This window comes from Pseudomonas sp. 2822-17, from assembly GCF_002742485.1.
In the GTDB taxonomy this organism is placed as follows: domain Bacteria; phylum Pseudomonadota; class Gammaproteobacteria; order Pseudomonadales; family Pseudomonadaceae; genus Aquipseudomonas; species Aquipseudomonas cyclaminis.
In genome coordinates, this window is sequence record NZ_LJRZ01000247.1 from 1 (window position 1) to 57,671 (window position 57,671).

At 55.4% G+C, this 57,671-nt stretch carries 46 protein-coding genes and 7 pseudogenes (1 of these 53 running past the window's edge); 34 read left to right on the top strand and 19 right to left on the bottom strand.

What is annotated here, in order from left to right; all coding sequences use genetic code 11:
• The 4 genes from AOA60_RS01770 to AOA60_RS01785 form a co-directional block, all read left to right on the top strand.
• The coding region (locus AOA60_RS01770) for an aminotransferase class III-fold pyridoxal phosphate-dependent enzyme (protein WP_143522358.1) at window positions 1–453 on the top strand (453 nt) is incomplete at its 5' end.
• Window positions 454–602: 149 nt separating this feature from the next.
• On the top strand, window positions 603–1,982 hold the full coding sequence (locus AOA60_RS01775; protein ID WP_099582824.1) for an APC family permease: 1,380 nt from the start codon (window positions 603–605) through the stop codon (window positions 1,980–1,982).
• A 29-nt stretch (window positions 1,983–2,011) separates the two neighbouring features.
• A complete protein-coding gene (locus AOA60_RS01780) occupies window positions 2,012–3,502 on the top strand; it encodes an aldehyde dehydrogenase (protein WP_099582826.1) in 1,491 nt (496 codons plus the stop codon).
• Window positions 3,503–3,575: 73 nt separating this feature from the next.
• Window positions 3,576–4,187 (top strand): hypothetical protein, encoded by a 612-nt coding sequence (locus tag AOA60_RS01785; RefSeq protein WP_099582827.1) that lies wholly within the window; start codon window positions 3,576–3,578, stop codon window positions 4,185–4,187.
• Window positions 4,188–6,349: 2,162 nt separating this feature from the next.
• Here AOA60_RS01785 and AOA60_RS01800 read toward each other — a convergent pair.
• From AOA60_RS01800 to AOA60_RS01810, 3 genes are all read right to left on the bottom strand, one after another.
• Window positions 6,350–7,591 carry an OprD family porin gene (locus AOA60_RS01800; RefSeq protein ID WP_099582829.1) on the bottom strand — a complete coding sequence of 414 codons (1,242 nt, stop codon included), beginning with the start codon at window positions 7,589–7,591 and terminating at the stop codon, window positions 6,350–6,352.
• A 213-nt stretch (window positions 7,592–7,804) separates the two neighbouring features.
• Window positions 7,805–8,734, bottom strand: coding sequence for a dihydrodipicolinate synthase family protein (locus AOA60_RS01805; protein WP_099582831.1), 930 nt, complete (start codon window positions 8,732–8,734; stop codon window positions 7,805–7,807).
• A 123-nt stretch (window positions 8,735–8,857) separates the two neighbouring features.
• Window positions 8,858–10,249, bottom strand: a complete 1,392-nt coding sequence (locus AOA60_RS01810; RefSeq protein WP_099582832.1) for an MFS transporter — start codon at window positions 10,247–10,249, stop codon at window positions 8,858–8,860.
• 677 nt (window positions 10,250–10,926) lie between these two features.
• Between AOA60_RS01810 and AOA60_RS01815 the strand changes: the two genes are divergently transcribed.
• Entirely contained in the window at window positions 10,927–11,766 is an 840-nt protein-coding gene (locus AOA60_RS01815) for an IclR family transcriptional regulator (RefSeq protein WP_099582834.1), read from the top strand.
• Between the two features lie 284 nt (window positions 11,767–12,050).
• On the opposite strand, the gene AOA60_RS01820 is transcribed toward AOA60_RS01815, so the two are convergent.
• Entirely contained in the window at window positions 12,051–12,941 is an 891-nt protein-coding gene (locus AOA60_RS01820) for a LysR substrate-binding domain-containing protein (protein ID WP_099582835.1), read from the bottom strand.
• A gap of 148 nt (window positions 12,942–13,089) precedes the next feature.
• On the opposite strand from AOA60_RS01820, the gene AOA60_RS01825 reads away from it, so the two are divergent.
• From AOA60_RS01825 to AOA60_RS33760, 3 genes are all read left to right on the top strand, one after another.
• A complete protein-coding gene (locus AOA60_RS01825) occupies window positions 13,090–14,178 on the top strand; it encodes an extracellular solute-binding protein (RefSeq protein WP_099582837.1) in 1,089 nt (362 codons plus the stop codon).
• Between the two features lie 2 nt (window positions 14,179–14,180).
• The gene (locus tag AOA60_RS01830) at window positions 14,181–14,948 is read left to right on the top strand and encodes an MBL fold metallo-hydrolase (protein ID WP_256592790.1); all 768 of its coding nucleotides are present in this window, start codon (window positions 14,181–14,183) and stop codon (window positions 14,946–14,948) included.
• A 68-nt stretch (window positions 14,949–15,016) separates the two neighbouring features.
• On the top strand, window positions 15,017–15,202 hold the full coding sequence (locus tag AOA60_RS33760) for a hypothetical protein (RefSeq protein ID WP_256592791.1): 186 nt from the start codon (window positions 15,017–15,019) through the stop codon (window positions 15,200–15,202).
• 476 nt (window positions 15,203–15,678) lie between these two features.
• Here AOA60_RS33760 and AOA60_RS01840 read toward each other — a convergent pair whose 3' ends face one another.
• Together AOA60_RS01840 and AOA60_RS01845 are read right to left on the bottom strand one after the other, a co-directional pair.
• Window positions 15,679–16,035 carry a type II toxin-antitoxin system RelE/ParE family toxin gene (locus tag AOA60_RS01840; RefSeq protein WP_099582839.1) on the bottom strand — a complete coding sequence of 119 codons (357 nt, stop codon included), beginning with the start codon at window positions 16,033–16,035 and terminating at the stop codon, window positions 15,679–15,681.
• Between the two features lie 2 nt (window positions 16,036–16,037).
• On the bottom strand, window positions 16,038–16,328 hold the full coding sequence (locus AOA60_RS01845; RefSeq protein WP_099582840.1) for a type II toxin-antitoxin system ParD family antitoxin: 291 nt from the start codon (window positions 16,326–16,328) through the stop codon (window positions 16,038–16,040).
• A 291-nt stretch (window positions 16,329–16,619) separates the two neighbouring features.
• Here AOA60_RS01845 and AOA60_RS01850 point away from each other — a divergent pair.
• From AOA60_RS01850 to AOA60_RS01865, 4 pseudogenes are all read left to right on the top strand, one after another.
• Window positions 16,620–16,948 (top strand): annotated as a pseudogene (locus AOA60_RS01850) (5'-nucleotidase); the annotation flags it as partial.
• Window positions 16,949–17,377: 429 nt separating this feature from the next.
• A pseudogene (locus AOA60_RS01855) lies at window positions 17,378–17,620 on the top strand (Na+/H+ antiporter NhaA); the annotation flags it as partial.
• 17 nt (window positions 17,621–17,637) lie between these two features.
• Window positions 17,638–17,877, top strand: a pseudogene (locus AOA60_RS01860) (winged helix-turn-helix transcriptional regulator); the annotation flags it as partial.
• A gap of 255 nt (window positions 17,878–18,132) precedes the next feature.
• Window positions 18,133–19,049, top strand: a pseudogene (locus AOA60_RS01865) (NADPH dehydrogenase).
• A gap of 327 nt (window positions 19,050–19,376) precedes the next feature.
• On the opposite strand, the gene AOA60_RS01870 reads toward AOA60_RS01865, so the two are convergent.
• The 3 genes from AOA60_RS01870 to AOA60_RS01880 all read right to left on the bottom strand — a co-directional run bounded on the left by AOA60_RS01870 (window position 19,377) and on the right by AOA60_RS01880 (window position 21,377).
• Complete coding sequence (locus AOA60_RS01870) at window positions 19,377–20,351, bottom strand: helix-turn-helix domain-containing protein (protein ID WP_099582843.1); 975 nt, start codon at window positions 20,349–20,351, stop codon at window positions 19,377–19,379.
• A 329-nt stretch (window positions 20,352–20,680) separates the two neighbouring features.
• Window positions 20,681–20,914: a DUF6555 family protein gene (locus AOA60_RS34440; RefSeq protein ID WP_368731549.1), complete on the bottom strand. Its 234-nt coding sequence runs from the start codon at window positions 20,912–20,914 to the stop codon at window positions 20,681–20,683.
• 22 nt (window positions 20,915–20,936) lie between these two features.
• Window positions 20,937–21,377, bottom strand: coding sequence for a hypothetical protein (locus AOA60_RS01880; protein WP_099582847.1), 441 nt, complete (start codon window positions 21,375–21,377; stop codon window positions 20,937–20,939).
• Between the two features lie 452 nt (window positions 21,378–21,829).
• Between AOA60_RS01880 and AOA60_RS01885 the strand changes: the two genes are divergently transcribed.
• The 6 genes and pseudogenes from AOA60_RS01885 to AOA60_RS01905 all read left to right on the top strand — a co-directional run bounded on the left by AOA60_RS01885 (window position 21,830) and on the right by AOA60_RS01905 (window position 28,090).
• Complete coding sequence (locus AOA60_RS01885; RefSeq protein ID WP_158235016.1) at window positions 21,830–22,444, top strand: OmpW family protein; 615 nt, start codon at window positions 21,830–21,832, stop codon at window positions 22,442–22,444.
• A gap of 62 nt (window positions 22,445–22,506) precedes the next feature.
• A complete protein-coding gene (locus AOA60_RS01890) occupies window positions 22,507–23,646 on the top strand; it encodes a GGDEF domain-containing protein (RefSeq protein WP_099582850.1) in 1,140 nt (379 codons plus the stop codon).
• Window positions 23,647–24,273: 627 nt separating this feature from the next.
• Complete coding sequence (locus AOA60_RS01895; protein ID WP_099582852.1) at window positions 24,274–25,578, top strand: IS4 family transposase; 1,305 nt, start codon at window positions 24,274–24,276, stop codon at window positions 25,576–25,578.
• Between the two features lie 198 nt (window positions 25,579–25,776).
• Window positions 25,777–26,023, top strand: a pseudogene (locus tag AOA60_RS33765) (methyl-accepting chemotaxis protein); the annotation flags it as partial.
• A 175-nt stretch (window positions 26,024–26,198) separates the two neighbouring features.
• Window positions 26,199–27,515: pseudogene (locus tag AOA60_RS01900) on the top strand (methyl-accepting chemotaxis protein).
• Between the two features lie 200 nt (window positions 27,516–27,715).
• On the top strand, window positions 27,716–28,090 hold the full coding sequence (locus AOA60_RS01905) for a histone-like nucleoid-structuring protein, MvaT/MvaU family (protein ID WP_099582854.1): 375 nt from the start codon (window positions 27,716–27,718) through the stop codon (window positions 28,088–28,090).
• 429 nt (window positions 28,091–28,519) lie between these two features.
• Here the strand turns inward: AOA60_RS01905 and AOA60_RS01915 are convergent, their stop codons facing one another.
• Together AOA60_RS01915 and AOA60_RS32590 are read right to left on the bottom strand one after the other, a co-directional pair.
• On the bottom strand, window positions 28,520–30,133 hold the full coding sequence (locus AOA60_RS01915) for a hypothetical protein (protein WP_099582857.1): 1,614 nt from the start codon (window positions 30,131–30,133) through the stop codon (window positions 28,520–28,522).
• Between the two features lie 151 nt (window positions 30,134–30,284).
• Window positions 30,285–30,461: a hypothetical protein gene (locus AOA60_RS32590; RefSeq protein ID WP_158235017.1), complete on the bottom strand. Its 177-nt coding sequence runs from the start codon at window positions 30,459–30,461 to the stop codon at window positions 30,285–30,287.
• A gap of 353 nt (window positions 30,462–30,814) precedes the next feature.
• On the opposite strand from AOA60_RS32590, the gene AOA60_RS01920 reads away from it, so the two are divergent.
• Entirely contained in the window at window positions 30,815–31,615 is an 801-nt protein-coding gene (locus AOA60_RS01920) for a GNAT family N-acetyltransferase (protein ID WP_099582859.1), read from the top strand.
• Between the two features lie 126 nt (window positions 31,616–31,741).
• Here the strand turns inward: AOA60_RS01920 and AOA60_RS01925 are convergent.
• The 5 genes and pseudogenes from AOA60_RS01925 to AOA60_RS01945 all read right to left on the bottom strand — a co-directional run bounded on the left by AOA60_RS01925 (window position 31,742) and on the right by AOA60_RS01945 (window position 36,605).
• Window positions 31,742–33,267 (bottom strand): annotated as a pseudogene (locus tag AOA60_RS01925) (IS66 family transposase).
• Between the two features lie 83 nt (window positions 33,268–33,350).
• Window positions 33,351–33,686, bottom strand: a complete 336-nt coding sequence (tnpB, locus tag AOA60_RS33770) for an IS66 family insertion sequence element accessory protein TnpB (protein ID WP_143522362.1) — start codon at window positions 33,684–33,686, stop codon at window positions 33,351–33,353.
• Window positions 33,683–34,015 carry a transposase gene (locus tag AOA60_RS32120; RefSeq protein WP_055004220.1) on the bottom strand — a complete coding sequence of 111 codons (333 nt, stop codon included), beginning with the start codon at window positions 34,013–34,015 and terminating at the stop codon, window positions 33,683–33,685. The genes tnpB and AOA60_RS32120 overlap by 4 nt, the downstream gene beginning before the upstream one ends.
• A gap of 254 nt (window positions 34,016–34,269) precedes the next feature.
• Window positions 34,270–35,538, bottom strand: a complete 1,269-nt coding sequence (locus AOA60_RS01940) for a site-specific integrase (protein ID WP_099582862.1) — start codon at window positions 35,536–35,538, stop codon at window positions 34,270–34,272.
• A gap of 152 nt (window positions 35,539–35,690) precedes the next feature.
• Window positions 35,691–36,605: a LysR substrate-binding domain-containing protein gene (locus AOA60_RS01945; RefSeq protein ID WP_099582864.1), complete on the bottom strand. Its 915-nt coding sequence runs from the start codon at window positions 36,603–36,605 to the stop codon at window positions 35,691–35,693.
• A 247-nt stretch (window positions 36,606–36,852) separates the two neighbouring features.
• Between AOA60_RS01945 and AOA60_RS01950 the strand changes: the two genes are divergently transcribed.
• The 4 genes from AOA60_RS01950 (at window position 36,853) to pgm (ending at window position 43,131) form a co-directional block, all read left to right on the top strand.
• The gene (locus AOA60_RS01950; RefSeq protein WP_099582865.1) at window positions 36,853–37,875 is read left to right on the top strand and encodes a zinc-dependent alcohol dehydrogenase family protein; all 1,023 of its coding nucleotides are present in this window, start codon (window positions 36,853–36,855) and stop codon (window positions 37,873–37,875) included.
• A 694-nt stretch (window positions 37,876–38,569) separates the two neighbouring features.
• A complete protein-coding gene (locus tag AOA60_RS01955; RefSeq protein ID WP_099582866.1) occupies window positions 38,570–39,988 on the top strand; it encodes a hypothetical protein in 1,419 nt (472 codons plus the stop codon).
• A complete protein-coding gene (locus tag AOA60_RS01960) occupies window positions 39,985–41,391 on the top strand; it encodes a PLP-dependent aminotransferase family protein (protein ID WP_099582868.1) in 1,407 nt (468 codons plus the stop codon). Before AOA60_RS01955 ends, AOA60_RS01960 begins: the two co-directional genes overlap by 4 nt.
• 96 nt (window positions 41,392–41,487) lie before the next feature.
• Entirely contained in the window at window positions 41,488–43,131 is a 1,644-nt protein-coding gene (pgm, locus tag AOA60_RS01965; RefSeq protein ID WP_099582870.1) for a phosphoglucomutase (alpha-D-glucose-1,6-bisphosphate-dependent), read from the top strand.
• Window positions 43,132–43,288: 157 nt separating this feature from the next.
• Here the strand turns inward: pgm and AOA60_RS01970 are convergent, their stop codons facing one another.
• Window positions 43,289–43,984, bottom strand: a complete 696-nt coding sequence (locus AOA60_RS01970) for a pirin family protein (protein ID WP_099582871.1) — start codon at window positions 43,982–43,984, stop codon at window positions 43,289–43,291.
• Window positions 43,985–44,203: 219 nt separating this feature from the next.
• Here AOA60_RS01970 and AOA60_RS01975 point away from each other — a divergent pair, with 219 nt between their 5' ends.
• Window positions 44,204–46,651 carry a UvrD-helicase domain-containing protein gene (locus AOA60_RS01975; RefSeq protein WP_099582873.1) on the top strand — a complete coding sequence of 816 codons (2,448 nt, stop codon included), beginning with the start codon at window positions 44,204–44,206 and terminating at the stop codon, window positions 46,649–46,651.
• Window positions 46,652–46,662: 11 nt separating this feature from the next.
• Here the strand turns inward: AOA60_RS01975 and AOA60_RS01980 are convergent, their stop codons facing one another.
• Window positions 46,663–46,935 carry a DUF1652 domain-containing protein gene (locus AOA60_RS01980; RefSeq protein ID WP_099582874.1) on the bottom strand — a complete coding sequence of 91 codons (273 nt, stop codon included), beginning with the start codon at window positions 46,933–46,935 and terminating at the stop codon, window positions 46,663–46,665.
• Window positions 46,936–47,191: 256 nt separating this feature from the next.
• Between AOA60_RS01980 and AOA60_RS01985 the strand changes: the two genes are divergently transcribed.
• From AOA60_RS01985 to AOA60_RS02005, 5 genes are all read left to right on the top strand, one after another.
• Window positions 47,192–48,001, top strand: coding sequence for an AraC family transcriptional regulator (locus AOA60_RS01985; RefSeq protein ID WP_099582876.1), 810 nt, complete (start codon window positions 47,192–47,194; stop codon window positions 47,999–48,001).
• 48 nt (window positions 48,002–48,049) lie between these two features.
• Complete coding sequence (locus AOA60_RS01990) at window positions 48,050–49,456, top strand: FAD-binding oxidoreductase (RefSeq protein WP_099582877.1); 1,407 nt, start codon at window positions 48,050–48,052, stop codon at window positions 49,454–49,456.
• A 27-nt stretch (window positions 49,457–49,483) separates the two neighbouring features.
• Window positions 49,484–49,825, top strand: a complete 342-nt coding sequence (locus AOA60_RS01995) for a cupin domain-containing protein (protein WP_099582878.1) — start codon at window positions 49,484–49,486, stop codon at window positions 49,823–49,825.
• Window positions 49,826–49,885: 60 nt separating this feature from the next.
• A complete protein-coding gene (locus AOA60_RS02000) occupies window positions 49,886–50,965 on the top strand; it encodes a polyamine ABC transporter substrate-binding protein (protein WP_099582879.1) in 1,080 nt (359 codons plus the stop codon).
• Between the two features lie 89 nt (window positions 50,966–51,054).
• Complete coding sequence (locus AOA60_RS02005) at window positions 51,055–51,513, top strand: transposase (RefSeq protein WP_099582881.1); 459 nt, start codon at window positions 51,055–51,057, stop codon at window positions 51,511–51,513.
• A gap of 236 nt (window positions 51,514–51,749) precedes the next feature.
• On the opposite strand, the gene AOA60_RS02015 is transcribed toward AOA60_RS02005, so the two are convergent.
• A complete protein-coding gene (locus AOA60_RS02015) occupies window positions 51,750–52,535 on the bottom strand; it encodes a helix-turn-helix transcriptional regulator (protein ID WP_099582885.1) in 786 nt (261 codons plus the stop codon).
• A 200-nt stretch (window positions 52,536–52,735) separates the two neighbouring features.
• Here AOA60_RS02015 and AOA60_RS02020 point away from each other — a divergent pair, with 200 nt between their 5' ends.
• The 5 genes from AOA60_RS02020 to AOA60_RS02040 form a co-directional block, all read left to right on the top strand.
• Entirely contained in the window at window positions 52,736–54,100 is a 1,365-nt protein-coding gene (locus tag AOA60_RS02020; RefSeq protein ID WP_099582886.1) for an APC family permease, read from the top strand.
• A 9-nt stretch (window positions 54,101–54,109) separates the two neighbouring features.
• Window positions 54,110–55,213: a P1 family peptidase gene (locus tag AOA60_RS02025; RefSeq protein WP_099582888.1), complete on the top strand. Its 1,104-nt coding sequence runs from the start codon at window positions 54,110–54,112 to the stop codon at window positions 55,211–55,213.
• Between the two features lie 367 nt (window positions 55,214–55,580).
• Complete coding sequence (locus AOA60_RS02030) at window positions 55,581–57,014, top strand: serralysin family metalloprotease (protein WP_099582889.1); 1,434 nt, start codon at window positions 55,581–55,583, stop codon at window positions 57,012–57,014.
• A gap of 49 nt (window positions 57,015–57,063) precedes the next feature.
• Window positions 57,064–57,432 (top strand): AprI/Inh family metalloprotease inhibitor, encoded by a 369-nt coding sequence (locus tag AOA60_RS02035; RefSeq protein WP_099582891.1) that lies wholly within the window; start codon window positions 57,064–57,066, stop codon window positions 57,430–57,432.
• 102 nt (window positions 57,433–57,534) lie between these two features.
• Window positions 57,535–57,671: the 5' portion of a type I secretion system permease/ATPase gene (locus AOA60_RS02040; RefSeq protein WP_099582892.1), read on the top strand. Its footprint extends 1,615 nt past the window's final position; only the first 137 of its 1,752 coding nucleotides appear in the window; its start codon is at window positions 57,535–57,537; its stop codon lies beyond the right edge, outside the window.

Sequence of the window (57,671 nt, forward strand, 5' to 3'; positions counted from 1 at the left end):
GAAGCGCTGGTTGAAAAAGGCGGCGTGTTCGCCCACGGCCTGACCTATTCCGGGCACCCGGTGGCGGCGGCGGTGGCACTGAGCAACCTCAAGGCACTGCGTGACGAGGGCGTGGTATGCCAGGTGAAGGACGATACAGGACCCTATCTGCAGCAAATTCTGCGCGAAGTATTTGGCAACCACCCGCTGATCGGCGAGATACAAGGCACAGGCCTTCTGGCTGCCTTGCAGTTTGCCGAGGACAAAAGCACCCGCAAACGCTTCGACAATGAAAACGATCTGGCCTGGCAGTGCCGCACCTTCGGATTTGAAGAGGGCGTAATCATACGCTCCACGCTAGGCCGTATGATCATGGCGCCGGCGCTGGTTGCCACACGTGTGGAACTCGACGAACTGGTCGAAAAGACCCGCGTTGCAGTAGACCGAACTGCGCGGATTGCTGGAAAGTTGTGATGTGATTTGTTCACCACCGTACGTTTGGGTGGTGAACGACATCCATACATTGCGTTGCGAGCACAGGACAGTTCACTTAAACAGATAGCGGTATCGATCTCATCGGACACCGTGGTTCCGCCCTGCATTCCAATTACCAGGAGTCAGCAATGAATACAATAACAAACGCAGACGACACGCCTACCCATCACAGCTCTGCAAAACTTCCCTCGTCACGCCGTTTTCGCCAACCCTTGGAACTTGTCGGGTTGGTTCTCTTCGGCCTGGCGTACATGGTTCCCCTGGCGGTATTTACCACCTACGGCCTAGTGACACAGATGACCAAGGGGCATTTGCCGACAGCCTACCTGTTGACTCTAGCAGCGATGCTGCTGACTGCCTACAGCTACGGGCGCATGGTCCAGGCGCATCCTTATTCAGGCTCTGTCTACACTTATACACGCAAGGCTTTTGGGGCGTATTTCGGATTTATCGCTGGATGGACTTTGTTGCTGGATTATATTTTTCTGCCGCTACTCAGTTATTTGCTGATCGGCATCTATATGTCTGAATATTTTCCCGCAGTGCCTACGTCCGTGTGGGTGCTCGGTTCGATTACTTTGGTAACCATGCTGAACCTTGTCGGCATTGAATCCATAACGCGTGTCAACTGGATACTCGTAGTTGCACAATTGGTATTTATCATTGTTTTCGTGGGGTTATCGCTCCACAGACTGAGTGGGCAAGGCGAACCGGTTTCAGTGTTCGACCCTTTCCATCATGAAGGCTTCAATATTCCGCTGATCATGACGGGGGCAGCGGTACTTTGCCTGTCGTTTTTGGGCTTTGACGCAGTGTCGACCATGGCCGAGGAGACACCCAATCCGCGCCGTACCATCCCGCAAGCAATCATGATCGTGTCGTTGGTCGGCGGTGTGCTGTTTCTGCTGGTCTCGTATTTTGCCCAGATGGTATTCCCGGAATGGAATAGCTTCACCGATCCCGATTCCGCGTCGGTGGATGTGATGCGCAGGGTCGGCGGTGAACTGCTAGTTACAGCATTTACCGCGACTTACGTTGCTGGTTGTTTCGCTTCGGCGATGGTCTCTCAGGCCAGCGTCTCTCGCGTGCTGTTTGCGATGGGGCGTGATGGCGCATTGCCGCGTGTGTTCGGCAAGCTGGTTACAAAAAAACGCGTTCCAGCCACTGCGATTATGGTGGTCAGCCTGTTCTCGTTGATTGCGCTTGTCATCACTCTGGATACCGTTGCCAACATGATCAGCTTTGGCGCGCTTTTCGCCTTCTCGGCGGTAAACTTAGCTGTGATCAAGCATTACCTTATTGACAAGAAATTGCGCGGCACCCGCAACGTCCTGCTTTTCGCAGCGTTACCAGCGTTAGGGTTTCTCAGCACTATTTGGCTTTGGACCAGCCTGTCCGGTATGTCGTTCACCATTGGCCTGTGCTGGATGGGCTTGGGGCTGGTGTGTTTGTTCGGTGTTACGCGTGGCTTTCGATTAAAGATGCCTGAGTTGCAAATGGCGGAATAAGAAAAATGTCATCTATCCAGGAGTATAAAATGTTCGACCTTGATCATTGGCAACAGCGGGCTGCCCGGCAGACCTTTATCGACACTGCCGTGATCGACGGCCGGCAAGTGGACGCGCTTTCCGAGGCGACCTTCGACGCCATCAACCCCGCAACGAATCAACTGCTGGCGCGTGTAGCCGCGTGCGGCGAAGCAGAGGTCAATCTTGCGGTACGTTCCGCACGCCGTGCTTTCAACACAGGCCCGTGGCGGCGTATGGCTGCAAGGGAGCGCAAAAAAGTCCTGATCAAACTCTCGGAGTTGCTGATGACCCATCGCGAAGAGCTGGCGCTGCTCGACTCGCTGAACATGGGCAAGCCGGTGATGGATGCCTATAACGTTGATGTGCCCGGCGCTGCTCAAGTTTTCGCTTGGTATGGCGAGGCACTCGACAAGATTTACGATCAAGTGGCGCCGACTAGCCACAACGCACTGGCCACCATCACCCGCGAAGCGTTGGGGGTTATTGCGGCGGTGGTGCCTTGGAACTTCCCGCTGGATATGGCTGCGTGGAAACTGGCACCTGCATTGGCGGCCGGTAATAGCGTGGTGCTTAAACCCGCTGAGCAATCACCATTCTCGGCTCTGCGCTTGGCACAGTTGGCCCTGGAGGCTGGCATTCCGGAAGGCGTACTGAATGTGGTACCGGGTTTGGGAGAGAGCGCGGGTAAGGCGCTGGGGCTGCATCCTGACGTCGACTGCCTGGTGTTTACCGGTTCCACTCAAGTTGGCAAGTACTTCATGCAGTACGCCGCGCAATCCAATCTCAAACAGATCTGGCTTGAGTGTGGTGGCAAGAGTCCGAACCTCGTGTTCCAGGATTGCCAGAACCTGGACCTGGCCGCGGAAAAGGCCGCCTTCGGGATTTTCTTTAACCAGGGCGAAGTGTGTTCTGCCAACTCGCGCCTTTACGTGCAACGAGCCATCCATGACGAATTTGTCGAGCGTCTTATCAGTAAGTCACGTGCGTGGATGCCAGGCGATCCTCTGGACCCAGGCAGTGCAGCAGGCGCTATTGTAGATAGTGAGCAAAAAGCCCATATCATGAATGCGATCGGCCAGGCACGTGCTGATGGGGCCTCTCTTTTGTGCGGAGGGGAGGATTTGGTCATCAATGGCTCCTCGAACTTCATTCAGCCGACCATATTTGGCGATGTAACTCATGACATGAGCATTTGTCGCGACGAAATCTTTGGCCCGGTTCTGGCGGTCAGTATCTTTGACACGGAGGAAGAAGCCGTACAGCAGGCTAATGACAGTATCTATGGATTAGCCGCGTCAGTATGGAGCGACGATTTAAATCGCGCTCATCGTGTAGCCCGAGCTTTGAATGCGGGCACCGTTTCGGTTAATACTATTGACGCGTTGGATGTCTCGATTCCATTCGGCGGCGGCAAGCAGTCTGGATTCGGTCGTGATTTGTCGCTGCATTCATTCGATAAGTACACTCAACTCAAAACCACATGGTTTCAATTTCGTTAGGACCTGTCGCCGGTTCACATAGCCAGCTCGTTACGACGTAGGCCTGTGCGCAGGGCCAACTGAATTATGGTCTATGAAGTGGACCGTCTGCCACGGCCAAAATGGACTTGGTTTGGGCCATGTTCAAAAACTTGGGCAAGGGCTTGTGACGACGCGGTATCACAGCGTTCACCAAGGCTTTGCCACCATTGAAATCAATATGTTCAAGGAAACTTGTTTCGCGCTTAAAAGTCCGTTCAGCATGACTGAATGGAAGGCGCTTCATCCAATCTTTCTTCAGGGCGAATTCATAGAACTTGCAAATGTACATGAGTCGCTGGCGGGTAGTGTTACGTGCCAGTTAGCACGTAACCAAGCAGTAGTCTCTGTAGGTAGCGACAAGCTCCTTGGCATCGCCGCGATCCACGTTTCGCCAGTCAAAATCATGAGCTTGCAGGAAGCTAAAAAAATCGTACAGGGCTCGCTCGGTACTCGGCCCGGATTGCTTCGCGCCAATAACCCGAAGAAGGAGGTAATGGCGGAAGAGCTGGTTGGCGAGGATGCAGCTCTTCGTCGAGTTCCACAGCAGAATCGAACCCTTGATAAAGTTGGACCGCGATCACGAATCCTTATGGCCCATACTAGTTCCATCTTCATCCTGTCTTCGGCAGATTACTATGTGACTCTGTCTGCTTGGACTGTGTGAAAGCTATGCTGCAACCCTTCACCCCCATGAGCACTCGATATGATTTTAAAAGCACATAGATCTAACGACTGCAACGCTCCAGATCACAAGAGTCTGGGAGTTATATATTCTCTAGAGCGACGTTTTGGCGAGCGAGAAGTTCTATCCATGTATCTCTTGAGTGATGGCGAGAGAGTAGGCGTGGACTTGTTGCCTTCTGATAAGCCGGCTTCCTTCGAGATAGAGCCGAACACAACCTGTCCCTGGAAGAGGGAAACGTACTTGCAGGCCCTATGAGCAATCTACCTCGTGGACACAAAATTTTGCGCAGTTGAGGGGGTTTTTGACTCTTTCAACGGGACGGGCCTTGGCTTGCCGGATTCAGAGTTATATTCTAGATCGGTGACTCATTGATCTTCCTTAACCAGGGCGACGCCGCCGTATTGATTAATGCGCTACCGCCAGGAAGTGTAGGCCTCGAAACCCGCTTCGTTACCTCAATTTAATGACAGCTATGGGTGGAATGTAGCCGTTCGCGAAAGACCGGAACCAGCCAGAAGTGGGCATTAATGTATGCAACGTTTAGCCCATAATTGAACGTAAACACATTGCTGATGAATTCGTATTCTCGATAGAAATTTTTTCATCATTCTCTGCTGCCCTTCTCGCGTGACTAGCGCTTAACATAACTGGCTAAGTCGTTACGCCTAGACAAACAGCCTCATACGGCGCGGTGCCTAAAAGAATCGATCCATTTTCGCATCACAACTATTAAATTAAGATTTTTAGAGAATAAAATACGAACGCTGGACTGAGCCAAATGAATACTTTAAATTCAGGCTCCAATCGATTGGCAGTACCTTAATTCTGGCCTTAGCGACTATGAAGGAAAGTCGCCTTACGGGATTCAAAACTATGAAGACACCATAGGCTGCTTTCAGCTAAGTTGCAATCCGTTGAGCGAGCTTGCTCCTAGCATGCCAAAGCCAATCCAAACGGAGTCAGAAAGTTAAGCTGGAAGGAGACCAGAAAAGATAACTCCGACATTTGCACACATCTCTTCGTTGGGGCTTATTATGATCAAGCATTGATAGATAAATGTATCTACGATGCGGGACTTGAAAACGACAAAAATATTGCCGAACAGTTTGCAATCGTAAATCATATTCTATACTCGCTCGTGATAGTCCCAGAGCGATCGCAAACTGGCTGCTAATCTACATAAGTTTGGTAGATTTACAGGCTCTCTTGCGGCGTCACATGATCTTCTATACGCAGCAATTGAACGCAGAGTCATGCATTGAGATCGTTGTGATTACAACGAATAAAATTGGTGCATGTTTAAGACTAAGCCTGGTCACTGCAAAGCAACTGGAGGAAAAAAAGAATGACATCGAAATTCGATACCTCTCCCAGGCAGAGAGAGAAAAGGTGATAACTTGAGAAGTTGCGTCATTCACCGATATATAATTTCAGATATAAAATCCTGTGACCCCGTCGAGATTGCTGGGAGATACATGGAAACCTTGGAAAAAAACGTCTAACCCTTCCTGGTTTTGAGCAGAAACAAGCGGTTTCACCTTATGGGGTGTACGGAACGAAGTTCAGTAAAAGCCCTGTTGCGGATGACACTATAAGACGGTTATATGCGAGCGCAAATAACAAGCATCTTTTTTTGAAAAATATAATAGAAGTGTTAGTGATAAAAAAGCTAAAAACACTGCAGGTCACGCTTACCCGCTGTGCACTTTTCACTAACGCAAAAGCGGCCACCGCCCCAAAGTATCTGATCAACTTTGGCAAACATCTAGCCTTCGAGAGTTGCTGCTTGCAGCCGAAACCTGAAACTTATCGCCTATGGCTATTGCTTGCTCTCTCTAGCAATAGTTAATTTCATTCAAACCATATCAACCTGGGAGTTTTACTCAAAGGGCTGGAATGGTGTCTACGTATGGACTCGCTCCTGTACGCGGTGGTGCATTTCTTGCGTATGGCGAAGGTGGAGTCTTTGATGAAAGGTTCCGCGATGCGAACGGCTGGATTTCACCAGCCTGCTCGTACCCCTCCATGCTACAGGCTAGTTGGTCTGCTAGGATATGACAACGCTTAGCATTAGCCGATATTTTGTTCTGCACGCCTATTACCAGATAACCTATTGCAACGCCATGCGGGGCACTTAACCCTCAGAACATGTCTAGCGGGTAACTAACGATCAGACGGTTCTCACCGTAATCACTGGCGTTGAAATTTCGCCTGACGCTGGAATTTCGCCAACGAACAGATAAAGACTTGAATGTTCCGCTCTGAACTACATAGCCCAACTCCGATTCCCGTATCCACTCTGAACCATCATTGACATTTTTCAGCTCCACGTTGTCACCATGAACGTAACGCGTCATGAAACTCAAGCCGGGAATGCCGTAGCCTACAAAATTGAGATCATAGCGAACCTGCCAAGAGCGTTCTCGGGGGTTGTCGAACGCATGGTTGAAGGTGTTGTTGGCCAGATAGATGCCGCCGGTCCCGCCGATGCGCATCCAGCCGGTATCCCCCGAGACATTTTGCAACCCGAGGCTGATCGCATGCTCAGCGATGTTGATGCTCAACAGCGCTGAAGCGGTGCGGTTATCCATTTGGCCCGCCTTAGCACTTCCTGAGTCTTTGCCCCAGAAATAACCAAGGTTTGCGTTAACCGATATCCTTTCAGCCAGTGGCCATTTCTGGTTCAGTCCGAGGTAATGCTGTTCGTAGATGTCTTTCAACTCGCCAGACCAAAGCCGGACGATTGTGTTTTTGGAAGTGGAGCGATAGTCCGCGCCGAGAAACTCGAAAGAATCTGATCGAGCCGATCCATACGAAAGATCTTCCATGGAAGAGTCGTTTCGCAAGCTAGTTTTGCTCAACTCGCCAGCATAGAAGGACCAGTTTACAATCTCTTGCGAAGCAATCTGGGCACCGCGAAATGTTTGCGGCAATGCGCGAAAGTCATCCGCCGTGACAATAGGAAAGTTGGGCATCCATTCGCCGACCTTAAATTCAGTATTCGAGAACTTCGCCTTGATCGCAACGCCAAGTCTACCGAAACTGCCCGCAGGATCACCGTCGGCATCCTTTGGCAACAGTAGCGCGCCATACCTTCCTGCGCCGCCATCGAGCTTCACTGCGTAGTTCCCAAGCACGTCAACGCCAAACCCTACACTACCCTCGGTAAAGCCGGATTTTAGGTCGAAGATGAAACCTTGCGTCCACTCACGAGCCTCGCTTTGTGCGACATCAGGTGCAGTGAAATTTCGGTCAAAGAGGAAATTCCTGAAGCTCAGAGTAGCGGTAGTGTCATCCACGAAACCCTCAGCCAATGCGTTGAAAGGTAAAACCAAAGCTGGAATGAAGAGCACCCAAGTTGCGCGATTAGTCTGAATGTTCAAGCCCTGTCCCCTGTTGTTTTTATTGAAGGGCAATGTCGGCCTGTTTTCACCAGTTGAGAGGGCGCAATGCCGCTGTTCCGGGAAAACAGATCGTCAATCGTAGGTGGAGAAATATCCGAATCGACTGTTGCCAAGGACCTGATGAACAGGCCCCTGGCATGTGCTTCACCTGAAAGCCGGCCCCTTAGAGCACGGCACCGACTTGGCTCAGAATTAGATCAGGCCAGCGCTGCGAAGCGCGTCAGCGATTTCCTTGTGGGCGCCTTCGGCCAGTGGCAGCAGCGGGGAACGCACGGTGGCATGGTCGAGGATGCCACGTGCAACCAGACCATGTTTTAGGGCTACTGTGCCTTCCATGTGGGAACCACGGTGGTAGACGTTACGAGTGACCGGCAGCAGCTTGTCGTGAATGGCACGCGCGGCCGGGTAGTCGCGACGCTTACCGGCAGCGATCAGCTCGATCAGCGGCTCTGGAGTCAGGCTGCCGTAGCCAACCAGCGCGCCGTCCACGTCAAACATGGTGTGCAGCAGGTATTCGTCATGGCAGGTCAGGATTTGCAGCTCGGGAACTTCACGGCGGATAACCGGGATCTCGGTGTCCCAACGACGCATGTTACGAACACCGTTCTTCATGGCAAACACGCCAGGCTGCTGGGCAATTTCCAGTTGAGTTTCCAGGTCGTAAGTCGCCTTGGTCACGTCTGGGTACTGAAACAGGATAAGAGGCATTCCGCTTTCTTCATAGATCGCTTTATAGCGGTCCTGAGCGGCACCTTTCTGATAACCGAAACGCAGCCAGCCATGGGAGGGATAAACCAGGCCGGCAGCAGCACCGTTGGCCACGGCGCGTTTGGCCTCTTCAGCGGCTACCTGAGTGCCTTCGCCAGTGATGCCAGCGATAATTGGCAAACGACCGCCTACCGACTCCTTGAAAGCCTGGATGACACGACCTTGTTCTTCCTGTGTCAGGAAGGTTCCCTCACCGGCGTGACCCAGAACAACCAGTCCTTTGACGCCTTCAAAGCTGCCAAGCCAAGCTCCCAGTTTCTGGATAGCTGCGTAATCAACCTCACCTTCACGAGTGAACGGCGTGACAGGAGCAGGAACGAGGCCTTTAAGGTCGATGGTGTTTTTAATGCTCATTTCATTACCTCTGGTTTAGTTAGAGTTTCGCAAATAACGCTTGCGCGGGCGCAAAACACACTGACGTGTTCTGGATTACTACTGAGTCAGGTACTGCAGTCTTAATTTTTTGAAAGTTGAAACTTATGGTGAAAGTTCCTCCAGAATCCGGCCTTTGGTTTCAATGGCGAAAAAAGCAGTGACGACGGCTGTCATCAATAAGACGACCGCAAAGATACCGAACACATATTGAACACCAACGCCAGTCACAGTGAACCCTACAATGATCGGACCCAATGCCGAACCCAATCTTAGCCAGGCACTGCCTACGCCCGTACCCAAGGCTCTTAGACGAGTGGGATAAAGTTCCGCCGAATATAGATAGAGCGAGAAAGTCACTGTCTGGACCAACGCATATCCCAATCCTGCCAGCACCAGAATTTTGATTGGCGCAGTGGCACCTGTCGTTGCCAATATTGCCAGCGGTATGGCGGCAAGGAACAAGGCACCTATATACCAGCGACGTCGACCGACTTTATCAATCAGCAGCGCACATATCACAGCGGCGGCCACACCGGCAGCTGAGGTTATGAAGCCATAGGCTAGGCTGGTTTCAAGGGGCAGATGGAAATGTTGACGGTAGAGCGTTGGCAACCAGGTAATAAGCCCGTTGGCGACCATATAGGAGCCGAACCACATGGCCCAGATAACGAGTGAGCGTTTGAAATAAATACCTTTAAAAAGTTCTCTCCAGCCGCCTTTGTTATTGATCCCATGCATCTGCGGCACTTCGACTGCAGGTTGCAGCGTCTTGCCGGCTTTAATCGCGCTGTTTTCCAGACGGGTGACAATCCGGTCAGCCTCGTCCAGACGTCCCTTGGACGCGAGCCAGCGCGGCGACTCGAACAGGAAGAAGCGAAGTGGAATTAGCAGCATGGCGGGGACCAGCCCTACCGCGAACATCGCTTTCCAACCGTATATCGGTACGAGGAAGTAGCCAATAATCCCGGCTCCTACCAGGCCCAGCAAAAACATGACTTCGTAAAGAAGAAAGAATTTGCCTCGCTTCTTGGACCCAATCAACTCGTTGATATAGGCGCTCGCCACCGGGACTTCCCCCCCCGTGCCGATACCCTGTATGAATCTGAAAGCGATCATCATCGCGGCACTAAACGCAAACAGGCAGGCCACGTCCATCGACACAAAGAGCAAGATGGTGAACGTCAGGACCTTCATGCGTCCGATTCTTTCGGCCAGCCATCCAAAGAGCAAGGCGCCAAACAGCTGCCCCAAATAACCGGCAGAGAGGATCATGCCGATCTGGGTGCCGCTAAGGCTCCACTCCTTGGCCAGAACCGGCATCGCGTAGGCAATGGCGATCACCGTGTAGCCATCGAAGAACGTCGCGGCGCCAATAATATTCCTGGCCCAAAACACTTGCCGTGTAATAGGGAGTCGTTCTAGGCGAGCACTAATATTAGCCTGACTATTTACTTTCTCTGGCAAGGGCTCAGTTTCAACTTGCTGCATCAACATGGCACTTCCTTTTATTATTGTTTGCGTTATTCGAGGCGAACGAAGCTCGCAATGAGAAACACAGCGCAATGGCATAGCCGGTTTGAACTAATCAGCGCTAGCTCAATTTCATTATTAAGTCATCAGTTTCTCGCAACGCCTACTTGATGGACGCGCCCACGACGGCTGTGGAAATGGTCGGGAAGTTTCCCAACTGATGGATCGAAAGCGTGATTCTCGTTCGGTGTTAAAAAAAGCGAGCATGCATGGTCGAAGTACATGGTTTCATGAAAGGAGGTCGGGCTGTGGAATTGGTCGAAAACTAGAGCGGACCGAGGATACGAGTTAGGCGCAACACGGGAACTCCATGAGCGGGTCACTGAGAGACGGGCTTTAAAGCGAGTACCTTGATCGCGGACGGCGGCATCGGCGAAGCAGGCATATTGCTGAGCAGCGTGGTTCATATTTATTCGCACCTTTTTCTATTTTTCGGATTGCGAAATTTTTTTCTTCTTTTCAAATACACTACCACCAGTCTTCTTCAGAGCCCAACCTTTTTTTGGTTCATCGCTATTTTTTCTTTTTATGCCTTCAGGCGACCTGAACCCGTGGTGGGACAAAGCTCCGTCGAGTGATATTCTCCGTCTGATATTTTTTCGCATTCCGAAAAGCATGACCACATCAGGTAGAAATCGAGCATGGCTCCACGTATCCCGGAAAAAAACCAAGCCACGGACGCCGCTGGCGAAGATAAAAATCAACGCAGCACTGTTCAGTCACTGGCTAAAGGATTCCGCGTTCTAGAGGCCTTCACTGCGGAAAGCGATGAGCTTACCTTGAGCCAGATCGCTGACAAGACGGATCTGGATCCAGGCACCACCTACCGTATGCTGAATACGCTGGTAGACCTCGGATATGTGTCTCGAATACCTGAAAGCAAGCGATTTTCCTTAACGCTTAAGATCCTTAATCTGGGCTTTCATGCAATCGCACACACAGACCTGCGTAGCCTGGTTCGTCCTGTTTTGAGGGGCCTCGTTAGCGAAACTAGTGAAGCCGCCAGTTTCGCTGTTCTGCAGGGCGCAGACGTGCTCTATCTGGAGCGTGTAAGAGCCGGTATTACTAGGTTGGGTGTGGATATTCGTATCGGCACCACCGTTCCAGCCTGTCAGACAGCGATTGGCCAATCGATCCTGGCGTTCCTGTCCGAGCAAGAAGTCGCACGCATTGAGGCACTTTCCTCTGCTACGCCATTCATCGGCAAGACGCTCGCCAAGCCGCTTTCCAAGGTCTTGGAGCAAATTCGAAAGGACGGGTACTTGATTACAGATTCGCTGTTTGCCGAAGGGCTTAGAATTCTGGCCGTTCCGGTGTTAGATATCGACGGCTATCCTGTCGGGGCCATCAGTATCGCAGCGCCAGCAGTGCGATGCTCGATTGAGGAACTAGAACGCCGAGGGCTGGCATTGACAATGGTAGCAGCGAAGAATATCGGTCGAGCGCTCCAAGCTAGCGGAAGCGTGAACTCAAGCCTTTGATCACCGCAAACTAGAAGACATCCCGCCAGAGTGCTCTCGATCTGAAAGGCCGAGCGCGGCAAAAGAACCACTCGCGTGGGGCCTGTGATGCGATTGCAGTTGGACTAGCACGTTAGAAGCGACGCGGGCTCCCAGCCCTAGTGATGACCAGTAGGACTTGCTGCGAGCAATTACTTAACTAACGGCCGTCGGCGCTACGTGCGGACAGTGCATAAGCGCGTTTTCACACACTCTGGGCCAAAAGCGGACAGTCCGGGTTGAGCTGAAAATCTGCCCTTTCTGTTCTACGACCCTATATCGCCTCCCGCTTCGTTCGTCAGCCAATCAATTAACTGGACCACTTCTGGCAACTCGCGTCGCTCTTCCAGACTCAGGCAGTAGTAACCAAGCCCGGCTGGCACTTGCAGGTTAAATGGTCGAACCAGGCGGCCATCGGCGAGGTCGCGATGGGAGTTGAATTCGTCGCTCAACGCTACGCCGTAGCCGTCGCGCGCAGCCTGCAAGGCCATCGGAAAGCTCTGGATGAATACATCGGGTTCTCCCGGATAAGGCACGCGCGCCGCCACCAGCCAGCGCCGCCAGAGCATACCGTCGTCTTCATGCAGCAAGCGCTGGTTAGTGAGGTCGGTCGGCTGGCGAACATGCGGCAGCAATTGTGGGCAACACACCGGGAACATATTCAAACTGCGCAACGGACGCCACCAAAGGCCTTCCCAGGATGGGCTGGCATACAGCAAGGCGACATCAGCTTTTTTCCAGTCAACTTCCGAAGCCGCACTTGCGGTAATCACCCGCAGGCGGATCTTGGGATGTTGCGAGCGGAAGGCAAACAGTTTGGGTAGTAGCCAAGTCGTACCCAATACTGGCTCAGTGCAGATTGTCACCACGGTTAAAGGCGCAGCCGCCTGCACCTCGGTAAGTACCTGGCGCACACCTTGGCCAATTTCGTCCATGCCTCGGGCCACCGCGCGCTGCAGTACCAGGCCTGCAGGCGTGAGTACCAAGTGGCGCCCCTGCTTTTGGAACAATTCGACCCCCAGGTTGTTCTGCAATGCGCGAATCTGTTGGCTAACAGCCCCTGGCGTTACATGCAGCTCCGCCGCCGCCGCCCCCAAATGACCGAGGCGCGCCACGACTTCAAACATACGCAAACTATTGAGAGGAGGAAAAATCATAAAACTGTTTAGCCCTGCTATATGATGAGGCGGAAATTTATATAGTTTGCATCTCCTGCATGTCCAGTGAAAAATCGGAGCACTCTTACGCATAGGTCGCTCGCCCATGACTCACTCACGCTGCACACCTATTTGCACACTTCTTTTTATGTTCATGAACGTTGGGTTTTTTCCCGGAACGGTCGGCGCTGCCGAAACACCGATTCAGCGCACCGTCAATTTGTACGGCTGGGCGGATTACATCGCCCCGCAAACCCTGTCGCGCTTCGAGCAGCAGACCGGTATCCGTGTTAACTACGACACCTTCGACAGTACGGATATGCTAGAGGCCAAACTGCTCACCGGCCGCAGTGGCTACGACGTGGTCGTTCCTGGCGTGGCCATGCTCGACCGCCTGATTCATGCCAAAGCGTTGCAGCCGTCGAACATGCAGGGCTACCCCCAAGCCGCCGAATACGACCCGCAGCTGCTAGGTCAACTTGCTGTGGTTGATCCCGGCAACCGCTATGCCGTGCCTTACGCCTGGGGCACGACCGGTTTGGCCTTTAACCGCGGCGCCATTGAAAAGCGCATTCCCAACGCCCCGTTAAATAGCTTCGATTTGCTGTTCAAGCCCGAGTATGCCGACAAGCTCAAAGATTGCGGCATTGCGATTATCGACTCACCGCAGGAAGTGCTTAGCATCGCCTTGCACTACTTGGGCAAGAACCCCTACGGCGACAGCAGCGAAGACCTTGCAAAAGCCGGCCACTTGCTGAACCAATTACGCCCCAACTTGCGCTATATCGCTTTTGGCAAACAGAGCAGCGACCTGGCGAACGGCGACCTTTGCCTGGCGCTGACTTACAACGGCGACGCCGTGACCGCCAACGCCCAGGCTATCGAGGCCGGCAAGGCCCATCGCGTCCAGTACAGTATTCCGCGTGAAGGCACGCTGGCCTGGATCGATACGTTGACCATCCCGGCCGACGCGCCCCACCCGCAGGAAGCCAAAGCGTTGATCGAATTCCTCACGAGTTCCACCGCCATGGGGGAACTGACCAATGCGATTCACTACGCCAATGCCAACCCGGCCTCCATGACACATATCAGCGAGGCGTGGCGTGACAATGTCACCCTGTTCCCGTCGAACGAGGTGCGCCAGACCCTGTTCGGTGAACAGCCGATGAGCGTAAAAACCCTACGCAATCGAACTCGGGAATGGACCAACTTTCGTAGCCAAGTCAGTAAGGACTAACCGTGGCTATCAAGATTGCTCAGCGCTGGTTTGAACGCAGAACGTTGTCTGATGGCATTACGCTGCTCTGGGAACCCCATGTGCACCCCATGCTGCGCTGCAATATCTGGCACGTGCGCGGCCGCACGCGTGATCTATTGATAGATACCGGGATGGGTATCGCAAGCCTGCGTGAAGCGGCGGTGGATTTATTTGAAAAGCCGTTGGCCGCCGTCGCCACCCATAGCCACCTTGATCACACGGGAGGCCTGCACGAGTTCGACTGCAGGCTCTGTCATGCAGCCGAGGCTGCGCTCTTGGCCAACCCTAGCGAGGAGGACCGCCTTAGTCTGCCAAGCGAGCATTGGTTGGCTCGTTATATTCCCGATCTGGAAAGCTCGCGACTGTTAATCGATGCCTTGCCCTACGAAGGTTTCGACCCGCTCGCCTGGCGCCTGCAACCGGCCACGCCGACGCACTTGCTGGCTGATGGTGATGTACTCGACCTAGGAGATCGTCATTTTGAAATCTTGCATCTGCCCGGTCATTCGCCCGGCAGTATCGCGCTGTTCGAGAAGCGCACTGGTATTCTGTTTTCAGGCGATGTGATCTACGACGGCGAACTCCTCGACGACATCCCTGGTGGGGATCGTGCGCACTATATTCATTCCTTGCATCGGCTGCGCGAGCTCGCCGTAAAGATCGTGCATGCGGGACATGAAGAGAGTTTTGTTGGCAAGCGACTGAAGGAGCTTGTTTCATTTAATTTGAAGCTATGGGAGCGAGGTTGAACTAGCCTAATGATTTTGGACACTTTAATCGGGCGCTATGATAGCGCCCAAATTTGAGGTGTTTGGATATGCGTAAATATTATTCGAGTGAGTTCAAGCTCAAGGCCGCCAGCATGGTGTTGGATGAAGGTCAGCCTGTTACCGAAGTCTGTGCCAGCCTGGATATCGGCCCACAGCGCTGCGTCGCTGGGTCGATCAAGTGCAAAAAGAACGCTTGGCTCGACTCCCGTAGGGGCCAAGGCGATTACCGCTGATCAACGGGAAATTCAGAGGCTCAAAGCTCTGCTCAGAGAGAAAGACCTGGATATCGAAATCCTAAAAAAGGCCAGTACTCTCCTGCTTTTGGACGCCAACGATCATTCACGCTGATCGATGAGCTGAACGAGCAGTACGGCGATAAAAGGTGTTGCCGGGTATTCGGGGTCAACCGCAGCAGTTTCTACGCTTGGCGTCAGCGCCAGGGCAGAGCAAATACTGAACGGGACAAGCTCAAGGCCGCGCTGGTCAGGCACCACAAGGCGTCCAGAGAGTCGGCCGGCGCACCTACGTTGTCCAAGGAGCTACAAGCCAAAGGGTATCGGGTCGTGGGGGCTCGGGTCCTTTCGGGCCAGCCCCCCGCTCCAATTGGCCGTCGAGTTGGCTGACAGCGAGGGCGCTCAGGTTGAGATGTTTAGGCGACCCCTTACCTTCGCTGCTCATGGCCAGTTAAGCCGTCGGGCCAGGTCTGTGCTCAGTCATTAGGCAAGTGCAATTGCACTTCCATGGCGTCATGCAGAAGTCTGACGACCTCGATCACGTCGTCGTTCGCCACACGATAGAGCACGATATGCCGGGGGCTTTTGACCGTGCCATGGGGGGGGGTGACCTGCTGGCGTGAATAGATGAGGTGATAGCTGCGAAGGCCAGGCGCAAGCTCATCGCGGTCGTGGCTGCCAATGCGATAAGGCGTGTCGGCAAGCGCTTGCAACGCCGCGAGGATCAGCGCCTGGTAGCGCTGGCGTGCTTGATCGCCGAACTGCGTCTGGGAGAGCCTAAGGATGTCGACAATGTCGGCGCGCGCCGGGTTGGAGATCCGATACTGCGGCATGCTCAGTGTTTCTCTCTCGCGGGGAGGATTGCCTCCAGGCTCAAGCCCTTGAGGTAGTGCTCCAGATCCCCTTCGTTCACCTGAGTAAAGCGCCCGTGCTCAAGATCAATGATGCCGATCGAGGTCGCCTGACGCAGTGCCTCAATTTTGGCGGTGTCTTCGGCGACGCGCTGCTCCAATAAACGTAAACCTTCTCGCATCACTTCGCTGGCATTTTGATAACGGCCGGACTGCACCAAGTCATGGATAACCTGTTCCTGGTGAGAGGTGAGCACAACGTTTCGCGTCGCCATAACTAGCTCCAATTCTATGCAAACAGGTATTTTTGATGTTGGCATATTATGCTAATTTCGCTCAGGAGAATAGCTTGGGGCCGACATCCGGTGATCAAGTGACGGCTGACTCGGCGCCAATCAGCAAGATCCTCCCTTAATGAAAGCAACCGGCAGATTGATTTGAAGATTCATAGCCTGACTGTGCGTGGGAGGAGGCGCGCGATGTGTGCTTCTCGATCCGCCCTGAAATCGATCGGCATGTTCGATGCCCATCAATATTTGCATTTAGAGACATCAAGAGAGGTTCCGATGCCCTACAAGTTAGAAAATCGCCTAGTGATCGGCGTCGCTTCCAACGCTGTGTTTGATTTGCTAGCATCGGACGCAGTGTTTCAGAGTCAGGGGGGAGGAGGAATACTCCAAGTTTCAGCAAAAAAATCTGCACGTCCCGCTTCCTAGGGGATAGCGTTCCCCCTTCATCAAGCGTTTACTGTGATTCAGTGAATGACCTGAGCGTCGATCCTACGGATCCGCTCGTCGAGATGATACTTCTTTCGCGCAATGATCCCGACACTGTGCTGCGCGTACTGAAGACTATCGAGCACTACGGGCTTGGGATGACAAGGGCGATTTTCATCGGCTCGGATATTTGACAGCCAAGCAACCTTAATTTTTTGAAATATTTATTTACCCATGGCAGGCACCACGCCCCGCGCAGCGGTTAGCACTGAGCCGTGTGTGCTTGTGTCTTCAATTGAGTTGTGGAATGGCCGCGGCTAAAAAGCAGGCGCAGCAAAATGCGACCGCAGCTAGGAGGCGGTCATGGGCGTGCGAGGTGCCGGAGCGCTATGGCGGCGTAGGCCGCCAGTTCGAGCGTGGCAAGGTAAATCCTTCGGCGTGTCGTAGACAGGCCACAGGATAATAACCGGCCGTAGCCCACTCGTACAACCGATAGGCGGTCTTGCAGAAACCCATCATGTAGAATATCCCGCGGGTGTCACCGCAAAACGCGGGAGGGCAGGGTTAATTCAGCGCAGGTCGGGCCGCCGCGCGGTGCGACTGTGCCTATGAGCTTTAAATCCTCACGTCCGGACAAAACCCACGGCCATCGTGAATCTCCTGCCACGCGTGCTTTTTTCTCCCGTTTCCTGGCCGCGGAATCAGCGGGTGGCCTGATACTCATGGCCGCTGCTTTGATAGCATTCCTCGTTGCTAACTCTCCGTTGGCAGACATTTATTTCTCGTCACTGCATGTAAAAGTCGTTGGCCTCTCGATTGAGCACAGGATCAAAGATGGCCTGATGGCGCTCATACAGGGGTTCCACCTCGCTTGCTAATCAAGCAACTGCGGGATTTGGAACAGGATGGGCTTGTCATGCGAAAGGTGTACCCAGTTGCGCCACCCAAGGTTGAGTATTCGCTGACTGACGAAGGCCGAAGCCTGGAGCCTTTCCTGCTAGGCCTGTGCAACTGGGAGGATGGATGGTTGGCTCGGCGCGGCATGAATACCGCAGCACAAATGAAACTTGAGAGGGAAGCTGAATGGGTGGATGTTTCGTCTAAATAGCCATGGCCTTGCCAATGGCGTCAGTGTCCTTCGAACTGACCTGCTGAAGGTCAGTAGTACGCATAAGCGTACTATGTGCAAATTTCGCAGTATTTACGTTTTGCTAGCTTCGATAGGCTTGTTCACACACGCGGCAGTCAGCTGGATGCTCGACACCAGAGATGCCTGAACATACCTCTCGGAGGACTAACTTTGTCCGCAAAACTTTTTGAACTCATAACCATCGGTGGGTTGACCCTTCGCAATCGAATCGCAATGTCTCCCATGTGCATGCATTCAGCAGGGGAGGACGGCTGTGTTACTGATTTTCATACCGTTCATTATGGTGCCCCGCCCTCTCGGGGGCTGGGCTCATGTTTCTCGAAACCACAGCCATCCTAAGCAACGGTGTGATCAGGCCGGGCGATATCGGAGTTTGGGACGATGCTCAGGTGGCAGGCCTTACAAGCCTAGTCAAAACCATTCAACGCTTCGATGCCAAGGCAGGATGCCAGCTGGGCCATGCAGGTTGCCAGTTGGGTGTTCCCGGTCCATCGATTGCTCCGTCCGCAATTCCCTTTACCAAAGATTCGCAGGTGCCTCAGGCACTCGACATGGACGGTATCAAAGAAGTCGTGGATGCGTTTCGCCAAGGTGCTCGCCTTGCTCGGGAAGCTGGCTTTGACGTTGTTGAAGTGCACACCACACATGGCTATCTGCTGAACGAGTTTCTGTCCCCTCTCGCGAATCATCGCACCGATGAATACGGCGGCAGCGACGAGAACCGCTACGGCATTGTCCGTGAGGTCATTGATGCTGTTCGCTCTGAATGGAAAGGGCCGCTGTTCGTACGTATCTCATCGACCGACTACTTGGAAGGAGGTAACACGCCTGAAGACTTCGTTATCTATGGAGGATGGATGAAGCAACAGGGTGTGGACCTTATTGACTGCTCATCGGGCGGCATTACCATGGTCAAGGTGAACAGCTTTCCTGCCTACCAGGTGCCTGCAGTTGAACTATTGCGCCGCGAGCTGGGCGTCATGACGGGCGCTGTAGGCCTGATCGAGAGCGGCGCCAAGCGGAGGAGATCGTTGGGAAAAAAGACTAAGTCGAGGCATGTTGTGGGTAAACATGAACCGGGGTTTAGGAGAGTCGAGGTGAGAAAGCGTCATGAAATTTCTAGTCGATAAGGCCGAAGAAAAGGGTGAAGCCAGTTGCTTGGTCGTTGACTGAGTTAACTAGTGCCCAAGGTGGGTGATCAGACTGCCGTAGCTCACACGACGTTGTGGCGGTAGGTTTACGATTGTTCAAGGAGCAAGTAGGGGGCCGTGTACCAACCAGATCCATGACCACTGGGAGAAACAGACCTGAGAAGTCGCCGAAATAAGCTAAATACGGGCCTATGGCTGAGCCGCTGTGCAGTGTGTGACTTCTTCCAGCTAAGCATTTTTAGCAATGCACCGCGGTACCGGTTGCGGATAACACGCGCCATCAGTCCAGACACCAGTTAAGTCGTTTTATAAAAGCGATTTTTTGGACTTCTGAAATGTGACAGTGGGATGCTCACCAAACGACTGCATGTAGTATTTGCAGAATACATGGTAATTCGAAAACCCTACTTGACAAGCCACCTCTTGCGGACGAGCGAGAGTCCCTCCCTTTGAAATGAGCTCTTTACTTTTAAGTAATCGTTCATTTCTAAGAAACTCAATTGGACTCATGTTTTTATAGCGCTTGAAACCGGTTTGCAGTGATCTAACGCTTATTCCAGCAAATATGGCGATTTCACCTACTGTTAATTCAGGGTCTGTATTTGCGATCATGTACTCTGCCGCTTTTTTTATCTCATACGGTGTCGGAATGGCTACCCCAGCTGCACTATCGAGCGCGCGACTGTAATTATTTTTGAAATTTGAAAGCACAAATCCAACCATAGTTTCTTTTAAACTACTCGCCACTTTCTCTAACGGAGCACGAGAGTTTTCGCCCAGATCAAATATCGTGTTTACAAGTCCTATTATAAATCGACTTTTCCATACCTCTGGGTTGGGCTTATCGAAATGCACTCTTGTCTTAGGCGGTGTTCCTAATAGAACCGAGAGGTATCTAAACATGTCCGAGTTGTCTATATATACAGTGGTATATGTGATGCCCGGAGCATAATGTGACGCAGATATTTCACGTACATCAGCAAGTGCAAGAGTGCCAGCACTGGCTCTATAGTTACCAACGCTAGTTCTCCAAGTGAATTCACCTGCATGAGGAATGGTGATTAGAAAACCATTAGTTTCGTTTTTCATCTCATAGCCCCAGCCAGTGTGGCTGATCGTCAAACTGACGAACGACTTCCCGAGAATGCAAGCTTTTTTTTGATAATGTAACCGCCCGCCATGACCTGGAAAAATCTCCATATCGTTATCATGAGCTTGGAAATGGCAAGCTGCAATCTCCGTACTTTGAATTAACAGACGACTGAATCGGTACATATCCATCGCTAAACCTCAGCAAAACGGTAAATATATGTTATAGCATATCCTTAAACAGGATGATTTGTTATCTAACCGGCGTCCTTCTCGCGCTGCCGCACCGCCGCATTCTGCGATCCGATGCACGCCTCACTAGCCGCTTATACAGCACGCCGTAGCCACGCTGCCTTACGCGGTTATTCGGGCGTTGTGAAAATGTGAAGTGCATCACACCATGAATATTCTGAAAGGTCCTAAGCATTTGAATCCATGATCATGGGTTGTGCTTTGCTAACCCTCGTCCTATCTATGCCAAATCGTAAAGACACCAGTTTGGGATTTTCGCTTCTTAAACGTTACTCCATATTCCATGCCACGTTGGTTATGCCTAAGTTTAGTGCCTCTGCGCTAGTGATACCAGTCGATTTTTCCAAGCGAACTTTGGGTATGGATCTAAATCCGGCATCTACAGCCGTCCAATATAGCGCCTTGGAATCATCCATCGCCACAGTGCAGATATAAAAGCTCTTGAACGTACCGCAGAATAAATAAGAAATCTCATACTGTTTGAATTCCGACATGTTTAACATCCACCTTGTCAGTGACCTTTTGTTAGCTGTTTTGCGACTCAAAAAGCTCGTCACTGAAATGTTCTAAAGTGCGGATGCATTTCACCAGCATTTCCCGATACTCTTTGAACACTTTCGTGTCGGAAATAATAGGATTCGCTGCGGCGGCGTCAGTCAAAATGACATTGAGATATTCTAGCGTTGAACTCAGCCTGGCTCGTGTTGAATTTTTAAGGTCCGAAAGCGAAAATACTAGATTCAACATTTCTTTTTCGAGGATCATCGCAGGTAGTGATATAGGCTGATTGGGATTTTTTGCGGCACCTGCGCCAGTCGCATGAGCAACAGACTTGCTCACGCGGATAAAATTTTCCTCTATTATTTTTACCGAGGCTGTTATAGCTTTGGAATTTTGTATGACCCCATCCGTAAGTCTTTCACAGCTGGTCATAGCAGCGAGATAGTAAGCTTCAAGCTTAAACATGTAATAGATACTCAATGATACGGTACGTGTGCCACTATATTTGTCCTTTTCCGCAACATGGTGATCTCAAGGTAAAATCTCTTGCGCATTTCTTGAACCCTGCGTTTTTTTTGCAAACCTAGTTATCGGGTGATGTAATATTGCCACTATGTGCCGTCATAGTTGCAGCACGTCGCTCGCCGCCACTCTCGCCGGCCTTGACGGCCTGCTTTGGGTAGAAAGTAGCCGGCCATGGCCGACCGCTTTCGACCCAAAAAAGACATTTGATTCACGGTGGCGATCGCTAGAGCATTAAGCCCGCGGTCGGTCATGTATTCGGCATTATGACCTAAGCGCGCTATTGACCGGCCGACCAGTGTTCGCTCGCTTATTGGTGTCACGATATAGGTGATAACGGAATGATTCTTAGACACCTTCCATATATGTGGAGTACTGCATCATTTGCGAGTCTGATGACTTTGAGCGCTTCAGTTCTCGCTTATGAAGCCGTGCAAAGTAAAATACAAGCAGAAATTCATGACCGATGGTTGGTTAGAGTCATGGCACTAGAGATCATACCCGTTGAACTCGCGTCGGAAATTTTCCCAAACCGTAGTAATCTGGAAACTCCACGAACGCGACAGATTGGTATAGAGCTCAGTTACTCTGTCACAGAGAATTGGGCGGTTGAACTCCAAGGCGGGCCATTCGATCGTGAATATCGAACTAAGGGGTCTCGAATAGAGGATTTCAAGGTTGGTTCCGTCTCCCACATTGCGTTATCAATGTCGTTGCAGTATCACTTTTATCCAAATGCTCAATGGAGTCCTTATGTGGGCTTAGGTCTAAATCAAACTTGGGCGCGTGATGTAAAACCAGCTGCCGGAATTCCGAAATTCAAGGTGCGTGAAATTACCAGCGGGATATTGAGCGCTGGGCTTGATTACCGTCTGAGTCGGTATTGGACGTTGAACACCAGTCTGCGTTATGTAATAAGTCCAAAATATGAATTCCAAGGCCAGGGATTTAACTCAACCGTTTCGATGAATACGCTGGTCGTAGGGGGAGGAATAGGGTACCGATTCTGATCCACTTTCAATCCGATTTATTATTGTCGATATGCATAAAATCTGGATTCAAAGGATTAACCATGCTCTCAATTGAAACACTCTATTTTACCAGTGCGATCAGTCGCGTAACTATTCTTTTTATTTTTGGGGTTTTGCTAATCAGCCAGCCCCGGGCTCCCTATCTTTGGCACTGGTGCGTCGCTTTGATGTGCTCAGGTATAGGCGCATTCATTGATGGGCCCTACGGTGAGGTCTTCAAGCTTTCGTTGTCGCTCCAACAGCTCGCCATGACGATGTTCGTGATCAGTCTTCTAGCCTCATGGACTGGCTTGCGGCTCTTTTATAGGCGGTCAGCACATTTCTCCTGGTGGGTTATAAGCCCTACACCCAGCATTATTTACATAATGGGTATTCATGTCGGCGCGCCCGCTGAAGTGATGATGCCTTTTTTGTATCTAGCTGCCGCGGTGCTCGCCGCCTTCCCATTTTATGAAATACTTGCCTCGCCTGACCGACGCATTATCTCCCAGTATGCAGTGGCTTTGGCCTTCGCGGTTTATACGATAATATTGACGATTTCCGGAGCTTTAATACTAATGGGTAAACTCGATGCGGACGCAAAAAGCAGTGCTGTCATGTCCATGACTTTCGACCAGATCGCAAGCATACTGATTTATTTTGGCTACATCGCTATGGCTGGCGAACGAGCTGCTCTGGACCTCCACCGCCAAGCCGAAACCGACACTCTGACCGGGCTAACTAATCGCCGAGGAGGGAGTCGGATGCTCGAGCGATTGCATACCGAAACTGTTGAAAAACGCAAATACAGTGTTTTGATTGCCGATATAGATCATTTTAAAAACATCAACGACACCTATGGCCATGAGGCGGGCGATACCGTGTTGAAGTCGCTGGCAGAGCGCCTGACTAAGGTGATGCGCAAAAGCGACGGCGTTATACGCTGGGGCGGAGAAGAATTTTTGATCGTGTTACCCCACACCTTGATCAACGAAGCGGAATTTTTGGCCGAGCGCCTAAGGCAGCAGGTAGCTGCAGAGCCGTTCATTTTGATAGTGCGAAATATAGACGTCACGCTCAGCTTGGGTATTGCTATGTACCAGGAAGGTGATTCGACATTCGCCGACACTATTGCGCGGGCAGACAAAGCGCTCTACCAAGCGAAACAGGAGGGTAGAAATCGTGTAGCGGTCAGCCAATGACGCATTGCAACACAGAGAGTGATATCTAGCACTCACATTACCCTGAATCTTACGCACTGGCGGTGCCGCAACGGCCAGAAAGTCTGGTCCGCAGGCTATCTAGGCGCAGTGGCTGGATATGCCGTAGGCTGAAAGAATTTATTTCAGCTCCTTTTAAAAGCCAGTGCAATCCGAATTTTGTATGATCACATTAGTAATGTCTTTCACAGCTGATCATAGCAGCGAGACAGTATCCTCAAGCCGAAACATGTAATAGCTCTCAATAACGCAGTTGCATCGCACCACATTTTTCCTTTCCGTAAAGTCGTGGCCTTAAGGAAACTCTCTTGCGCTTTTCTTAAATCCTGCGTTTTTTTGAAGATCTAGCTAGCGAGCTGTATAGCATCGCCACTACGGCCCCCTAGACTCTCTCCATACTGGCGGACAGTTATGGCTGGACATTCTCATAACCAAGCTAGTTTCTTCACTGAATGCATTTTTTTGCGTTCTCAGCTGAGCTTCGTTTCGGTCTAAGAATCAGCCCTTTCAAGGTCTTTGATAAAATCCCCCAAAACGCCAGTCAGGGGAACGAAATCGATGTGGGCAGAAGTTCTAGCGCGGTTTGAGAAAAAAGCACCGGCCAGTGTCATGACTAAAGTGATATTGGAACAGGCTGTTCCTGCTGAATGTGTCGATCAAGTATTCGAAGAACATCGTCAGCGGCAGTACCCACGCGAGCTTTTGTTTTCAACCATTGTTGAACTGATGTCCCTTGTTTCATTGGGCTTGCGACCTTCTCTGCATGCCGCCGCGCGGCAGATGGAAGACCTTCCTGTCAGCTTGGCGGCGCTGTATGACAAGGTCAGCCGCACAGAGCCTGCGCTGCTGCGCGCCCTGGTCACCGGCAGCGCAGAGCGCTTGGCACCAACGATAAAAGAGCTGGGGCACTCAGCCATTCTGCCTGGCTGGCAACTACGGGTCGTTGACGGCAACCACCTGCCTTCCAGCGAAAAGCGCCTGGGCACTTTGCGCCGGGAACGGGGCGCCGCCCGACCTGGTTTTTCCGTTGTGGTTTATGACCCCGATCTGGACCAGGTCGTCGATCTTCAGCCTTGTGAAGATGCCTATGCCAGCGAACGCGTCAGCGTGCTGCCATTACTGGAAAAAGCCAGTGCGGGACAACTGTGGATGGCTGATCGACTCTACTGCACGCTCCCGGTCATGGGGGCCTGTGAAGATACCGGGGCCTCGTTCATCATCCGCGAACAGAGCAAACATCCACGCCTGCTTAAGGAAGGCGATTGGCAGGAGCCTATCGCGGTTGCGGCAGGCAACGTGCGCGAGCAAATCATCGAAGTAAAAGATGGTCGCCAGTGGCGCCGAGTCGAAGTGAAGCTGCAAAAACCCACCGAATCCGGCGACACCACGCTACTGTTCTGGAGCAACTTGCCTGATTCTATCAGTGCCGAGCAAATAGCCGAGTTGTACCGTCGTCGTTGGAGTATCGAAGGGATGTTCCAGCGCCTGGAAGCGGTGTTGGACAGTGAAATCGAAACCTTGGGCAACCCTAAAGCAGCCCTGTTGGGGTTTGCGTCGGCTGTGTTGGCTTACAACGTTTTGGCGGTACTCAAACGCAGCGTTGAGCAGGCTCATCGCCAGACCCTGCCCGATGATTGGGAAGCATCGATTTTCCACCTGACGGTACAGGTACGCAGCGGATATGAGGGCATGCAGATTGCTTTGCCGCCAGAGCCCTTATCGATCCCCATTCCCGCAGATGGGCTGGCTCCGTACTTATTGACGCTGGCGAAAAACGTCTTACCCAAAGCCGTCGCCAAGAGCAAGCGTGGCCCGAAGGTGCCTAAACCCAAAGAATGGCTGGAAGGCAAAGCCGCGAATGCTCACGTGTCGACGGATCGGGTACTCAAGGCCGCTAAAGTCAAAAGACCTTGAAAGGGCTGGGTCTAAGAATGGTAAGGGATTTACTCGATTTATTGCTTGCTGTCAAACCCTAAGCGCCCTTGCGCTTACCCTAATTTTATGTGCTGAGGTTCTAATGGTTCTTAGGCGGTTAAAATTTGCTAAATGCACCTTGGCCTGTTTTACGGTTATGGTGTTTCTCATCTTAGAACTCGGTTTTTTCAGTTTAAAAAGGAACAGGCCGAGTCAGCCAGCGCAGCACTTTCAACCATTGCCGCTCCAGCACTTGCCATAGATGAGCGCGATACCTCGATTGCCAGTGCCTGCGAAGAGCAGACGCAGGTTGCTCGTGAGGTGGACCGAAGCTTGGTTCGAATTAGATTTGTCCTCACTATCGGCGGTACGCTCGGAACAAACGGACAGTTCCGGGCAGGGGCTCGCCGACCTTGCTAACGGATTAAATGACCGCCTTAAATAGTTTAAGTTGTAGAGGTAGAACCTCTGTGGGGTCAAAGCGTACAACCTTAAACGTAAGTCTGGCCAAGAGCTTCCAGCACTGTAACCCGTTAGCGTAGCTCCGCGCAATGTCCGCAAATCATGGCCTTTCAGGCTGATAAAAAAAACAACTTGCATTAATCTGCAACGGTGCCGCTATGTTCAATTCCCATTTGAAGAATACAATCCAGGCGCAACACGATGAACTGGCAACACTGCGGCAACTGCACGCGGGAATGGATAAGGTAATGCTCTCGATCACCTTGGATCCAGAATTTCGCATAGTCGCCAGCAACGCGCTGTTCAGCCAGACCTTGGGCTACACCGCCGAAGCCTTCAGGGGGCGGCTCATGAGGGAGATCGTCCCGGTCGACGAGACCCAAGTGCCGTGCTCGCGCAATTTTCGCTCCGCCGTGGCCAGCGGTGATCCGGTAAGTGGCACCTACCGCTTCCTGCACAGCGACGGCCGCTTGTTTTGGTTGATAACCGTATGGCAACCGATCCGGGGTGTGGACGGCAGGCTGAGTCATATCCAGGGATATGCCAGTGATGTCACCGATAGTACTGAAAGTGGCAGAGAGAACGAGGCGATCATCAAAGCCCTGCTACGGTCCACGGCGGTCATCGAGTTTGACTTGAGCGGGTACGTATTGACCGCTAATGATCAATTCCTGCGCGGTATGGGTTATGCCTTAGGGCAAATCAAGGGCAGGCACCACAGCAAGTTCTGCACGGCTCAGGAAGCTGCGTCTAGCCGATATAACGAGTTCTGGGCAGCCTTTAATCGTGGTGAATTCGTCGCCAGTCGTTTAAAGCGCGTTGACAGCAAAGGCCGAGAAATCTGGCTCGAAGCCACCTACAACCCCGTGTATGACGCCGAGGGCAACCTCTACAAGGTAGTGAAATTCGCCACAGTGGTCACCGATCAGGTCGAGCGCGAGAACGAGGTTGGCGCCGCAGCAGGCATTGCTTTTGAAATCTCCCAAAAGACGGACCTCAGTGCTCAGCGCGGCGCCGCAGTGGTTCGTGACACAGTGGAGACTATGCGAAAGATCTCAGAGGAAATGCAAGCGACCTCGGGCGGTATCGAAGCGCTGGGCAAGCAGTCGCTGCTGATCAGCTCCATCGTGCAGACCATAGGCGGCATCGCTCATCAAACCAACCTGCTGGCCCTCAACGCAGCCATCGAGGCCGCGCGCGCTGGCTAGCAGGGCAGGGGTTTCGCAGTGGTGGCCGACGAAGTTCGCCAACTAGCCTGGCGTACCAGCACGGCAACTGAGGAAATCGTTAGCGTGGTCCAACAAAACCAGACGTTGGTAGACGAAGCGGTGCGCAGTGTTACCAGCAGCAGGGGCCAGGCCGAGCAAGGTCTGAGCCTTGCCAATGAGGCAGGTTCGGTGATTGTCGAGATCCAAGATGGCGCACGGCAGGTCGTCGGCGCAGTGAGCCGCTTCGCCAATCAGCTAAGTAATTGAGCCGTTCGGTTGCAATGAGTCGCTTCTAGTTTCTTAGGACCCTATTGAGTGAGCGGCCACTTGTCACCGATTGCTGGGCGACGGAGAAAACATCCGGTGCTGGTCCGACTTTAGAGGAAACGCTGCCCGGCCTGGCCTCATTATTAGGCGTAGGTCGGTGTGGTGCTACACATTGAGAACATCTTATTTAGGAAATGCAAATGTCCAAATTGGCAGAATTTCATGAACTAGAAAAGTATCTGGCCGAACAACTAGTAGCCTTGGAGTCAATGAAATGTGACTCCGGCCTGCAACGCGAAATCGAATTCGAGCGAAAGCTGTGCGGACTGCTGGGCGAGTATAGCTATAGCTTGCATAATATTATCGCTCTCCTCGATCCAAATGCTGCGAGTCGTCAGGCTCAAGTTGGTATTTCTGCTCCGGCAAAACGCACGCGCCGCGCTTGTCAAACCAAGCAATACCATAATCCGCACACCGGCGAAGTTATCAAAACCAAAGGTGGCAACCACACGCGGCTTAAACAGTGGAAAACCGAGCACGGCGCCGATGTGGTTGAGTCTTGGCTTAAGACATGACCGCATAAACCACTCGCATAAAAGCTCTGTGTCCAGACTGTGTGAAAACCCACTGAAGGCCAGCCCAACAACCGCCCGACTTGTTCGGGGCGTTTTGTTTGTGCGCCAGGCATGGCGCGTTGCGCGTAAGCGCTCAACTAGCTTGGCTGTGGTGGCCTCGCTGGTGACTTGGAGGTGAAAGCCCCTCTACACACCCGGCAAGGGGAAGTGTTAGCCAGAGGCGAGGGTGTCGCGGGTGACTGCGAATCCGAAGGAAGCCCGAGGCAAATTGCTGGCCTGACGAACTGGAATCGGATAGAGGCGGCGCAGCGGGGTAAGAAGGCGATCACCCTCACAGTGCTCTCTGAGTTATTCAATTTCGGAGAGTACCTCCATCATGATCTGTGACATAAGTATAGGGCCAAGTGTAATGTCACTTCAAAAAACACGTCATTCTTGCATGCATTTTTCTATCGCTTGATCAAAGCTCTTCACGTTGTGCCTCAGAACGTGATCAAGTTTCTTGTAAATCCGATAAAGCTCTTGGTGATAACCTTCCTTAGCATACCCGTTGACAAAAATTATCGAGTTGATGAACGTATGCGTCACCGAGGCTGCTTCCTTTCGATCCTGAAATCGCTCTAATCTCCCCAAGCTGATTTCAAGAACATATCCCTTGAACCGATCATCGATTTTTTTTGAAAGTAAAATGTATTGGGTAATGGTCCCCAGCGCCTCACCGGCCTGTTTAGATATATAGTGACCATCAAAGCTAGGTTCATTACTAATCTGGTCTATTACTAGAGATACATTCACCTCAAAGCAATCATCAATCCAATTTGAGGTAATGCTAACGATCTCATAAAGCAAGAAATGAAAAGGTGTGGGCCACTCATGGATCGAGTCGTCAGGCTGCTGATCTCGTAGCTGCTTAAGTATCTTGTCAGTAAAGTGCGTGAAATAGAATAGCCAGAGGTGGTCTTGTATCCCCTGGTGTATTCCTTCATGAATCATAATTTCGAACAATTTGATGCCCGCATAGATGGGGCACCGGTACTTGCCAATCTGTTCGTAATACCCTAGGGGACGATTATAGGCTTCGATAAGCTTCTGATCTTCATCGATAAATCTACAAACATTTTCGCCGATGGGCTGATACAGGGCTAGGTGGTCGACGGTAGTTATATCTTGAAAAAAGAAGTGAAGAATACGGTTCGAACGCGGTAGGGAAAGCCTGTACCGGCCATTCAAGTTACGATTATTTTTTAACTCGCTGTACAGTAAGCTGTTGCTGTCAGCGATGAGTGCGGACACAAAAAGCTCTGTAAATTCCTCGCGGACCACCTCAGGAATCGACAAGATTTTGAGACAAAAATAAGGATGACACACAGATAAGTACGCAACAAATTGCGGTTGGTTAAGAATGGTTTTCAGTAGACCCCGCGCCTTATCCGCAAGACTATCCCGGGCGGAGAGTTTTGAATCTAACCGGGTAAGGACTGACCGAAGACGCGATTTAACGGCACCTTCGCGAGCCTCGCAGAGATGCAGTTCGCCGTTCTCCATACGGAGCCTCGAAGGGGGCGACGCTGGTGTGATTTTCTTGACGATACGAATAAGCCAAGAACGGTGCTTGGCGAATTTGAAGAGCTTGAAAAGGTGCGGTTCAATTAGGGTAAAAAGTTCGTCATAGCGCTTCGTCAGCAGAAAATTGTTGGCCAGCACCTCAAAGGTGTCGATTTTCCCCTTCGCAAGTTTCGGCGTTCGTGCGCGAAATAATATGTACAGCCCTAGTCCGAGCAGCAGTGAGTAGACCGCACTGCTTTTTTCGAATCCCCATTTCCATGGGCCAAAACTGTAGTACAGCCCTACCGACCGAAAGGCTTGCTCAAAAACCAGGTAGTGGACCAGCAGCAATACCCCTATCGCAATACACCAGTCAAACCAGGACATTCCCAACCGGAAGCGCAGGCGAGTGCTCGATGGCACCACTGCCCAAACAGCCGCGATCAGCCCCAATATAGTGATTAATACGCTGGTATCGATTGCAAGGGTATTCGGCATAAGCGCGCAAGGCCAGGTGAGATGAAGGGCGTCGAATCATACATGTTCATTCATACAATTTTCCTCCAAATGGCGATTCAATTCGAGGCTTAGGACCTGAGCTTTTGACCCCGTCTGGTCCAGCGGCTATTCAACCAAGCGTATCCAACCTTTAAGTGCCGATGAATTTGCGGGTCTGCCAGAAATCCAACGACTTGCGGAACTGTGCGCCAAATACGGCTTGGATCAGGAGTGTCCCTCGCTGCAAGAAATTGCCGTCCATGGTGAATCCGAGCACCAATTTCCATGCTAAGTAGTGGAGAACGAAGCAGTGAAAGTCGAAGCTCATGAATGATCTCAAGCGGGAGCCATGTTTAGTGAACCTGGATCTGTCTTTTCGGTGGGGGGCCCATTCCCTGTTGATCCTGACTCCCCGGCTTGATGATTGTTCATCCGATTGGCTGTGGGTCGAACCAAATCGCGTAGCCCGAAGCGCCCCTGTTTGTAAGCGTCCGCCGAACACATCTTGCGTGATTAAGCGGATGGCGTGGGGTTAGGAGGGTGAGCGGGCCGGATGGCTACAATGCTTTCGGCCCAAAGCGGAGGCCGGAGCAGGTTATCTACCAGCAGGTGTGTTTGCAGGTGCGTTTTGTTTAATTTGCCGCTACCTTTCTGGGAAATCACGCAATAAGGATTATGCACATGAATGTTGGAATGGCTTATGCAATTGAGGCTGCAGAAAGCGAGTATTTGTGTGCCCGCGTCGAGAGCTTGTCTCGGATAAGTGGAAACCCTTTTGGTGCTCGTGTGTTTTTCAACGAAACTTTTCCATGCTTTCAAGTGAAGGCATCACCTAGCCCGATGCTCAATCGCATCTACGGCGATAGCACCGGCAGGCCCCAGTCACTATTGAGCTTGCTCAAGGAGTCGGCAGAGTATTCGACCGTAACGCCTCTTATCGGAAAGGCCTCGACTATGGAACAGTACGCTTTTGTGGGGGAGAAGCGGCTGGAGCGGCTGAGGGGGTGGACGCATCTTCAACTCGCGTGCGCCATCGAGAACGTGGTCTTGAATCAGCACTCATTCGAAATCGAAGAGGCTACCTCAAAAACGCTTCCTGAGTTCGCAGCCGTGCATGCGAGTGGATTTCATACCAAACCAGAGCATCTTCAGTTGAGCCAGGCTTCGTTCGCAGGACTGATGCCAAATGAACGTCTGAAGATCTACGTTCTTAAAGCTGATGGAAAAATCGTCGCAGGAGCGTTGATGTACCTGGCCAGCAATGGAGTTGCCTACCTTGGGACTGCTGCCACCCGAAAAAATGCACGAGGACAGGGCTACCATGGAGCCCTGATATCTCATCGGATAGAGCAAGCAAAGAAGCACGGCAGCCTTGTGATCGCCGCGACCGCGCTTCCCAGCTCGCAAAGTCGCCGAAATTTGCAGCGTACAGGGCTAACGACATCCCACGCTCAAGCGCTATATCGCATGGTAGATAGCTGAAGTCTGCTCTTCGACGCGTCGCTGGCACCCACCGCAAAGTAACCGTCCGGTAGGCACGTCTTGAGGGATCATCTTAGGCCGATGGCGCGAGCAAGACGTAAGCGCGGGGCATCCCATCTTGCGCAACTAAATTGGTTGCCATCGATGCGGCAGCAGTTCTTCGACTTCACTCGCACGCTGCGTCGGCAGGCGTGTAAGAACATCCTTCAAGTAAGCATACGGATCATGCCCGTTGAGCCGTGCCGACTGGATCAAACTCATGATCGCCGCCGCACGTTTACCGCTGCGTAACGAGCCTGCGAACAGCCAGTTCGAGCGCCCAACAGCCCACAGCCGGATTTGATTCTCGCACCAGTTATTATCGATGGGCACAGCACCGTCATCGAGATAGCGCGTCAGCGCTATCCAGCGTTTGAGGCTGTAATCCAGCGCCTTGGCGATGGCCGAACCCTCAGGCACAAGCTGTCTTTGAGCGATCATCCAGGTATGAAGTGCGTCGGCGATTGGCGCTGCTTTTTCCTGCCGTATTCGCTGCCGATCACCCGGTTCCAGCTCTCGTACTTCTCGTTCAACTTCGTACAAGGCCGCGATGTAGTGCAGCGCTTTTTCGACGACCTGGCTCTTGTTGGTCGCGTGCAAGTCGAAGAACTTCCGGCGGGCATGGGCCATGCAGCCGATCTCCGTAACGCCCAGTTCAAAACCTGCCTTGTAACCGGCAAAGTTATCGCAGACCAGCTTGACGTTCCAACTGCCCAAGAAGGCTCGGGCATGTTCGCCAGCGCGGCTCGGGCTGAAGTCGTAAACGACCGCCGCCAGGTTGGAGAACTGACTGGTGGCATAGGCCCAGACGTAAGCGCGATGAGTTTTTTCGCGCCAGGCGTCAGCATTTGTACTGGCGTCTCGTCGGCGTGAACGACGCCGTGCGTCAGCACGGCTTCGCGCAGCGCATCAACCAGCGGCTGTAATTGCACGCCGCAGTTGCCCACCCACTGCGCCAAGGTCGAACGGGCGATGGGCAGCCCGGCGCGGCCGAAGATTTTCTCTTGGCGATACAGCGGCAGATGGTCGGCGAACTTGGCCACCATGATGTGGGCCAGCAGGCCGGCGGTCGGGATGCCCTTGTCGATGACCTGCGCCGGAACTGGTGCCTGGATCACGGTTTCGCACTGATCGCAGACCCACTTGCCACGGATGTGACGCTCCACGGTGAACACGCCCGGCGTGTAGTCGAGCTTCTCGCTGACATCCTCGCCGATGCGCTTGAGGGTGCAACCGCACTGGCAGTGGCTGTTGTCCGGTTCGTGATGGATCAGTGAGCGAGGAAACTGCGGTGGCAGAGGTGCGCGCTTGGGTTGCTGGCGCACTTTGGCTTCGACAGGTGCCGGTTGCAGCGCCTCAAGTTCGGCTTCGATAGCGGCGATATTCGTATCGATCAAGTCGTCGAGCAGGCTGGCTTGATCCGGGCTCAACTGCTCGCTGCGCTTGGCAAACTTGAAGCGTTTGAGCAGCGCGATCTCGTGGGCCAGTTTCTCGTTGACCGACTTGTGATGAGTGATTTGCTTGTCCATCGTTTCGACGCGCTGGATCAACTGCGCCGCCAATGCGAGCAGTTCTTCAGGGTTTAATTGATCGAGATTCGGATGCGAAGTCATGCCGCCGATTTTGCCAGAGAGGGCTAGTGGCGGCGATAGACTGATGGGCCAATTGCGCTGGCAAGCATGCCATGGCAGGCGAGTTAGAGGACTGTGATGGCTCCTCCGGAACCGACGCGTTGCCAAGGTAAGCCGAGCACCAAGGCTTGAAGTTGCTCTGCATCCAACTCGACTTCAGAGTCGTGCCGCACGCCTGGCCAAAAGAAGCGCCCTTGATTCAAGCGCCGGGCTGCAAGCCAAATCCCCACGCCGTCATGCACCAACACTTTCATACGATTGGCGCGCCGGTTGGTGAATAGATAAGCACAGTGCGGCTTCGCCGCACCGAACACCGCCACGACCCGCGCCAGCGCAGTTTCAGTGCCTGCGCGCATGTCCATGGGCTCGATGGCGAGCCAGATGGAGTCGATGCGGATCATCGCAGCAGGTCTCGCAGGAAAGCAGAACACCCCGCTGCATTTTCTGCCGGCCAACTCACCACAACTACGCCTTTTGAATACGGCACTTCGATTCGGATCGTGGCAGAAAGGGCCTGATGCATCGGCACCGGCGGCGATGTCTTGACCGGGATGAAGGCGGTCTGGAGTGTCAGGTTTTTCTGCGCATGCACGCGTATCCATTTATGGACGAGGTTGGCGTTGAGATTGTGGGTCAACGCGACATTGGCGATCGAGGTGTCAGGCTGCGCGCATTCGGCGATGACCTGGGCCTTGAAGGACTTGGAATAGGAACGGCGTTCTTGTGGCATAGGCGTCCGCTTAAAAAGCTAAAAATGGTGTCAGTTCAATTTAGGTGGACACATCGCCTCAAGCGACGGTGACAGGAAGATGTGTTGCCCGGACGGTTACCCCTGTTTGGCCCTTGATACCTTTCAAAAGCAAGTCCAGAATTGAGTCTTTTCTTGCTTAAGAAAGAAAAGAAACCCCTTAGATTTCAATGGGTCGGACGCCAGATTTGAATCTCGTTTCCCGCTCCAATCTGCTGAGTTTTTTCGCTGTATCGTCAATCTGTCGTCATCCGCTCTGCATTTTGCCGCAACTGGTCTAAGTAGTTCGCCCATTGCTGGGCGGCCTCCCGGCGTTGCACTAACAGCTGCGCGCGCGCATACACGGCCCCCAAAGCTCCTGGCATCCGGTGGGATAACGACAGTTCGAGCACGATTGGATCGATACCCAAGTGCTCGTGGGCAATAGTCCGGTAGGTGGCGCGAAAGCCGTGTGCTGTGATGCCGTACTCCGGCCAAATACGCTGAAAGGACTTGAGCATGGAGGTTGGATTGATGGGGCGGCCCGGATAGACCGGCGAGACGAATACCCAACCTTTGCCTTCTTCATCGACCACGCGGGTTTTACGTAGCTCCCGCAACAGGGCCAAGGCTTGCTCGGGGAGCGGCACGACGTGCTTGCTCTTGTCCAGATGCTTGGTCTTGCCCACCACATAACGCCAATCGGCTCCCACCAAGTCGACGTCTTCCCAGCGCATCTGCACCAGTTCGCCAGGGCGGACAGGCAACATGACCAGCAAGCGCATTGCGGTGGCAACGCTGCCGTTGCTGCAGTCATCCAGTCGCAGCAGAAACCTGCCTAGGTCGGCTGGCCTTTCGATCGCCGGGTTGCTGGTGACGACGTGGCGGATCCTCAACTCCTCGATGTTGCTGAGTGCCACGTTGCGCTCCACCCAGCCGCGCCCCTCGGCAAAGCCCAAAATTGCACGGATGATGGTGCGCACGCGCCGAGCCATGGCCATGGTGCGCTGGCGCCGCAGCTCGGTGATAATCGTGGTGATGTGCTCCAGCTTGATCTCGCTGACTGGCTTTTTGCCAATGGCAGGCAAGATGTGGTTGTTCAGAGCTCCGCGGAAACCCGCGATGGATTTGGTCACCAGTTCGGCAGACTTGAATGCCAACCAATGCTCGGCCACGTAGGCGAAGGTGCGCTCTTCGTTGAGCAACTGTGTCTCGATCTTGGCGGTCTTGGCTTTGAGCGGGGCGATGTGGTTAGCCACGTCACGGCGTGCACCGCGGGCAATGTCGCGTGCCTCCTTCAGCCCGATGTCGGGGTACGCACCAATCGAGAATCGGTTCTCCTTGCCGTGCAGCCGATACTTTAAGCGCCAGGACTTGGAAGGGGATTTTCCGACCTTGCTCGACGCCCTCACCTCCAAGTAGAGACCAGGGACTTCGCCGTCGGCGTGTTTGCCGGGTTCGGTCAGCGAGCGGATGAAGGCATCGCTGAGTTTTCGTCTGAAAACAGGCGCGTTATCTGGGGGCATCGGTGGGGGCACCGTTTTTTAAGAGTCAATATTTGCCCCTAATTATGCCCCCATAAGCTCTGGAATTCATTGGATTTAGACAGGCGGCAGTGGACTGAGCTATCTATAAAACCTTGTTATTAAATGGTTTTATGGATTTTAGTGGAATTCCATTATAGGCTATCGGGATCCCCAAAAAACATCTGAATCCGCGACCTAAGCCACCGCTCCCCCGGATCATTATCCTGCGAGCCGCGCCACGCCATGTGCAGTTCAAATGAACGCACCGGCAACGGTGGATCTTCGGAGCGCAAGCCGCCGGCCGATGTCAGCGCTTCGGCGGCATAATCCGGCACGGTGGCGAGGATATCGGTGCCCGCCAGCAAGGTACCCAGGCCGTTGAACTGCGGCACGGCCAGGACCACGTGGCGTTTGCGATCGAGCTTTTCCAACTCTTCATCGATAAACCCGCTCAAGTCCCCGGCAAATGACACCAGGGCATGGGGGCGGGCGCAGAAGTCGTCCAGGCTCAGGGCGCCGGGGACGCTGTCGGCACGCAGCAGTTTGGGCAGGCTGCGGCGCAATACTTTGCGCTTGGCGTTGGCCGGCAGGTCGGCGGTGTAGCTGACGCCGATGGAGATTTCGCCGGAAGCCAGCAGGCCTGGCATCAGGATGTAATTCACGCGACGCACCACCAGTACGATGCCTGGGGCTTCGGCGCGCAGGCGTTTGAGCAGTTGGGGCAGCAGGGCGAATTCAACATCGTCGGACAGGCCGATACGGAACACGGCGGTGCTGGTTGCCGGGTCGAACTCGGCGGCGCGGCTGACGGCGGTGGAAATCGAGTCCAGGGCCGGGGAGAGCAGGGCGAAGATTTCCACCGCACGGGCCGAGGGCTCCATGCTGCGGCCGGTGCGCACAAACAGCGGGTCGTCAAACAGCCCGCGCAGGCGTGACAATGCCGCACTGATGGCCGGCTGGCCGAGGAATAGCTTCTCGGCGGCGCGGGTCACACTGCGCTCGTGCATCAAGGTTTCGAATACGATCAAGAGGTTAAGGTCGACACGACGCAGGTCGTTACGGTTCATCTTGTGTCCTGGAAGAGTCAGCTGACTTGACGAGAGCGGCCACATACAAACGATGACCAGCATTAATCTTACGGGGAAAGGCTGGTACTCTGCACAGGATAATTGACTTTTCCTACGATGGTTGAGGTCTATTTCTTATACGTGGAATCAATGACAGGCATGTCGACTATTAATGGCGACCTGTGGTCTTACCCGCAAAGCCCAGATAAAGTTCATGGCATTAGAGGTTACTTTGACGAGGTTTGCGATGTCCCGCACGATCCGTTTTCACAAGTTTGGTCCGGCCGAGGTGCTCAAATGCGAAGAGCATGCAGCCGCGCAGCCCGCACCGGGCGAAGTGCAGGTGCGTGTCGAGGCGATTGGCATCAGTTGGTATGACATTTTGTGGCGCCAGAACCTGGCATCGTCCCATGCCCGTCTTCCATCAGGCCTGGGCCATGAGATGGCCGGTGTGGTTGTCGCCCTTGGCGAAGGCGTAGATGACTTGGCAGTGGGCGATAAAGTGGCCAGTTTTCCGGCCGAGAGCCCCAATGATTATCCGGTGTATGGCGAGCAGATCGTCTTGCCCCGTTCGGCCCTGACCCGTTACCCGGACGTCCTGAGCCCTATCGAAGCCAGCGTGCACTACACGCCGCTGTTGATTGCTTACTTTGCCTATATGGATCTGGCCCGGGTCAAACCGGGGCAATTTGCGCTGGTCACCGACGCCAGTCACTGCGCCGGTCCGTCCTTTGTACAGCTGGGCAAGGCCTTGGGTGTGCGGGTGATTGCCGCGACCAAGGACAGCACCGAGCGTGACTACCTGTTGTCCCTTGGGGCAGAGAAGGTGATTGCCACCGAAGAGCAGGACCTGCTGATGCAAATCAACAAGTTCACTGACAACCGCGGCGTCGACGTGGTCTTCGATGGTTTGGGCGGCCCGCAGATGTCCTTGCTCGGCGACGTGCTGGCACCCCGAGGTAGCCTGGTGCTGTATGGCTTACAGGGCGGAAACCAGACGCCGTTCCCAGCGTGCGCGGCGTTCCAGAAGAATATTCAGTTCTTCGTGCACTGCATCGGTAATTTCACCGGTAAACCGGAACTGGGCATCATCCAGGACCGTGTGGCGTTACAGCGTGCATTGCGTGATATCAACCAATTGACCGCCGACCGCGTGCTGGTGCCGTTGAAAACCACGGTGTTCCCGTTCAATCAGTTCGTGGAAGCCCACCGTTATATGGACGAATGCCCGTGCCGCGAGCGTGTTGCGTTGCAGGTTGCGGCTGTTTGAGCTGTAGGAGTATTCGTAAATGAATGCTCCCGTGTCTGAGTGAAGGGGGCAAATGCGCCATTTGACAGGGCTTAACCCGCCCGCCCCGAAAGGTGCCGACCTGGCACGTTAGCCCCTAAATCCTGCTGTTCCTCCCTGACGCCGCCCTGAATCCCAGCGCGGCGTCTTTGTGTGCGCGACATTTACGTGCCAGCGGTCGCTCATCTGCACTGGTTTTCGGCCAGCTTCTGTATCTATTAATCATTATTACAACGCTGATAATTGCGCCTTCACTTTCATCTCAAGGATTGAGCAATGATTGAATCAAGTAGTTATTTGAACGATGAGTGCGGCGAACATGCGAACTCCGCAAGGCAGGTACTTTCATACAGGCTGCCGGCTTGCACAAAAAGAAAGTTGCTTGAGTCTGGTTTGTCGGACACTTCTTTAAAAGGTTGGTTAAAAATGCGTAGGAGCTTGTCGGAAGAGTCCTAAGGGTGCGCTTTTATCAAGATAACCCCTTTAAATTCATTGGGTTGCATGGTCTCAGTGTTGAGGTGAGCACCCAAGGAGATCCATGTCGTTTTGTTGCGCGGTGCTAGTGTTTATCCATCGACGCACAACGCGGTGCGCGATTTTCCTACACGCACAATAGGTCGGGCAGATACGGTCAGTAGTTGCTCGAAACTGATATTTCAACTCGGGTAGTAGAACTATGAGCACTATTCACGAACAAGCTATGAATCATGTTTATCAGCAAGTTCTGCAGCGTTTGATTGGGCATCTTAATCGCGCGAGCCGCACGGCTCTTCAATTACTGGTCCAACGGATCGTTGTGGCGGCAGGGGGCATGGAGCAGGTGGGGGATTTCAAGGTGCTGGTCGCCCACAGCGGGGGCGAAGTCAGCAGCTATACCCTGGCGTTACTGCGCGCGGCCCAATTGACCATTGCCGGCCGGGCGCCGCGCACCTTTGAACTGAGAGTCGCGACGTTGCGGCACGCGGGCATGACTGAGGGGCACCTCGAGACGATCAATCGCGGCTATGGTCGCTTGTTTCTGCATGACGATCCGCGCGTCGAGTTGCTGGTGGTGGAAAACCGGGAAGTACAGCCCTTCAATCACCACCGCCCCGCCTCGGCGGCCGGGCGTGAGGCCAGCCAACGCAATATGTTGATGATGGGCCACCTGAGCGCGGGCGACTGCCGCGCCACACTGTGTAACGACACTTACCTGGCTATGGGTGATTTCTACCAGCGGGTCACCACCTGCAATGGCGGCGTCCATGCACTGGTCAGTGGCGACTCCCCGCGCAAACAACGTCAGTTTTTTGCCTGGCTCAAGAAAGCCGCCCAGAACGCGGGCCTCGCCGTGCCAAATGGCTATCCATCCTCGCTCAACGCGTTGTTCGCGTGCATGGACGAGTGGAGCGATGGCTATTACCGGGATCTGTTCGGTGAGCATTATGTGGCGAGCGATAACCCGAGCAAGGCGGGGCATCGTCACTTGGCCTACATCGGCATCGCCGATCTACTGGAAGATGTCGACCTCATGTCGACAACCTTGTTGACCGAGTTCATGGCCTATACGCCGGACCCGCTGGGCTTTCACTTTAGCCATCCGGCTTATTCCAATCCGTTGCTGATGGCTCATCTGCGCGGACTGCAGGCCGAGAGCCTACGTGAGCTGGAGTATGAAGAAGGGGTGCAAGACTTTGTGCAGCAAGCCGCTTCTTACCTGCGCCGTCTGCGCATGTCCGACGATGTGCTCGCGGAGGTCGGGACCCGTGAAGGCCGCATTCTGTCGGCTACTTACGCACAACAGTTCTTTGGCCTGGATGAAACCCAACTGACCTGCCTGTTGTTCTCGCCGTTTCTTCATCACGGCGAGCGACTGGAAGGTTATTTGCGCCAATGCCATCCGGGCATGCTGGTGGCGCTGCCCGAGTTGCACAAAGTCCTTCAGGGCAAACCCTGCGCCGAGATGCTGCAACAGTGGGTAACGGACACCAGCGGCTTGCCCCTGTGCTTGTTGCAGCACCTGTACGGCAAGCGGCCTCGGCTCAGTGTTAAACGCAGGCGTCCAGTCGCAAGGGCCCATGGCGCCGCCCAGACTGTGCAATTGTCCGAGCGATGACGCCGCGCACGGAGCGTCAGGCGGACTTTGCGTATCAGGCGGTCTATCGCTACATGATCAGCCTGATCAATGAAGCCAGTACCGACACCCGGGTAAAATTGCCGTCATTGCGGCAGTTGGCCGTGCGCCTGAACGTGTCGATTTCGACGATCCAGTACGCCTACGCGCTGCTGGAGAAGGAGGGCAGGGTCTATTCAGTGGCCAAGTCGGGGTACTACGCTTGGCCAAAGTCGATAAACCCTTTGGCGTGGAGCGGCGGGGACCTGCTCGACCGCCTCTACGCGGCAGCCCGGCGCCCCGGCATGGTGGTGCTCAGTAGCGACGAGCCGGCGTTGCTAGGCTCCCTGGATGAAACATTGCTGAGGCTGGAGCGTGAGCTCGTGCGCCAGCATCCATCGCATCTGCAGCCGTGGTCCCAGCCTTGCGGTGTGTGGGAATTGCGGGCGGCGCTGGCGGCCCGGTATACCTCGTCGCCAACGCACTGCTGGCATGCTGACGACGTGTATATCGGTGCCGACCTGCGCGGCGTGCTCGACATTCTGATCGAAGTGCTGGGCCTGCGCGGCACCACCGTGATTGTGGAATCGCCCTGCGACTGGCTGATCCTGCGCCTGTTGCAGGACGCCGGGGTGCACATCATCGAACTTCCCTGGACGCCGGAGGGCGGCCTGGATCGCGCCGCATTGGAAAGGCTGCTGCGTGAAGAGGCGGTGCATCTGGTGTTGTTCTCCTCTACGGTCAGCCTGCCCTCTGGCGTGGCGATGTCGGTCGACGATCGCCTGGACGCGGCCCGGTTGCTGGGCCAGTACGGGTGCTGGTTGCTGGAAAACGATACGTTTGGTGAGCTGGGTTTCGGCGCGCCGCAGACGGCATTGCGTGAAGAAGTGAACCCTGAGCGACTGATCGTGTTTTCTTCATTCGAGAACACACTTGGCTCGGAAGCGTCTTACGGTTATCTACTGTCCCGACGCATGAGCAATGAATTGCAGCGCCAGTTCCTGCTGCGCTCATTCCGCTTGTCGTCGATCCGCCAGCGTGCGATTGCGCGCCTGTACCAAAACGGACGGATTGATCAGCATCTGGGCACATTGCGCCAACAGCTGAGCGAGCAAGCCGCGCATATGAGTCAGCGCCTGCTGCATTACTTGGGCGACCAGGTGACCTGCCGCATGCCGAACGCAGGCGCCGCCTGCTGGCTGCAGTCCACCCGAGCAGTGGACATGCGCCAGGTGTTCCAGCGTTTGCTGGCGCAGCAAGTGGTCATTGCACCCGGCGAGCTGTTCAGTGTCAGCGGGTTGCATCATCAGAACTTGCGCTTGAGCCATGCTTTTCGTGGGCAAGCCAGCCTGGATGTTGCCCTGGCAGCGTTGAGTGAAGCGCTGCGGCAGGCGCAGACTGCGTGAAGTTTCTCTGACGGTTGTAGGATCTATACCGTCGCACCGTAGTCCAACACTTAGTAAACTGCGATTTTTCCATATCCTTCTTTCCGAGGTTCATGCATGACAATCAGTCCTTTTGCGGGCAAACCGGCGCCAGCCCAGTTGCTGGTGGATATCCCGCGACTGGTGACGGCCTATTACACCGGCCAGCCTGATGCAGCGATCTCCACCCAGCGCGTGGCCTTTGGTACTTCCGGCCACCGTGGCAGCTCCTTCGAGCTGAGCTTCAACGAATGGCATGTCCTCGCCATCAGCCAGGCCATCTGCCTGTACCGGGAAGCCCAGGGCATCAACGGCCCACTGTTTGTCGGCCTGGACACCCACGCCCTGTCGACCCCAGCCGGCGCCAGCGCCCTGGAAGTGTTGGCGGCCAACGGCGTTCACGTGATGCTGGCTGAAGGCGACGAATACACGCCGACCCCGGCGATCTCCCACGCCATCATCTGCTACAACCGCGGCCGTACCAGCGGCCTGGCTGACGGCATTGTCATCACGCCGTCCCACAACCCGCCGCAAAGTGGCGGCTACAAGTACAACCCACCCAACGGCGGCCCGGCCGATACCCACGTGACCAAGTGGATCGAAGCCAAAGCCAATGAGTTGCTCGCCAATAAACTGGCCGGGGTCAAACGCATCACCCACGCCCAGGCACTCAAGGCCGACACCACCCATCGCCACGACTACCTCAACAGCTACGTGGCCGACCTGACCAACGTGATCGACATGGACGCCATCCGCAGCGCTGATCTGCGCCTGGGCGTTGACCCATTGGGTGGAGCAGGGGTGCGCTACTGGTCGGCGATTGCCGAGCACTACCGGTTGAATCTGGACGTGGTGAACACTGAAGTCGATGCCACCTTCCGCTTCATGAGCGTCGACTGGGATGGACAGATCCGCATGGACCCGTCTTCCAGCTACGCCATGCAGGGCTTGATCGGGCTCAAGGAGCGTTTCGACGTGGCCTTCGCCTGCGATCCGGACCACGACCGTCACGGTATCGTTACGCCATCTGGTGGCCTGTTGGCGCCGAACAACTACCTGGCGGTGTCCATCGACTACCTGTTCCAGAACCGTCCCGACTGGCGCGCCGATGCGGCCGTGGGCAAGACCGTGGTCAGCAGCGGGTTGATTGATCGCGTTGCGGCGCGCATTGGCCGCCGCCTGTACGAAGTGCCAGTAGGCTTCAAGTGGTTTGCCGATGGTTTGTTCGAGGGTTCGCTGGGTTTCGGCGGTGAAGAAAGCGCGGGTGCGTCATTCCTGCGCAAAGACGGTGCCGTATGGAGCACCGACAAAGACGGTCTGATCCCGGCGCTGCTCGCCGCAGAAATGACCTCGCGCAAAGGCCAGGACCCGAGCCAGATCTACCGTGGCCTGACTGATGCGTTGGGTGAGCCGTTCGCTATTCGTGTGGATGCCAAAGCCACCCCGGCGCAGAAGGCGTTGTTGGGCAAACTGTCGCCGGAGCAGGTGACCTCTACCCAACTGGCTGGGGAAAGCATCCAGCAGATCCTCAGCCATGCGCCGGGTAACAATCAGGCCATTGGCGGCCTGAAGGTGATGACCGAAAACGGCTGGTTCGCCGCACGGCCATCGGGCACCGAAGACATCTACAAGATCTACGCCGAGAGCTTTATTGGCGAAGATCACCTCAAGCAACTGGTTGAAGAGGCCCAGGTCCTGGTGGACGGCGCCATTTCGCAGTAACCCCGCAACCCCCGTAGCAGCTGCCGAGCGCAAGCGAGGCTGCGTTGGGCGCCCCGCAGATCGCGGGGTGTCAATACGTCCGCCACGCAGCCTCGCCAAGGCTCGACAGCTGTGACCCGAAACTTGCGATTGCCCATCTACGTGGGCTACTCCGACATCAGGCGAGGTCAACCAACACGATCTCGCTGTCTTCAACCGCCGTTACCCGCAGCACCTGCTCGTCCTCAACCGCAACACCGTCTCGCGCTTGCGCTCGCAAGCCATTGACTTCAATCACACCCTTGGCCGGCACCAGATAGGCACGGCGTCCAGTGTCCAGGCGGTACTCTGCCGTTTCCCCGGCTTTCAGGTTGGCTGCCACCAGGCGGGCATCAGCGCGGATGCGCAGGCTTTCGCTGTCACCGCTTTTGCCGCTGGCCAGGGTCACAAACCCCTCACGATCACCTTTGGGGAACGGCTTGGCGCCCCAGGACGGCGGCAAACCGGCTTCATTCGGGATAATCCAGATCTGGAAAATCCGGGTCGGCGTCGCTTCCAGGTTGTATTCGCTGTGGGCGATCCCGGTGCCTGCACTCATGACCTGCACGTCACCGGCTTCGGTCCGGCCCTTGTTGCCCAGGTTATCGGCATGGCTGATGGCGCCTTCGCGCACATAGGTGATGATTTCCATGTCACGGTGCGGATGCTGTGGAAAGCCCGTGCCTGGCGCGATGATGTCGTCGTTCCACACGCGAAGATTGCCCCAGTGCATACGCTTGGGGTCGTGGTACTCGGCGAACGAAAAATGGTGATGGGCGTCAAGCCAGCCATGGTGGGCGCCGCCCAGGGAGTTGAAAGGTCGAAGTTCCAGCATGATCGTCTCCTGTTGATGGCGCCTATGATCCAGCAGGGCATGATCGATAAAAAGCGTAAAAAATGCCTGATTCCTATCAGTGGAACCGATTGGTTAGTGGCGTTTTAACTTTCATTTCATCGCCTAACTGCATGACAACAAAGCAATTGGCTGGAACTGAGCGCCGATTCCGGCGACCATGGCGCCCTTGTCACCATCTAGCTCACCGCAGGAGTCCGCGTGCCGCAACACAAGCCTGATCTGCCTCCCGAACTGCGCCCGTTGGCGCAAATGCCCTTGCTCAAGCGTTTGGCCGCGCGCCTGTTCGGCCATGGGCTCACCCGATTGCGCGCACAGCACCGGTTTTCCTGGTTGCACGGGCAGGCTGACGGTTTTCGCAGTGGTCACGAAGCGGGTGTGGAATATGGTTATCGCGAAGGCAAGGCCGATGGCATCGAGGAGGGCCGCCAAGTCCTGCTGATCCGCGACTTTCGCCCCGATGAGCACCGTGCGCCCGGTATTGATGACAGCCTGTTCGATGATTGGCGCCTGCCCCTGACAACGCACGTGAAGAAACGCATCAAGGCCGACGTCGCCCGCTTGCTGCCGGCCCATGCCCAGCCCAGTGTGGCGCAATGGAAGATGATTTTCAGCGACACGCCATCCACTTCCGTGATCGCCGGCGCCGGTGCAGGCAAGTCCACCTCGCTGGTCCTGCGCATCCTGCTGCTCACCCATTACCTGGGCTTTGAATTGAGCTCGATGACCGTGGTGACCTTCACCCGCGAATCGCGCAAAGACTTCATCAACAAGCTCATGGAGATTCTTGGCCTGTGGGGGCAACCCCTTGACCTGAAAGAGGCTCAGGCGGTGGTGCGCACTTTTCACTCGCGCATCCTCCCGATGGTCCGCAGTCTGCCGGGGTTTGAGCGTCTGCAAGCGTTCGAGAACCTGAACGCGGGTGTCGAGGATGCTGACAATAACCCGTTCGACCTGCGCATCAACGACGCCCAGCGTCAGCAGATGAATGCCTGCTACCACCGGCTACACGGCCAGCACCCGCGCTTTCGAGAGCTGATCGCGCCATTGGCCCGGCATGGCCTGCAGCTCAAGGAGCTGGAACGTGATCACCCGGATGTGCAAAAGCGCATGGCAGTGACCGAACTGGCGGCCAAACGCGATGAAGAGCTCTGCGACGTGATCGAAGACCTGTGGTTTCGCGCTGGTGCGTGGCCGATCAAGGGCATTGAATCCAATCGCCAGACTATCGAGATCAACGGCGCTCAGTTCCATTGCCATGGTTACATCCCCGAGCTGGACGCGTGGGTGGTGCTGGGATTCGATTCCCGGGAAAACGCCCAGCTCAGCCGGCCCAATGCCAAGCTGTCAGTGCGTGCGGAATGGGCGGTTAAGCGCACCCTGTTTCAAGCTTTCTGTCGTAAGCCATTGATTTGGCTTGATAGTTACGAATCGTCCAGGCGCCTTTTAAGCAGTTTGGCGGGGGATGCCTGCGCGGGCCCTGGGTTTGATTACAAGGTCAAAGGCGAACTGGCGTCCGCGCCGTTGCTGGACAGTTTTGTCATGGCCGCCGGCTTTATCGAAAACCTTGGGTTGGACGTGCCGACGGCCGTGGGCAAGATGACCTTCGCCAAGGACGATCCTGACCGTTTCTTCTTCGAGGCCTTGAGCATTTTCTGGAAAGCCCTGGAAGATCATCTACTCGATCAGTCGCCGCCGATCATGACCTACAACCGCATGTTCTCGCTGTTCGGCGAGAACACCCCGGAAAACCTCAAGTTGCTCAGCGACCCACTGCTACGGCCGTTGTCGCACCTGATGATTGACGAGTTCCAGGATGTGTCGCCGCAGATCGTCTCGTGGATCCGTGCCAGCCTGCGGGAAATCCGCAGCCGTGGCCCGGCCATGCACGTGGGGCGCGGTGCCCAGTATTCTTCGTTGTTGTGCGTGGGCGATGATTGGCAATCGATTTACGGCTGGCGGGGCAGTTCGCCCAAGTATTTCATGGAGTTCGATCAGGAATTCCCGTCACCCAGCACCACCCGCGTGATGCTGGGCGAGAATTACCGCAGCCACCAACACATCATCGACGCTGCCGAGCACATCGTACGCGCCGCGCCGGCCATCCCCGGCAAGAAAGCCAAGGCCAGTGGCACGCCCAAGGCGTTGGAGCCAGTCAAGGTACTGGTGCGTGACGATGCGGCGCTGGGTCGCCAGTTGCTGGAGCACTATCAAAAGGGCGATTCAGTATTAATGCTGTATCGAAAAAGTAGCGATAAGCTACTGATTAAAGAGCATATTCAGTCAGTAGTTAATGTGGATTCTAGCTTGCCGGCTCAGTCACGCAGGTTGAAACAGCTGACCTATCACAGTGCTAAAGGCTTGCAGGCGGACGCCGTGTTTCTGCTGGGAGATTGCCAGCACCTGACCAGTTCGCCCTATAAGAACCAGGTCTATCGCATGGCTGGCCTGGGTAAATCTGGCGACAGCGAACCCTATGACTCGGCGCAAAAGGACGAAGTGCTGCGCCTGGCGTACGTGGGCATCACCCGGGCCGTCAGCCATTGCTACTGGTATGTGGAAAAGCCCGAAGGCCAGGCAGTGAATATGCCTAAGGCCTCGGAGCGTGTAGACGGGAAGAAGGCGTTTTTTGACGATCAGCGCAGCTAAAGGCTGATCGATCACGCCCGAAGGGATAAAGGCGGCACAAACGACTCCAACTCATCTTCCACCGCCTCGATAATCCGCTCCACGTCGGCGGCATTCATTACCGTGGCACAGGGAATGCCGGCGATGGCAATCAGCGTTTCGCCGCTGGCACGGTCGAAGAGGCGCACGATCATGCTGCCGGGCGCGTCCATGCTGCCCTCGAAGCCCATCGGATGAAAATGCCAGCGCATCAGCTGGCAGGCGTTGGGGAACGTCACTTTATTCATGTTGCCCACCTTGATCATTGAGCGCTTCCTTTAGCTCGCGGCAGGGGGCCATGACCGTCACTGGTCTTGGCAGGGTTGGTTTCAAAAATAGCATTCGTTCTCAACCGGAGGTGACTTTTTTCGCCCCGTTCGGCGGTTGTTTTCCTAAAGGTTGACGTGGGTCAGGTCCTACTGAAACCTGGGCAAATAGCCATTAGTCAAAAGTGCGCCTGGCCATTGAACGCACCAGCGAATTTCGGCAATCTCCACGGTCTACCCCGCCGCAGAGCCGAACATGCCTGACATCGCCCCTGACGATGATTGCCTGCACACCCAAGCCACGGGTGACCTGGTGTTACGTCATCACCTGTGCTGGCGCCATCGTGACTTGGACGGGGTGATGTCCTACTACCACCCGGATATCCAATACCACGACTTTTTTCAGAACCGCGTAGTCGGTTACGCCGAGCTGCGCGACTACCTGCAAGCCAGCATGCCCCGCCAGGCTGACGAAGCGATTGAACACACCGACCGCATTCGCGCCGACGGTGATACCGCCTTTATCCAGTACCGCATCACCCTGCGTGGCGGCCAGGGGCTGGTGTCATTCCGTACCAGCGAGGCCATCACCGTGCGCGACGGGCTGATCTGGCGCGTCAATGAATACGCCTCATTGGTGCACGAACAACCGTCCCAGGCCCAGCGCCCCAGCGTCAGCCGCCTAGGCCTGTCCCCCCAGCAACTGGGGCATATGGCCAATGACTTGCAGCAGTATTTCGAACGCAAGCAAGCGTATCTGGACCCGGACCTGGACCTGCAGCGGGTCGCCAAGGAGTGCGGATACAGCCGTAATCAGATTTCTTACCTGCTCAATCAAGTACTCGGACAAAGCTTCTACCGCTACGTCAACCAGGCGCGGCTGCAGCATTTGCTCGCCGCGCTGGACAAGGCGCAGCCGCCGATCAAGGTCGACGACCTGGCCTTTGCCGCCGGTTTCAATTCGCTGTCGGCGTTCTACAGCGCCTTCCGCCAGCACACCGGCCAATCGCCCAAGGCCTACGTCAAACAAATTTCCCTGCGTGCACGCGCGCAAGACAGCGAATAACCGCCGGCTCTAGGATCACCCCATCGAAACGTGGGTGGGGAGCTTGGCATGCCGGCATGGCGCAACATCAGTTTATGGATGGACCAACTGGACGACCCGCTGGTGGCGCGGCCGTCCCTGGAACACGACCTGGACGTCGATGTGGCCATTATCGGCGCCGGCTACACCGGGCTGTGGACCGCCTACTACCTGAAACGCCAGGCACCTGAGCTGAAAATCGCGATCATCGAGGCGCAAACCGCCGGCTTCGGTGCATCGGGCCGCAACGGTGGCTGGCTGATGGGCAACCTGCTGGGCGAAGACCGCCTGCTGGCCGGCCTGGCACCTGAACAACGCCGCGCCTCCTTCGACCTGCTGCACGGCATTCCCGATGAAGTGGCCCAGGTCCTGGCCCGCGAAGGCATCGACTGCGACTACCGCAAGGGCGGCGCCCTTTACTGCGCGGCACGCTACCCCGAGCAGGAGGCCAGCCTGCGGGCCTACCTGGAAAAGCTCTACGCCCAAGGCCTCAGCGAAGCCGATTACCGCTGGCTGAGCCCGCAGCAGTTAGCGGAGCAGATCCGCATCGCCAAACCCTATGGCGGTATCTATGCACCCCACGTCGCGACGATCCACCCGGCCAAGCTGGTGCGCGGCCTGGCGCGAGCCGTGGAGCGCCTGGGCGTGACGATTTACGAAAAAAGTCCGGTCACCCAGTGGCAGTCCGGCAGCCTGCGCACCGCGACGGCCAGTGTGCGCGCCGGCTGGGTAGTGCCCGCCGTCGAGGGCTACGCGAACACCTTGCCGCCCTTGGGCCGCTACCAGTTGCCGGTGCAGAGTTTGATCGTCGCCACTGAGCCACTGCTTGCCAGCACCTGGGGCGAAATTGGCCTGCGCCACGGCCAGGCCTTTGGCGAAAGCAGCCGCCAGGTCACCTATGGCCAGCGCACGGCGGATAACCGACTGGTGTTCGGTGCCCGCGGCGGTTACCAGTTCGCTGGCAAGTTGCGCCACAACTTCGATCTGACTGACAGCGAAGTGGAGCTGCGTCGCTACCTGTTCGGCGAACTCTTCCCACAGCTCAAGAACGTGCGGATTACCCATTCCTGGGGCGGCAACCTTGGTATGTCGCGTAATTTCCGACCGCACATGCTCTGTGACCACAACACCGGCATCGCGCTGTCTGGCGGGTACGGCGGGGAGGGCGTGGGTGCCACCAACCTGGGGGGCCGCACGCTGGCGGATTTGATCCTCGGGCGCGACACGCCCCTGACCCATCAACCCTGGGTGATCCGCGAGCGCGGTCTTGACGCGCTCAAGGCCTGGGAACCCGAACCGTGCCGCTGGCTGGGTTACAACGCGATCATTCGTAGTTTTGTCCATGAAGACCAGGTGTTGGCCAACCCCAACACCGCCCCTTGGCGCCGCAAGCTGGCGACCGGCGTGGCCGGGTTCATGGAAGGGTTCATGCACTGAGTCGTTTCACTTACACGGGAAAACCCCATGAGCATCACGCAATTCAAAGACACGCTGAATGCCCACCTGCCGGACTCATTACCCGTGGCCGTGCCCTTGGGCGAGCCGATTGCGGTGGCCTCCACCTTGAGCGTAGAGCGCAGCGATGGTGTCGAAACCGGCATCTGGGCCTGCACCCCAGGCCGCTGGCGTCGGCAGATCAAATCCCAGGAGTTTTGCCACTTTATCCAGGGCCGCTGCACCTTCACCCCCGACAACGGTGAAACCGTCCACATACAAGCCGGCGACGCACTGATGTTGCCGGCCAACAGCACCGGAATCTGGGATATCCAGGAAAGCGTGCGCAAGACCTACGTACTGATTCTGTAACGCTTTGATCCTTGATCGCCTGCCATAAAAACAGCCCTAAAACCGCCAGGAAATCGAACCATGAAAGCCATTGCCCTGTTGCCCTTGATGTTGGTGGCCTCTATCAGCCAGGCCGCCGAGACGGTGAAGATCTACAACTGGTCGAGCTACATTGCGCCAGACACCACGAAGAACTTCCAGAAGCAGACCGGGATCGGTTTCAGCTACGACGTGTACGACAGTAACGAAACCCTCGACGGTAAGCTGATGACTGGCAATTCCGGTTATGACGTGGTGTTTCCGTCCAACCACTTCATGGCCCGGCAGATCCAGGGCGGCGCCTTGAAGAAGCTCGACAAGAGCCAGTTGCCCAATTGGAAAAACCTCAACCCGGTGCTGCTCAAGGCATTGGAGAACAACGATCCGGGCAATGCCCATGGCTTCCCGTATCTGTGGGGCAGCACCGGCATTGGCTACAACATCGACAAGGTCAAGGCCGTGCTGGGGGATAACGCTCCGGTGGACTCCTGGGACTTGATCTTCAAGCCCGAGTACATGGAAAAACTCAGCAAATGCGGGGTGGCCATCCTCGATAATGGCCCGGAACTGTTGCCCATCGCCCTCAATTACCTGGGGCTGGCGCCTCACAGCAAGAACCCGGAGGACTACAAAAAGGCGGAAGCCTTGCTGATGAAAGTGCGGCCTTACGTGGCGTACTTCCATTCCTCGAAATACACCGGCGACCTGGCCAATGGCGATATCTGCGTGGCCGTCGGCTTCTCCGGCGATGTGCTGCAGGCCGAAAGCCGCGCCAAGGAAGCCAAGAACGGCGTGAAGATCGGGTATCAGATCCCCAAGGAAGGCGCCGCGATCTGGTTCGACATGGTGGCCATGCCTGCCGATGCCCCGGATGAAAAGGCCGGCTACGCGTTCATGAACTACCTGCTGGAACCCCAGGTGATGGCGGACATTACCAACTCGGTGCATTACGCCAACGGCAACAGCGCGGCGGACAGCCTGGTGGATCCAGAGATCAAGGGCGACACCAAGATCTATCCAAGCGAGGCCATGATGGGCAAGTTGTTCGCACTGGAAGCGATGCCGCTGAATATCGACCGGATTCGCACGCGGGTCTGGAACACCATTCGTATGGGCCGCTAATCGGTAACATTTCGTCGCCCAATGGGCGCTCTGTTTAGACGTTGTTGTCTGTAGCTTCCTTGCCTCCTTTCAATAAAGCGGGGCAAGGAATGCTCATATCAAACAAGTCAGGACGGTTGCGTACAGGGCGGGTTTCACAGGTGGGCGGGGTGTATTTGCTCACCGCTGTGGTCAATCGACGAGAACCGATCTTTGATGATTGGCGGCTTGGACGGCTGGTTGTCAGGCAGTTTCGCGACGCGCATGAAGATGAGTGGGTTGATTCCCTGGCATTCGTCGTGATGCCAGACCACCTGCATTGGTTGGTTCAACTGCGGGACAAGACCTTGGCAGAAGTGATGTGCCGGCTTAAATCGCGCAGCAGCCTGGCGGTCAACCGGGCTCTGGGTCGAAAAGGGCGGCTATGGCAGAAGGGCTATCATGATCGTGGCGTGCGGCGAGAGGAGGATTTGAAAGACTTCGCGCGTTACGTGGTGTTGAACCCCCTGCGCGCGGGGTTGGTAAAGCGTATTCACGATTATCCGCTTTGGGATGTTTGGTGGTTGTAGGTCCGTCAAGCAGCCGCGCCAAGGCCGTAGATACCGTCTTGACGCTCACCGGGCAACCCCCAAGGTTTGGGTCGTAGCAGCTGCCGAGCGCAAGCGAGGCTGCGTTGAGGGGCCCGCAGATCGCGGGGTGTCAATACGTCCGCCACGCAGCCTCGCTTGCGCTCGGCAGCTGCTACGAGGGTTTTTGTGGTGCTGGATAAGACGGTATCTACGCCGCCGCCGATTTCATTGAGCATCTACGGGTTCTCCAGATCATGTCCCAGCGACTGGATAAATAACGAAAACAGCTCCGGCTGTGACGAGATATCGAGCTTGGCGTACAAATGCCGACGGTGCACTTTCACTGTGTCTGGCGAGATGTTCAGGCGTTCAGCCATGGCCTTGGAGGAAAAACCGCGCAATACCAGGCGGGCGATTTCCAGCTCGCGGTCCGAAAGCACGCCGCAACCGAACTGGCTCAAGGCATCCCTGATCTGACTGTCCATGGCCGGTGCGCGCTGAGTACTTTGCTGCCAATGCTGCTGCATCAACGGTAGTACCCAGGCCGCCATCATCGTCATCAGCCCGGTCTCATCGGCACTGAACCGCCGCTGCATGCCCAACGACAGCGACAACGTCCCCGCACCGGGCAGTTGCAGGATGAATTGCACCTCATCTTCCAGCACGTTGTCGTGGAAGTAGTTGAGGAAGTACTCACTCTGACGGAAATGGTCCGGTGCCACTTCCTCCAGGCGATAAACACCGCTGGCATAACCTTCGCGGCACGCCTGGAAAAACGGATCGAGCAAGTACAGGCCATTGAGGTACGTCAGCATCGACGCCGGTTTGCTGCTGGGCTGGGCGTCGTATTCTTCCAAGGCCTGGGGCGCACCCTCCTGCGGGTAGAAAATCGCCAGGGCGTTATCGAAGGGCAGGCACTGGTGCAGCAACAGCACCAACTGTTTCCAGAAACGCTCGGTACCGATGTGCGCGACGGTGCGGCCCAGGCCAGCGTGCATGCCGACCTCACGAAACAGGCTCATATCACAGGCTCCCGCCAGCAAGAGATCGCCCAAGGGTTCGGCTTTTGCCGGATGCCGTCAAGGGGAGTACGCCAATAGGGGAATTGGCTGACAAGCCACCTGCGGATAACGTCTTCATCATTCAACGGGAAACATATCCCGACACATACATCATTTTTCGTTTCTGCCTCACACCAAGAACAACGACAGAGGATAACGATATGAGCACTTCCCCCACGCCCGACGGCGTGTTGAAACCTACCCTGAGCGTCTTCGATGTAGTGGCCATCACCGTTTCCGCAGTGACGCCGGCCAGTTCGGTCTTTGTGATTGCGCCGTTTGCCATCCAGCAGGCGGGCAGTGGCGTGTTCCTGGCATTCGTGATGGCGGGCCTGCTCGCGCTGATGTTCGCGTTTTGCTACGCCGAACTGGGCCGCGCCCACAACAGCGCCGGTGGCGAATATGTGTACGCCAAGCGCGTGTTTGGCGGCATGGCCGGCTATGCGACCTTCCTTACCGTGCTGGTGATGTTGCTGTTTATCCCGCCGGTGTTGGCCACCGGGGCTGCGACGTATCTCAACAACGCCTTGGGCACGAAGTTTGATTCGCAAACCGTCGCCCTGGTGATCGTCGTGTGCAGTTACGCCCTGGGCATCCTCAATATCAAGCTCAATGCGTGGATCACCGGTACCTGTTTGCTGCTGGAAGTGGCGGCCTTGCTGGTGATCGTAGTGATCGGTTTTGGCAACCCGGTGCAGCCCGCGAGTGTGTTGTTCCAGCCGCAGATTGTCGAAAACGGCGTGCTGCACCTCGCGCCCTGGGCCTTGGTGATCGGCGCGGTGGGCATCGGTCTGTTTTCCTACAACGGCTACGGCCCGGCGGTGTTGCTGGCCGAAGACATGAAGTGCGGCGGCAAGGGCGTGCACAAGGCGGTGCTGTGGTCCCTGGGCCTGGTGGTGGTGATTGAGCTGGTGCCGATCACCGCGCTGTTGATCGGCGCGCCGTCCCTGAGCGAAATGATCAGCAGCCCCGACCCCATCGGCTACCTGCTCACCAGCCATGGCAATGAAACCCTGTCGCGCCTGGTCAGCGCCGGGATCTTCCTCTCAGTGTTCAACGCGATTGTGGCCATCGTGATCCAGATCGGCCGCGTGGTATTCAGCAGCGGGCGCGATGCGCTGTGGACGCCGACCATCAACAAACTGTTCACCCGCATTCACCCCCGCTGGGATTCGCCGTGGCTGGCTACGCTGTTCCTGGCGATCCCGTCGGCGTTGCTCAGCTTCAGTTCCAACCTGGCCGACCTCACCTCGTTCAGCGTGTTGCTGATTATCCTGGTGTACCTGGTGGTGGCGTTGAGCGCGTTGATGAGCCGGGTGTTGCTGCGCGATCGCGAGCACCCGTATCGCATGCCGCTGTGGCCGTTGCCGGCAGTGTTGGCGGTGATCGGTGCAGGTTACCTGCTGGCGACCTTGATCTACGCGGCATCGGTGCGCGACATCATGATCATCCTCGGCTTGCTGGCCCTGTCGGTGATTTTCTATTGCATCAGCGGCCGGTCGAGTCCGGTCTTTCAGAAATTGTAAGGAGTGGTTATGCGCGCACGTCAATTGGGCATCACGTTGGGGCTGGGTACACCGGGTGAGTTGAATGCCATCACCGATGTACCGGGCGTGCGGGTGGGCCACAGCACCCTCAACACCCGTATCGATGGCAAGCACGTGCGCACCGGCGTGACGCTGATCCAGCCACGCGCCGGGGAAGCACGCCAGCAACCATGCTTTGCCGGCTACCACGTGCTCAATGGCAACGGCGATGCCACAGGGCTGGAGTGGATCAGCGAAGCGGGGCTGTTGACCACGCCGCTGGCCATCACCAACACCCACAGCATCGGCATTGTGCGCGACACCCTGATTGCCCTGGAGCGCGAGCGCCTGGCAGACCCGGCCGTGTATTGGTGCATGCCGGTGGTGATGGAGACCTACGACGGGCTGCTCAACGATATCTGGGGCCAACATGTGAAGCCCGAGCATGTGCGCGAGGCCCTCAGCAATGCCGAAACCGGTCCGGTGCAGGAGGGCGCGGTGGGCGGTGGCACCGGGATGATCTGCCACGAGTTCAAGGGCGGCATCGGCACGGCGTCGCGGCGCTTGCCGGCGGAGCAGGGCGGTTGGACCGTCGGCGTGTTGGTGCAGGCCAATCATGGCAAGCGCCAGGAGCTGCGCGTCGACGGCTACCCGGTGGGGCGCCGGTTGATGGACATTCCATCGCCCTTCGCCGAGCGCGGCACGCCAGGCATGGGTTCCATCGTAGTGATCCTCGCCACGGATGCGCCGTTGCTGCCCCACCAATGCCAGCGCCTGGCGCAACGTGCGTCCATCGGCATCGCCCGCACCGGCGGCGGCACCGAAGACTCCAGTGGCGACCTGTTCCTGGCCTTCGCCACCGGCAACCAGCACCTGCCGGCGGCGGACTACGGGCGCAAGGGCCTGCCGTTCAGCAGTGCCCTGCAAATGGTCAATAACGACCACATCTCGCCGCTGTTCAGTGCGGCGGCCGAGGCCGTAGAAGAGGCAATCATCAATGCCATCCTCGCGGGTGAGACCATGAGCACCGATGACGGCGTGCAAGTGCCGGGTTTGACCGGCGAGTCGCTGTTACAGGCATTGCATGACACCGGCTGGAGTATGTCCCGGTAATGGGGGACAACTCCTGTTATTAGTTTAAATACTGGCCGTTTAATGTTGCCAATGGCACCGTGGCAATATATTGGATCCATTTAATAAGCGCGCCGCTCAACTTGAGCGGCGTTAGCGCTATTTAATATTTAAATAGGGGTTGGTTGTTTTTTGTCGGACAAAATCAAGTTGGCCCAATAAACGCGGCACAAAACTTCAATTAGTTACCAGGCTGCGACTTTTTCACGTTGGAAATAGATGTAGACGAAAGATTTCAAGTTGTGTCAGTTTTCTTACGCCTTCAAAAGAGGCGAGTGATAGGACGATCTCGCCCGCGGGGTTCCTATCGATCAAAGACTGATGCACTTGCAAACAAGGAAGTACGTTTATGTCCAAAGTAAAAGACAAGGCTAACGTGTCGGCGGCGCAAGCCAGCACCGCTTACTCGCAAATCGATAGCTTCAGCCATCTGTATGACCGTGGCGGCAACCTCACGATCAATGGCAAACCGTCCTACACCGTCGACCAGGCCGCCACCCAGCTGCTGCGCGACGGCGCCGCTTACCGGGACTTTGACGGCAATGGCAAGATCGACCTGACCTACACCTTCCTGACCTCGGCGTCGTCGAGCACCATGAACAAACATGGCATCTCGGGCTTCAGCCAGTTCAACACCCAGCAGAAAGCACAGGCCGCACTGGCCATGCAATCCTGGGCGGATGTGGCCAACGTCACGTTCACCGAGAAAGCCACCGGCGGTGACGGCCACATGACCTTTGGCAACTACAGCGGTGGCCAGGATGGCGCGGCTGCGTTCGCCTACCTGCCCGGCACCGGTGCAGGCTACGACGGCACCTCGTGGTACCTGACCAACAACAGCTACACGCCAAACAAGACCCCGGACCTGAACAACTACGGCCGGCAGACCCTGACCCACGAAATCGGGCATACCCTCGGCCTGGCTCACCCTGGCGACTACAACGCCGGCGAAGGCGCGCCGACCTACAACGACGCGACCTATGGACAGGACACGCGCGGCTACAGTCTCATGAGTTACTGGAGCGAGAGCAACACCAACCAGAACTTCAGCAAAGGCGGCGTCGAGGCCTACGCTTCCGGCCCGCTGATCGACGACATTGCCGCGATCCAGAAGCTCTACGGCGCCAACTACAACACCCGCGCCGGCGACACCACCTACGGCTTCAACTCCAACACCGGGCGTGATTTCCTCAGCGCCACCTCCAACGCCGACAAGCTTGTGTTCTCGGTGTGGGACGGCGGTGGCAACGACACCCTGGACTTCTCCGGTTTCACCCAGAACCAGAAGATCAACCTCAATGAAGCCTCGTTCTCCGACGTGGGTGGCCTGGTGGGCAACGTGTCCATCGCCAAGGGCGTGACCATCGAAAACGCCTTCGGCGGTGCAGGCAACGACCTGATCATCGGCAACAACGCCGCCAACGTCATCAAGGGTGGGGCCGGCAACGACCTGATCTACGGCGCTGGCGGTGCGGACCAACTGTGGGGCGGCGCCGGCAACGACACCTTTGTGTTCGGCGCCAGTTCCGACTCCAAGCCAGGGGCGGCAGACAAGATCTTTGACTTCACTTCGGGTTCGGACAAGATCGACCTCAGCGGCATTACCAAAGGCGCGGGCCTGACCTTCGTCAATGCGTTCACCGGGCATGCCGGCGACGCGGTATTGACCTACGCATCCGGCACCAACCTGGGTACGCTGGCCGTCGACTTCTCCGGGCACGGCGTGGCGGATTTCCTCGTCACCACCGTAGGCCAGGCAGCCGTCAGCGACATCGTGGCGTGATACAAAGGCGCGGCGTTTCGGCGTCGCGCCTCCAGGATGGAGCGTGAAGATGCAGCGTTTTTTCAACTTGATCGCCTGCGTGTTGCAGGTGATGTTCGTGTCGGCAGGAGCCCACGCAATGGCGAGCAGTCTTGTTTTACCCTCCAGCGCCCAATTGGCCGGGCATTGGCAATTGCACCAGCAGGATCAGGTCTGTGCCCTCGACCTGCTCGAACAGGCCAATGGCTTGAGCGGTGATGTGGCCTGTGCCGCGCAATGGCTGGGGGACACGCCGTTGACCTGGTCGCCCACACCGGACGGCATCTGGCTGTTCAACGCCGAAGGCAGCGGCATCACCCATTTGAATCGCCAGAAAGACGGCGACTATCAAGCGCGCACTAAATCCGGCGCCGTGGTTGAATTAAAACGTATGCCTTAGTTATCGCTATAAGTTTATAACTCGATTTTATTAGTTGGCCGGCCTTTATTCGGGGCTCGGGCAACTTATGCGCGCAATTTGGCTCAAGGAAGATCAGAACATATGGCCAAGCCCTCTGCGGTTGCGCCCTTATTCAAGGCGCTGGGTGAATACAAGAGCATCTTGATCAGTATTGGCTGCTTCACGGCATTGATTAACCTGTTGATGCTGGTGCCGTCGATTTACATGCTGCAAGTGTA

Coding starts and splice junctions, on each gene's coding strand:
- AOA60_RS01990 (WP_099582877.1), top strand. CDS start 48,050: ATGCCGGCATGGCGCAACATCAGTTTATGGATGGACCAACTGGACGAC.
- AOA60_RS01805 (WP_099582831.1), bottom strand. CDS start 8,734: ATGAGCATTAAAAACACCATCGACCTTAAAGGCCTCGTTCCTGCTCCT.
- AOA60_RS01895 (WP_099582852.1), top strand. CDS start 24,274: ATGACTAAAGTGATATTGGAACAGGCTGTTCCTGCTGAATGTGTCGAT.
- AOA60_RS01945 (WP_099582864.1), bottom strand. CDS start 36,605: ATGAACCGTAACGACCTGCGTCGTGTCGACCTTAACCTCTTGATCGTA.
- AOA60_RS02025 (WP_099582888.1), top strand. CDS start 54,110: ATGCGCGCACGTCAATTGGGCATCACGTTGGGGCTGGGTACACCGGGT.
- AOA60_RS01780 (WP_099582826.1), top strand. CDS start 2,012: ATGTTCGACCTTGATCATTGGCAACAGCGGGCTGCCCGGCAGACCTTT.
- AOA60_RS01920 (WP_099582859.1), top strand. CDS start 30,815: ATGAATGTTGGAATGGCTTATGCAATTGAGGCTGCAGAAAGCGAGTAT.
- AOA60_RS01940 (WP_099582862.1), bottom strand. CDS start 35,538: ATGCCCCCAGATAACGCGCCTGTTTTCAGACGAAAACTCAGCGATGCC.
- AOA60_RS01960 (WP_099582868.1), top strand. CDS start 39,985: ATGACGCCGCGCACGGAGCGTCAGGCGGACTTTGCGTATCAGGCGGTC.
- pgm (WP_099582870.1), top strand. CDS start 41,488: ATGACAATCAGTCCTTTTGCGGGCAAACCGGCGCCAGCCCAGTTGCTG.
- AOA60_RS01985 (WP_099582876.1), top strand. CDS start 47,192: ATGCCTGACATCGCCCCTGACGATGATTGCCTGCACACCCAAGCCACG.
- AOA60_RS01980 (WP_099582874.1), bottom strand. CDS start 46,935: ATGATCAAGGTGGGCAACATGAATAAAGTGACGTTCCCCAACGCCTGC.
- AOA60_RS02000 (WP_099582879.1), top strand. CDS start 49,886: ATGAAAGCCATTGCCCTGTTGCCCTTGATGTTGGTGGCCTCTATCAGC.
- AOA60_RS01810 (WP_099582832.1), bottom strand. CDS start 10,249: ATGTTGATGCAGCAAGTTGAAACTGAGCCCTTGCCAGAGAAAGTAAAT.
- AOA60_RS32590 (WP_158235017.1), bottom strand. CDS start 30,461: ATGAGCTTCGACTTTCACTGCTTCGTTCTCCACTACTTAGCATGGAAA.
- AOA60_RS01825 (WP_099582837.1), top strand. CDS start 13,090: ATGTTCATGAACGTTGGGTTTTTTCCCGGAACGGTCGGCGCTGCCGAA.
- AOA60_RS01915 (WP_099582857.1), bottom strand. CDS start 30,133: ATGCCGAATACCCTTGCAATCGATACCAGCGTATTAATCACTATATTG.
- AOA60_RS34440 (WP_368731549.1), bottom strand. CDS start 20,914: ATGTTAAACATGTCGGAATTCAAACAGTATGAGATTTCTTATTTATTC.
- AOA60_RS01785 (WP_099582827.1), top strand. CDS start 3,576: ATGAAGTGGACCGTCTGCCACGGCCAAAATGGACTTGGTTTGGGCCAT.
- AOA60_RS01905 (WP_099582854.1), top strand. CDS start 27,716: ATGTCCAAATTGGCAGAATTTCATGAACTAGAAAAGTATCTGGCCGAA.
- AOA60_RS01885 (WP_158235016.1), top strand. CDS start 21,830: ATGACTTTGAGCGCTTCAGTTCTCGCTTATGAAGCCGTGCAAAGTAAA.
- AOA60_RS01815 (WP_099582834.1), top strand. CDS start 10,927: ATGGCTCCACGTATCCCGGAAAAAAACCAAGCCACGGACGCCGCTGGC.
- AOA60_RS01890 (WP_099582850.1), top strand. CDS start 22,507: ATGCTCTCAATTGAAACACTCTATTTTACCAGTGCGATCAGTCGCGTA.
- AOA60_RS01995 (WP_099582878.1), top strand. CDS start 49,484: ATGAGCATCACGCAATTCAAAGACACGCTGAATGCCCACCTGCCGGAC.
- AOA60_RS01845 (WP_099582840.1), bottom strand. CDS start 16,328: ATGGCGACGCGAAACGTTGTGCTCACCTCTCACCAGGAACAGGTTATC.
- AOA60_RS02030 (WP_099582889.1), top strand. CDS start 55,581: ATGTCCAAAGTAAAAGACAAGGCTAACGTGTCGGCGGCGCAAGCCAGC.
- AOA60_RS01950 (WP_099582865.1), top strand. CDS start 36,853: ATGTCCCGCACGATCCGTTTTCACAAGTTTGGTCCGGCCGAGGTGCTC.
- AOA60_RS01880 (WP_099582847.1), bottom strand. CDS start 21,377: ATGTTTAAGCTTGAAGCTTACTATCTCGCTGCTATGACCAGCTGTGAA.
- tnpB (WP_143522362.1), bottom strand. CDS start 33,686: ATGATCCGCATCGACTCCATCTGGCTCGCCATCGAGCCCATGGACATG.
- AOA60_RS02035 (WP_099582891.1), top strand. CDS start 57,064: ATGCAGCGTTTTTTCAACTTGATCGCCTGCGTGTTGCAGGTGATGTTC.
- AOA60_RS01970 (WP_099582871.1), bottom strand. CDS start 43,984: ATGCTGGAACTTCGACCTTTCAACTCCCTGGGCGGCGCCCACCATGGC.
- AOA60_RS01775 (WP_099582824.1), top strand. CDS start 603: ATGAATACAATAACAAACGCAGACGACACGCCTACCCATCACAGCTCT.
- AOA60_RS01840 (WP_099582839.1), bottom strand. CDS start 16,035: ATGCCGCAGTATCGGATCTCCAACCCGGCGCGCGCCGACATTGTCGAC.
- AOA60_RS02015 (WP_099582885.1), bottom strand. CDS start 52,535: ATGAGCCTGTTTCGTGAGGTCGGCATGCACGCTGGCCTGGGCCGCACC.
- AOA60_RS02005 (WP_099582881.1), top strand. CDS start 51,055: ATGCTCATATCAAACAAGTCAGGACGGTTGCGTACAGGGCGGGTTTCA.
- AOA60_RS01870 (WP_099582843.1), bottom strand. CDS start 20,351: ATGGATATGTACCGATTCAGTCGTCTGTTAATTCAAAGTACGGAGATT.
- AOA60_RS02020 (WP_099582886.1), top strand. CDS start 52,736: ATGAGCACTTCCCCCACGCCCGACGGCGTGTTGAAACCTACCCTGAGC.
- AOA60_RS01820 (WP_099582835.1), bottom strand. CDS start 12,941: ATGATTTTTCCTCCTCTCAATAGTTTGCGTATGTTTGAAGTCGTGGCG.
- AOA60_RS01955 (WP_099582866.1), top strand. CDS start 38,570: ATGAGCACTATTCACGAACAAGCTATGAATCATGTTTATCAGCAAGTT.
- AOA60_RS32120 (WP_055004220.1), bottom strand. CDS start 34,015: ATGCCACAAGAACGCCGTTCCTATTCCAAGTCCTTCAAGGCCCAGGTC.
- AOA60_RS33760 (WP_256592791.1), top strand. CDS start 15,017: ATGCGTAAATATTATTCGAGTGAGTTCAAGCTCAAGGCCGCCAGCATG.